The sequence below is a fragment of the Bradyrhizobium australafricanum genome, from assembly GCF_020329495.1.
Classification (GTDB): Bacteria; Pseudomonadota; Alphaproteobacteria; order Rhizobiales; family Xanthobacteraceae; genus Bradyrhizobium; species Bradyrhizobium australafricanum.
Genome location: NZ_JAGKJL010000010.1, coordinates 57,672 through 114,686, shown reverse-complemented (window position 1 = coordinate 114,686; position 57,015 = coordinate 57,672). Strand labels below are relative to the sequence as shown.

The window sequence follows — 57,015 nt, the reverse complement described above, 5'->3', positions numbered from 1 at the left end:
CCTGCAGCAATGATCTTACCGTTCCCTAAAACGGCGATACGGTCGCACGCGGTGTAAAGACTGTCGAGATCGTGGGTTACCATGAAAACGGTCAGCCCCAAAGTGCGCTGCAGGGTGCGCACCAGCTCGTCAAACTCGCCGGCGCCGATCGGATCGAGACCCGAGGTCGGCTCGTCGAGAAACACGAGTTCTGGATCGAGCGCGAGTGCGCGCGCCAGCGCGACGCGCTTGATCATGCCGCCCGACAATTCCGACGGATAGCGATCGGCGACCTCGGGCTTCAGGCCGACCATCACGAGTTTCGCCACCATGATCTCGTCGAGCAGCCGCTGCGAGACGCGCAGGTATTCGCGCGCCGGAAACTGGATGTTCTGGCGCACCGTGAGCGAGGAGAACAGCGCGCCCTGCTGGAACAGGATACCCCAGCGCCGTTCGACGGCGCGGCGCTGCGACGAGCTCGCGGCGTCGAGATCGACGCCGAACACCTCGATGCGGCCGGCGACTTTCGGCACGAGCCCGATGATGGTGCGCGTCAACACCGACTTGCCGGCGCCCGAGGGCCCGACGAAGCCGAGGATCTCGCCGCGCTTGACGTCGAGGTTGAGGCCGTCGAGCACGCGCGTGTTGCCGAATTGAACCGTGATGTCACGGACCCGGATGATGGCGTCGTTGTCCTCTTCCGCCATGATCACATCCCGATCGAGGCGAAGAAGATCGCGAACACGCCGTCCATCACGATCACGAAGAAGATTCCTTTCACCACCGACGCGGTGGTGTGCTGTCCGAGCGACTCCGCCGAACCCTGTACCGCAAGGCCTTCCACGCAGGCGACGATACCGATCACCGCCGCCATGACAGGCGCCTTGACGATGCCGACGATGAAATGGTCGATCGATATGGCATCACGAAGGCGGAGCAGGAAGGCCTCCGGATCGACGCCGCCATAGAGCCAGGCCACCAGGCCGCCGCCATAGAGCGCGGCCATCGCGCCGAGGAAGGCCAGGATCGGCAGCGCCAGCACCAGCGCCAGCATGCGCGGCAGGATGAGGACCTCGATCGGATCGAAGCCCATGGTGCGCAGCGCGTCGATCTCCTCGCGCATCTTCATCGAGCCGAGCTCGGCGGTATAGGCCGAGCCTGAACGGCCCGCGACCATGATCGCGACCAGCAGCACGCCGATCTCGCGCAGCACCAAGACGCCCAGCATGTCGACCACGAAGATGTCGGCGCCGAACCTGCGGAAATGGAAGATGCCCTGCTGCGAGATGATGCAGCCGATCAGGAAGGTGATCAGCACCACGATCGGCACCGCGCGCCAGCACACCTGTTCGAGGTGATGCACGGTCGAGGTCAGGCGGAAGCTGCGCGGATGGATCAGCACCTTGCCGGCGGCCGCCAGCACCGCGCCGAGCATGTCGACGAGGCCGATGATGGTGCTGCCGATCCCGGCCACGGTGCGCCCGATCTGCTCGAGCATGCCTGATATCGACAATGGGTCGCTGACGACCTTGGGCGCGGGGCCGACCCGGCGGACCTCGTCGACCAGGCTGGAATAATTGGCCGAGAGGCCGGCGATCTCGGCTTCCGCGCTGGCGTCGCTGAGGCTGCGGCGCAGCCGCTCGATCAGCCAGGCGCCGAAGGTGTCGAGGCTCGCAACCTGCGACACGTCGATGAAGATGTGCGGGCGGCTGCCGCGCAGCTTCTCGGCGTCGGAGACGATCCGCTCGAGCGCAGGGGCAAAGCGGGCCGTCCAGTTGCCCGCCGCACACAGCGCCAGTCCTTCGCCTTGGGCTATCCGCTCCAGTGTCGGGTCGCCGCTCACCTTTTGCCTACCCCTCAAGCCGGCTGGCCGCCGCAAACGCAGATCTCCGGCGCTGCCGGATCGGCTTGTCGAATCTGCCGCTAACCAGCCATAGTTGGCTGCGCGTCGCAAGCTACGGTTCAGGAAATAGTAGACTTTAAAATGACTTCCACCCCACCCGGAACGATTTCCCTGACCGGTCGGATCGAGCGCTGGCCGATCGCGGGGACCTTCACGATCAGCCGCGGCACCAAGACCGAGGCCGTCGTCGTGGTGGCCGAGGTGAGCCAGGGCGGCCTCACCGGCCGCGGCGAATGCGTACCCTACCCGCGCTATGGCGAAACGCCCGAGGCGACACTGCAGGCGATCCAGGCCCTACAGGCGCCACTCGCCAATGGCATAGACCGGATCGCCTTGCAGGCCGGGATGGCTGCCGGCGCCGCCCGCAATGCGCTGGATTGCGCGCTGGCGGATCTTGAGGCCAAACGCGCCGGCAGGCGGATCTGGAACCTGCTCGGCCGGCCCGCGCCGGAACCGCGCACCACCGCCTATACGATCTCGCTCGGGACATCCGAGGCGATGGCGGAGGCCACCGCGAAGGCCGCGCATCGTCAGTTGCTCAAGATCAAGCTCGGCGGCGAAGGCGACGGCGCGCGGATCGCCGCCGTGCGCAAGGCGGCGCCTCGATCCGAGCTGATCGTCGATGCCAATGAAGCATGGACCGAGGACAACCTTGCCGCCAATCTCGCGGCCTGCGCCGATGCCGGCGTCACCCTGATCGAGCAGCCGCTGCCGGCCGGCAAGGACGCGGCGCTGGCGCGGATCAGGCGCCCGGTTGCGGTCTGCGCCGACGAGAGCGTGCACGACCGCGCCTCTCTTGCCGGCCTGCGCGGCCGCTATGACGCCGTCAACATCAAGCTCGACAAGACCGGCGGCCTGACCGAAGCGCTGGCGATGGCGGACGCCGCCCGCGCGCTCGGCTTCGAGATCATGATCGGCTGCATGGTCGCGACCTCGCTCGCGATGGCGCCGGCGATGCTGATCGCGCAAGCCGCGCGCTTCGTCGATCTCGACGGTCCGCTGCTGCTGGCGAAGGACCGCGACCACGGCCTGCGCTACGAGGGCAGCCTGGTCTATCCGCCCGACGCCGCGCTCTGGGGCTAATCGGTGAGACGCTTGCGCGCCAGCCACATCACGAGCCCGCCTGTGGCCGCCATTGCGGCCATCATGTCGTAGACGCCGAGCCCGAAGCGCGCATAGACCATACCGCTGACGATCGCCGTGGTGCTCGCGACAATGCCGCCGCAGGCGGTGAGATAGCCTTGCGCGCGCGCCATCACGTGAACCGGCACGTGATGCACCATCAGGCCCATGATGCCGACCTGGGTCAGGCCGAAGCTCAGTCCATGTCCGAGCTGCACAACTGCAAGCACCGCAAGCGGCGGATCCTGCGCGGTGATCGCCCAGCGCGCCGCGGCACTGGACGCCGCGATCATCACCAGCACAGCCGACGGCAGCGTGAAGCGCGGCGAGGCCGCAAACAGTACGATCTCGGCGATCACGCCGAGCACCCAGAGACAAGCGATCGTCAGGCCGCTGAAGCCGGCCTGCTGCCAGGCAATCGATGCGAAGATGTAATAGGCGCCGTGGCTGCCCTGGATCAGCGCCGAGGATACGATGATGGCGAGGAAGGTGGGATTGCGCAGCAGTTTTGGCGCGCCGGCCGCAGGTGTGGCGGCTGCCGCTGGGCGGCCCAGCGGCCGCAGCGTCAGCCCGACCAGCGCGCCGAGCACCGTCACGGCCGTGATGATCCAGATCAGGTCGACCTCCGCGACATAGCGGAGCAGGAAGCCGCTCAGCAGCGCGCAGACCGCGAAGGCGGCCGAGCCCCAGAGCCGCAGCGGTCCGTAGCTGAGGCCGAATTGCCTGACGCCGCGCAGCGCATAGGCGTCGGTGAGCGGCACCATCGGAGTCCAGACGCAGCAGGTCAGCGCATAGATCGCCAGCAGCACGAACGGCTGGTGCTGGGTACCGATCACGGCAAAGCCAAACGCCGTCGCGAATCCGGTGGCGATGATCGCCCCGCGCAGCATCTGACGCCGCTCCGCCGCCGCGGTGACCAGCGGCAGCACGGTGAAGCGCGTCACCGGCGGCACCGCGGTGATGATGCCGATCCAGGTGGCGTCGATGCCGACCGCCTTCAGCCACACCGTGAAAAACGGCAGATGAACCCCGGTCATGCCGAACAGCGTGGCATAGAATGCCGCCAGGCTGCGCGCGAATCGCCGCGATGCAATCCTTGCTGCAATGGGGATTTGTGATTCGGAAGACATCAATTCAATTGCGATTCGCGCGATATCGTGGTGATCGTTAGCGTAACGCGCAGTGATTTGCGCGGAGAGATTGTGATGGCCGAAGAAGCATTCGCCCTGTCGCCGATATCCGCCCGCGCGGCCCTGCCGAGCGAGGAGGACTATGCCGCGATCAGCGCGGCCTTCATGGAGACCTCGCGGGGCCGCTGGTTCCTCGGCGAATACGCCAAGCGCAACCGCAATGCCGATACCCGCATGGTGCTCGATGCCGTGGCGCGGATCGAGGAAAGCCTCAGCGCACAGCGACAAGCCGCCGCGGCGGCGATCAGGGACGAGCAACTGGCGCAGGCGCTGGCCGCCCTGCGCGGCGCGATCGAGGCCGCCCAGGCCTCCGCCATCGCCGCGCTCAACGGCATCAGCTTCGAGCAAAGCCTCGCACCGGTGCGCAAGGGCGTGCGGGTGATCAGGGAGATCTCCTGGCGGCTGCGCGAGATCGGCAATGACGGCCGGATCTGCGACATCATCGATTCGCAGGTCAGCGCGATCGAGGCCGGCGCCGCCGAGGTCTCGATGAACGACGCCAAGGCTGTACTGGATGCCGCCTTCGCGGCGCTGGCGCGCCGGCTCAGCGAGTTCGATCCGGACAAGGCGGCGACGCCTGCGGCCGAGCCTGACGTGGCCGAGGCGCCGGTTGCGGAGCCGCCGGCAGCGGCCCCCACGCCGCCACCGGTGGCCGAGAGTGCCGCTCCCGATATGGCCGCTACGCGGCCAGCGCCGCCTCGGGAGGCCGCTGCGGCGCCGATCGTCGAAGCCGCGATTCCCGCCGCCGTGCCCGGCACTGAGGCCGCTACGGCCGTGATGCCGCAGCCGAGCGAAGCCTGGATCAAAGCTGAAGCCGCGCTGGCCGAAGCCGAAGCCGCGGAACTCGCCCGCGTCACCAACGAAGCGACGGCCGACGCCCATGACGAGGCGGTGCTCGACCTGATCGCGATGGAGATGGGTGCGCCCGATCCGATCAACGAGGAGGCTATCGCCGAGGAAATGCGTGCCGCCGAGGAGATGCGCGTCGCCGAAGCGATGGACGTCGCTGAGGCGATGGCGGCCGAGCCAGAAATGGTTGCGCCGGCCATTCAGCCCGAGCCTGCACCGGCGCCGAAGGTCGAGGTCAGGGCAGAAGTCAAGATCGAGCCGCCGCCGGTGGCTGTGGCGCCGATTGCCGAAACTCTGGTGATGCCGCCGCCTCTCCGGCCCGCCGTTGAGCCTGTCCCTGCTCCCGCAGCAGAGATCTCACTCGGTTCGACCATCATCGCCAGCGGCCTGCTGAAAAGGCCGACTGTTGCGGCCAACGACCCGCTCGCGCCAATCCGTCGCATGAGCCAGGCCGAGAAGATGGCGTTCTTCTCGTAACCTCGACTGTTCATATCCTGTCATTGCCGGGCTTGACCCGCGCACGACGACTGGCGCGAAGCATTCATGTCCCATGGACCGCACGCGCAACATGAGCCAGCTCATGTACCGCGGCAGCATCTGTGCCTAACCCGGTGTCAGGCAACCAGTTTCGCGAACAGGTCGGCGTCGACATTGCCGCCCGACAGCACGATCACGACGTTCTTGCCCTTGGCATCGATCCGCCCGGCAAGCAGCGCCGCGAGTCCGACCGCGCCGCCGGGCTCGACCACGAGCTTGAGCTCGCGATAGGCAAAGGCGACGGCGGCGCCGACCTCGTCGTCGGAGGCGCTGACGCCATTCGCGAGCAGCTTGCTGTTGATGGCGAAGGTCAGCTCGCCCGGCATCATCGCCATCAGCGCATCGCAGATGGTGCGCGGCGCAACCGCATGCGCCTCGCGATGGCCGACCTTGAGCGAAAGGGCATGATCGTCGTAGCCCGCGGGCTCGGCGACGATCACCTGGGCCTGCGGATATTTCGCCTTCACCGCGGTCGCAACGCCCGCGATCAATCCGCCACCCGAAGCCGGCGCGACCACGATGTCGGGCGTCAGTCCGAGCGCAGCCATGTCCTCGGCGATCTCGCGGCCGGCGGTGCCCTGGCCCGCGATCACGAAGGGATCGTCGTAGGGACGCACCAAGGTCGCGCCGCGCTTGCCGGCAATGCCGTTGGCGATCGCCTCGCGGTCGTCGCGATCACGGTCGTAGAGCACGACTTCGGCGCCATAGGATTTGGTGCGCTCGCGCTTGGTGATCGGCGAGTCCGCAGGCATCACGATGGTCGCCTGCATGTTGAGGATCTTGGCCGCCGCGGCGACGCCCTGGGCGTGGTTGCCCGAGGAGAACGCGACGACGCCGCCGCTCCGCTTGTCCTGCGGGATCGAGGCGAGCTTGTTGAAAGCGCCGCGAAACTTGAACGAGCCGGTCCGCTGCAGCATTTCGGGCTTGAGGAAGACCTGGCTGCCGACGCGTTCGTTGAGAACGGGGAAGGTCAGGAGCGGCGTGCGCACCGCGAACGGCGCGACCACCCTCGCGGCGGCATCGATGTCCGCGGCAGCGACGGGTGGATTGAGAACGGTGTCCGTCATTCGCGATTTGTATCGCGGCGCCGGGCTGGCGGGCAAGACGCTTTAGCGTGACCTGACTAGCGTGAGATCGGCTGGGTCGCCGGCAGAGCCACAAAATGGTGCTCTTCGGCACCGAATTCGAGCGCCTCGCCCTCGCCGTCCGGCGGCGCGGGGCGGACGTTCATGCAGCGATCGATGAACACCCGGGCCGACGCCTGCCAGGTGTGGAGCGCGGCGAAATCGACGCAGGCCTGCCGCGGGATGCTGAGCGCCTCCAGGCAGGCATGGCGCAAATCCTCGTCGAGCACGCCGACCGGCGCTGCGCCGATCACGTCGCGGGGACCGGTGACCGGAAAAGCGGCAACCGGCAGGCCGCTCGCCAACGCTTCAAGCAGCACCAGACCAAACGTATCGGTACGGCTCGGGAAAACGAACACATCGGCCGCGGCGTAGATCTCAGCCAATTCTTCCCCATGACGGGCGCCGAGGAACACAGCGTCTGGATATTTCCGCTCCAGCGCCGCCCGCGCCGGGCCGTCGCCGACCACGACCTTGGTTCCCGGCAGATCGAGATCGAGGAAGGCCTCGAGATTCTTCTCCACCGCCACCCGGCCGACGCTGAGATAGACCGGCTGCGGCAGGCAGAGATCGACGTCGCGCGGATGGAACAGCGCAGTATCGACGCCGCGCGACCACAGCACCACGTTGCGGAAGCCGCGCTGACGCAACTCGGCTGCCAGCGCCGGGGTCGCCGCCATCACCGCCCGGCTCGGCCGGTGGAACCAGCGCAGCGCCCGCCACACCCAGGCTTCCGGGACAGGCGTCCGCGCCGAGACGTATTCGGGGAAGCGGGTATGGAAGCTCGTCGTGAACGGCAGGCCGCGCTTGCGGCAATAGCGGCGCACCGCAAGCCCGATCGGGCCCTCGGTCGCGATATGGATGCTGTCGGGCCTCGCCGCCTCGATCAGACTTGCGACCTTGGCCCGGTAGGGCAGCGCCAGCCGGAGATCGCGATAGCTCGGCATCGCGAAGGTGCGGAACTCGTCCGGCGTCAGGAAGCTCACCTCGACGCCGAGCGATTTCGCCGCCTGTGCCATCATGGTCAGCGTGCGGACAACCCCGTTGACCTGGGGATGCCACGCATCGGTCGCGACCAGGATATGCGTCATGCAGCGCGTGCCGTCACTCGCGGAACCGGCGCGATCCGGCGCACCGGGTCGGTCCAGGTGATGATCTCGAAATGGCCGTCCTCATGCTCGGCGAGCGCGGTGCAGCTCTCCACCCAGTCGCCGCAATTCATGTAGCGGATGCCGTGCTCGTCATGAATCGTCGCGTAGTGGATGTGGCCGCAGATCACGCCGTCGCAGCCGTGGCGCCGCGCCTCGCCGGCAAGCGTCGCCTCGAACGCGCCAATATAGTTCACCGCCTTCTTGACCTTCAGCTTGGCCCATTGCGACAGCGACCAGTACGGCACGCCGAACATCTTGCGGAAGAAGTTGACGAAGCGATTCATCTGGATCGCGAAGTCGTAGGCCTTGTCGCCGAGATGGGCGAGCCAGCGCGCGTTCTGCACCACGAGATCGAAAATGTCGCCGTGGATCACGAGGTAGCGCTTGCCGTCGGCGCCGGTGTGAACGGTGTTCTCCACCACGTCGATGCCGCCGAAATGCGTGCCGTAATATTTGCGCAGGAACTCGTCGTGGTTGCCCGGGACGTAGATCACCTTGGCGCCCTTGCGCGCCTTGCGCAGCATCTTCTGCACGAAATCGTTATGGGTCTGCGGCCAGTACCAGTTCGACTTCAGCGCCCAGCCGTCGACGATATCACCAACGAGGTAGATCGTGTCAGCGTCGTGAGCGCGGAGGAAGTCCAGCAGGCGGTCGGCTTGCGAACCGCGGGCTCCGAGATGGACATCGGAGATAAACAAAGTGCGAAAGTGCCGCTCGGGACTTTCTTCACTCAAGGAGTCACTTCCCATGCCTGTGCACCTAACAGATTCCTGTGACAAGGCGATGACGATCCCCGCGACCCAAGGCCCCACAAACAGTTAACGAGAATCAGCAGCACGCCCCTGCCCTGCGGATAACAGCAGCGTGCGACAATCTGGCGACATCGGCGGTCGCGGCTGTGTGGAAGAGGCGTTGTGTTGCCTGCACAGCGCGATGGAACAACGAAGCGATCGAATGCGTAGCCCGGATGGAGCGAAGCGCAATCCGGGGCTCTGCATCCGCGGATGAACTGGTCCCGGATTTCGCTGCGCTCCATCCGGGCTACAAGAGCGTCAGTAATATCCGTGGAAGTGATGCACCGGCCCATGGCCGTGGCCGACGGCGAAGCGATCGGCTTCGGCGATTGCTTCGGTGATCCAGGCCTTGGCGTTGCGCACGGAGGTCTCCATGCTCTCGCCCTTCGCGAGCCCTGCTGCGATTGCCGAGGACAGCGAGCAGCCGGTGCCATGCGTATTGGCGGTCGCAATCCGCGGCGCAGCCAGCGCGATGCTGTGCTCGGCGTCGATCAGATAGTCGATGCTCTCGGCGCCGTGGCCGTGGCCGCCCTTGACCAGCACCGCGCGACATCCCATCGCCAGCAATCGCCTGCCTTGTCGCTCGACGTCGGCCTCGCTTGAGGCAACCGGCTCGTTCAAGAGCGCCGCCACTTCCGGCAGGTTCGGCGTGATCAGCGAGGCCAGCGGAAACAGCAGGACCTTCAGCGCATCGACCGCCTCGGCGGCAAGCAGCCGATCACCGGAGGTTGCGACCATCACCGGATCGAGCACGACATGGCGCGGCGCCCAGCGCCTCAGCCCATCGGCGATCGCAGCGATCGTGTCGGCCTGCGCCACCATGCCGATCTTGACCGCGCCGACCTCGAGGTCGGAGAACACTGCATCGATCTGGGCGGTGACGAATGACGCGGGCACCGGATAGATGCCGCTGACCCCCATGGTGTTCTGCGCGGTCAGCGCCGTGATCGCGGAGGCGCCATAGACCCCGAGCGCGGCAAAGCTCTTGAGGTCGGCCTGGATGCCCGCCCCGCCCGAGGAGTCCGAGCCGGCAATGGTGAGCGCGACCGGCGTCATCTTGCAGCACCGGCGGTTGATACGAATGAGACCATCACGAACGAGACCATGGCCTGTCCTAGCCCGGCCGCCGATCGGCAGCAAGTTCGCCTGACTTTACCGCAAGTTGACCTCGCCTTGACCCCTTGCCTCGCCCCCTTGCCTTGGCCGCCCGTTTTGGGCCTATAGTCGCGGAAATCCCCGGAGACGACTTTGATGGTTCCTTTCTTCGTCCAGATCAAATGCAAGCTCGGCCAGTCCTACACCGTCGCCAACGCACTGGCGGAGGCCGAGATTGCGTCCGAGATCTATTCCACCGCGGGCAACTACGACCTCCTGGTCAAGTTCTACGTCGACCACGACACCGACATCGGCCATTTCATCAACGAGAAGGTTCAGGTGATCCCGGGCATCCAGGACACCCTCACGATCATCACCTTCAAGGCGTTCGGCGCGAAGTAGGACGCGCCCGCGAGAGCATGATGAGATTAGGTCGAGCTTGAACGGCGTCGAAAGTTCACCTCTCCCTTGGGAGAGGTGAACCGAAACCGCGGCGAGCCGATTCAACCAAACCCATCCCGCTTTACGATTCCTTCTCCTTCTTGACCGGCTTCGGCGGTCCCTCGACCGGCGGCAGCGACTTGATGTACTCGGCGATCGCGTCGCGGTCGGACGACGACAGTTGCGAGGTGTTGCGGATCACGCGCACCATCGACCCACCGGCGCTATCGCCGTCCGGCATCTGGCCGCTCTCGAGAAAATAGGCGATATCCTTCACACTCCAGTCCGAGATCCCCCTCGGCGTGATGTTGGGCACCCAGCCTTCGCCCTCCGGATTCGGACCACCGGCGAAGCGCTGCGCGGTGACGATGCCGCCGAGGACGTTGCGCGGGCTGTGGCACTCGGCGCAATGGCCGAAGCTGTTGACGAGATAGGCGCCGCGGTACCAATGCGCCGAGCGGCTTGCATCCGCGATGAACGGCTTGCCGTTCATGAACAGGAATTTCCAGACCCCGACGTTGCGCCTGATGTTGAACGGAAACGGCAAATCGTGGTCGCGCACCTTGCCGGCGACCGGCGGCAAGGTCTTCAGATAGGCGAACAGGTCGCGCACATCGCTGACCTTGGCGTGCTGATAGGACGGGTACGGAAACGCCGGGAAATAGTGCGCGCCCGATGGCGAAGTGCCCTTCATGACTGCGGTGACGAAATCGGCCTCGCTCCAGCGGCCGATGCCGTCGTTCGGGTCGGGCGAGATGTTCGGCGCATAGAAGGTACCGAACGGCGAGGTGATCGCGAGCCCGCCGCCGAGCCTCGTGCGGTCGTCCTGCTTCGGCACGGCATGGCAGGAGGAACATCCCCCGGCATTGAACGTTGTGAGGCCGTTGGCCAGGTCAGGCTGATAGGCAGGCAGCGCGTCGGCGGCAACGGTCGCGGGGATCGTCAGCCACCAGAACACGCCAAAGCCGATTACGCCGGCCAGAATCGCCAGGAGGAAAATTCGTCGCAGCATTCACCGATCCGTCATTGGTCGCGTCAGTTCATGGACCAGTATGATGGCAACCAGTCGGACAAGCTCGCATCAAATTTGCCGCACCCACGATCATTTGGGGAATAAATCCGAAAAGCTGCTGTTTGAAGATTGCAACCATCCTGTGCCGTCAAAGGGGAGAGAACCATGTCGAACAAGACCTTGCTTGCCACGCTGACGCTCGGCGCCGCCATCGCCTTCGCCGGTCCGGCCTTTGCCGAGAAGTTCACGGCGAAGCTGGATAGCAAGAGCGAAGTGCCGCCGAATACCAGCACCGCCACCGGCACCGCCGACATCGACTACGATGCCGCCAGCAAGAAGCTGAGCTGGAAGCTGACCTATTCCGGCCTCTCGGGTCCGGCCACTGCCGCGCATTTCCACGGCCCCGCCGAGGCCGGCAAGAATTCCGGTGTCGCAGTCGCGATTCCGAACGCGACGTCGAGCCCGGTCGAAGGCAGCGCCACGCTGACCGACGCGCAGGCCGCCGATCTGCTCGCCGGCAAGTACTATGTCAACGTTCACACTGCGGCCAATCCGGGCGGCGAGATCCGCGGCCAGGTGACCAAATAACAAGTGACGAAGTAATCGTTCGCGACGCAACGCCAACAAGAAACGGCCGACACAAAAAAGGGCGGACGCCCTAAAGCGTCCGCCCTTTTCGTTGATGGAATGGCGATCAGCCCTTCTTGACGCGATAGGTCTCGTGGCAGCCGCCGCACTGCTTGCCGATCACGCCCAGCTCGGCCTTCAGCGTATCGACGTCCTTGATCTTGCCCTTGGCATCGGTGACGACCTTCGCGAAGCTCGCGGACTGCTGCGCGAAGCCCGCCTTGTCTTCCCAGATTTTCGGCGAAGGGGCGTAATCGCCTTCCAGCTTGACGCCTTTCATGCTCTCGGGGAACAGCGTCGGAAGCTGCTTGGCGGTATCCTCGAACTGGGCCAGCGCAGCATTGACGGTCGCCTGGTCGTAGGGCTTTTCGCCCTTGATGATCGCCGACAGCGCACCCGCATTCTTGCCATTGTCCTTCATCATGGCCTGGGTCTTCTTGACTTGATCCTGCTGTGCAACGACTGCACCGGCACCGAACGCCAGCACCGCAGCAACGACGACAATCCGCTTCATCGGCAAAACCCCTCAATTCCGCTCTGTCCCGGTCCGCGGGTCTGCGGCCGGCCTGGTTTGCAAAACACCGCAGGCGGAATCTTCATTCCGCCTGCGACAATTTATCAGAGATTATGGCGGCGCTGCGCCTCGCGGATCGCGATCCAGACCCGTTCCGGCGTGGCGGGCATGTCGATGTGGTCGATCTTGTACTCGCGATGCAGCCCCTCGACGATCGCGTTGACGACCGCCGGGCACGAGCCGATCGCGCCGGCCTCGCCCGCGCCCTTCACGCCCATTGGGTTGGTCGTGCAGGGCACGTTATGGGTCTCGAACACGAAGGACGGCCCGTCGGAGGCGCGCGGCAGCGCATAGTCCATGAACGTGCCGGTGACGAGCTGACCATCGGTCGGGCTGTACACCGCCTGCTCCATCAGCGCCTGCCCGATGCCCTGCATCGCGCCGCCGTGAACCTGGCCCGCCAGCATCAGCGGATTGAGCGTGACGCCGAAATCGTCGACGATGACGTAGCTGATGATCTTAATGATGCCGGTTGAGGGATCGATCTCGACCTCGGCGAGATGGGTGCCGTTCGGATAGGTGCCGTCGGCGCTGGCGAAGGTCGCGCTGGCGTTCATCTTCGACGTATCGCCGCCCGGACGTTTGGCGAGATCGGCAAAGCTGATCGAGCGGTCGGTGCCGGCGATGCGGATGCGGCCGTCGGCGAATTCGAGGTCGCCGGCGCCGGCCTCCAGCGCCTGCGCCGCGAGCTCCTTCAGCTTGTTGCCGAGATCATGCGTCGCCCGCTGCACGCTCACGCCGCCGGACGGGATCGATGCCGAGCCGCCGGTGCCGAGGCCGGTCGCGATCTTGTCGGTATCGCCCTGCAGCACATGGACGCGCTCGGGCGGCACGCCGAACTGCTCGGCGACGATCTGCGCATAGGCGGTCTGGTGGCCCTGCCCGCTCGACTGCGTGCCGATCAGGACCGAGATATCGCCATTGGGATCGAGCGCCACATTGGCGGTCTCCTCGCCCATCGTGCCACAGACCTCGACATAGCTCGCCATGCCGATGCCCCGCACCAGGCCCTCTTTCCTGGCGGCCTTGGCGCGCTTCGGAAACTCCTTCCAGTTGGCAATCTCCATCGCACGCTTCATATGCGCGACGAAGTCGCCGGAGTCGTAGACCTTGCCGGTCGCGGTCGTGTAGGGCAGCGACTTCGGCGGAATGAAATTCTTGCGCCTGATGGCGTCCGGCGTCATGCCGAGTTTGCGCGCGGCGGCATCGACGAGGCGCTCGATGACATAGGCGGCCTCCGGGCGGCCGGCGCCACGATAGGCATCGACCGGCACCGTGTTGGTGAACACGGTGCGGACCCGGCAGTGGAAGGCCTGGATGTCATAGAGGCCCGGCAGCATGCCGGCGCCGCCATGCGGGATGTAGGGCGCGAAGGTCGAGAGATAGGCGCCCATGTCGCCCATCAGGTCGACATCCATGCCGAGGAATTTGCCGTCCTCGGCGAGCGCCATCTTCGCGGTGGTGAGGTTGTCGCGGCCCTGCGCGTCGCCCATGAAATGGTCGGAGCGCTCGGCCGTCCATTTGATGCTCTTCTTGAGCTTGCGCGCGGCGACCGAGATCAGCGCATATTCGCGATAGGGAAACAGCTTGGTGCCGAAGCCGCCGCCGACATCCGGGCAGATCACCCGCATGTTCTCCTTCGGCATCTTCAGGATCATGTCGCAGAGGATCTCGCGCAGGCGATGGCTGCCCTGGCTGCCGATCGTCAGCGTCAGATGATCCTTCTTGGCGTCGTATTCCGCGACCGCAGCGCGCGTCTCCATGAAATTGGTGATGACGCGCGGATTGACGATGGTGATCTCGGCCACCGCATGCGCCTTGGCGAACGCGTCCTCGGCGGCCTTCTTGTCGCCGATCGAGACATCGAACAGCACATTGCCGGGCTTGTCCGGCCAGACCTGCGGCGCGTCCTTCTTCACCGCATTGACGAGGCCGACCGCCGCCGGCAGCGGCGTCCATTTGACGTCGATCGCCTCGATCGCGTCACGGGCATGATCGACGGTGTCGGCGACCACGAAGGCCACCGCGTCGCCGACATGGCGCACCTCGTCCTTGGCGAGGATCGGATAAGGCGGCGCGGTGAACGGATCGGTTTCCAGATTGAACAGGCACGGCAGGCCGCCGAGCTCGGCGACGTCGGCGGCGGTCAGGATCAGCGCCACGCCGGGCATGCCGCGGGCCTTGCCGGCGTCGATCGTGTAGGTCGCGTGCGCATGCGGCGAGCGCAGCATCAGCGCGTGCAATGCGGGAGACGGTGCAACGTCGTCGGTGTAGCGGCCCTTGCCGCGAATCAGAGCGTCGTCCTCCTTGCGCCGCACACTTTGTCCGACGCCGAATTTGATGGGAGCTGCCATCGTCTCTCCAATTGCCTTGGTGTGTTTTGCGCATATTGGCGTGGTTGTCGCCGAAGCGCAAACCGCTTTCCGCCGCGCGCGGCGCTATCACACAGCGGCCTCCTATGCATTTGATTTGACAGGTAAAACTATACGCGGCGGAGCGCGAACAGCCAGCCGCGGCCGAACAGCATGAGGATCAGGAGGGCGTAGACGAAGACGCCGACCGCAATCAGCAGCAGCAGGATCAGTTCGTCGCGAAAGATCTGCATCGGCGCGAACCACACATAAGCGAAATGCGAGGTCAGCCACAGTGCGACCGCGAGCAGCACGCCGCACAGCGCGAAGGTGCCGAACGAGCGGATCAGCGCGCGATCGAGCGCGAGGTAGCCGCGGCGCACGGCAAACATCAGCACCAGCAGCAGATTGACCCAGGCCCCGACCGCGGTCGCGAGCGCGAGGCCGACCTGCGCCAGCGTGCCGACCAGCGCGATCTTCAGCGCGACGTTGACCGCGACCCCGGTCAGCGCCGCTTTCACCGGGGTTGCGGTGTCCTTGCGAGCGTAGAAGGTCGCGACCGCGCTGCGGATCATCACGAAGGGAATGAGCCCCACCGCATAGGCCGCGAGCGTGGCCCCGGCGCTTGCCGCATCGGCCTTGGAGAACGCCCCGCGGGCGAACATCGCGCGCATGATCGGATCGGCGACCGTCAGGAACGCCGCCACGAACGGCACCGAGAACAGCAGCGTGAAATCGAAGGCGCGGCGCTGCGCGGCCATCGCGCCGGCGTGATCGTCGGCGCTCAGGCGCCGCGACATCTCCGGCAGCAGCACGGTGCCGATCGCGATCCCGATCACGCCGATCGGCAATTGATTGAGGCGGTCGGCATAATACAGCGCCGACAGCGCGCCGGCGGGCAGGAAGGTCGCGATGATGGTGTCGGCGAACAGCGCCACCTGGGTGCCCATCGAGCCCAGCGTCGCCGGTCCCAGCGCGCGGAAGAAGCCGCGGACGTCCTCGTCGAGCCTCAAGGGCGCGAACCGCGGCAGGCCGCCATGGCGCGCGAGGTCGCCGGCGAGCAGGAAGAATTGCAGGAAGCCCGAGATCAGGACGCCCCAGGCCGCGGCGTGGCCCGCGCTCGGGAAGAACGCCGCGAGCGCCAGCGTCATCATCATGGCGAGGTTGAGGAAGATCGGCGCCGCGGCGGCGCTGGCGAAGCGATGCATCACGTTGAGCATGCCGCCATAAAGCGTCACCAGCGTGATCATCAGCAGATAGGGAAACGTGATCCGCGTCAGCTCGATCGCGAGCTTGCGCTGCGCCGCGTCCTCGGTGAAGCCCGGCGCGAGGATGCTCATCGCCTGCGGCATGAACGCCATCGCCACCGCCAGCAGGATCACCTGCGAGGCGAACAGCAGCGTGAAGATGCGGTCGGCGAACAGCCGTGCCGACGCTTCGCCCTTCTCGCCATGGACATGGGCATAGGCCGGTACGAAGGCGGCGTTGAAGGCGCCTTCGGCGAAGATCGCGCGGAAATGGTTGGGCAGCCGCAGCGCCACGAAGAAGGCGTCGGCAACCGGCCCGGCACCGAGGATCGCCGCGAGCATGATGTCGCGCGCGAACCCGGTGACCCGCGATAGCAGGGTATAGCCGCCGACGGTGAAGATGCGTCCAAGCATGCGCTGCTTCTAGCGCATGATTGCGGTCTGAAAAAGTTTCCTATCAGGCTGAAAGCGCGCTGCGCACAGCCGCGATGACGCGGTCCTGGGCCGCCTCGTCGAGATAGGCGTGCATCGGCAGGCTGATGACGTCGTCGGAGAGGCTTTCGCTGATCGCTAGGCCGCCGTCGGCGACCGGGAAATCACGGTAAGCGGTCTGCTGGTGCATCGACTTCGTGTAGTAGATCGCCGTCGGAATGCCTTGGGTCTTCAGCGTCGAGGCAAAGGCATCGCGGTCGGCCCCTTTCGGCAGGCGGATTGTGTATTGCGCCCACACCGAGGTGCAACCTGGCGCAAGGCGAGGCACGGTCACGATATTGCCGAGTCCGCGCGCGTAGCGCTCCGCCACTTGGTTGCGTGCCACGATCTCGTCGTCAAAAATCTTCAGCTTCTCGAGCAGGATCGCGGCCTGCATGGTATCGAGCCGCCCGGTGAGGCCGAGGCGGACATTGTCATATTTGTCCGAGCCTTGCCCGTGCACACGGATGCTGCGTAGCGCGTTCGCAAGTTCGTCGTCATTGGTAAAGATCGCGCCGCCATCGCCGAAACAGCCGAGCGGCTTTGCCGGGAAGAAACTGGTCGCGGTCGCAAGCCCGAAGGTGCCGAGCTTGCGGCCCTTGTAACTCGCGCCAAAGCCCTGGGCGGCGTCGTCGAGCACGAACAGGCCTTCGGCTTCGGCAACCGCAGCCACCGCGTCATGATCGGCGCTCTGGCCGAACAAATCCACTGGAATGACACCAACCGGCTTTAGGCCACGCGACATCGCGGTGGCGACCCCGCGCTTGAGCGAATTGATATCGATATTGAATGTCGTCTCGTCCACATCGACGAAGAGGGGTGTCGCGCCGGTGAGCGCTACCGCTTCGCCGGTCGCGCAGAACGTGAAAGACGGGCACAGCACGGCGTCACCCGGCCCGACATTCTTCGCCATCAGGACCATCAAGAGCGCGTCAGTGCCGCTGGAACAGCTCACCACATGCTTTGCGCCGCTATAGTCCGCCAGCGCCTTCTCCAGCGCGGTCACTTCCGGGCCATTGACGAATTGGCAATGGTTGAGCACGCGGGCGACTGCATCATCGACCGATTTGCCGAGCCGCTGGCGCTGCGCGGCAATGTCTATGAAGGGAACAGGCTCTGGACGCATGTGTTGGTTCATGAAGCTTTCGCGCGTGTTTTCAAGTTGCAATTAGCTGGCGATGCGGCGCGGCCCCTTGCGCATCGTCGAGGCGGCGGGCCGCGCGGGCGATTCCAGGCAGCGGATCGCGATCTCGAGGCTCGCCACGCCCTCGTCGCCGGACACCGCCGGCAGCTTGTCGCCGCGTACGGCATCGAGGAAGGCGATCAGTTCGGCGCGCAGCGGCTCGTCATGCCCGACCGGCAGGTGACGCATCGAATAGCTGCCGTCCGGCTTGAAGCCGAAACATTCGGTGACCTGACGCGTGAGCAGATCGCCCATCACATACTTGCCGCGGGTTGCGACCGTCACGTTGCGCGCCTTGAACGGCGTCAGCCAGTTGGTGTTGATGTGGGCGAGCACGCCGGAAGCGGTACGGAACTGCAGCAGCGCGATGTCCTCGCGCTCGGCGACGGCGCTCGAGAGCTGCGGCTGCACCTCGACGATGTCGGACTCGGTGAACCAGCGGATCAGGTCGATGTCGTGCACGGCAAGATCGATCACAACGCCGACATTGGACATTCGCGGCGGGAACGGGCCGACCCGGGTGATGCCGATCGATAGGATGTCCTCGCCCGAGATCGCCTTCTTGATCGCGGCGACCGCCGGATTGAAACGCTCGACATGGCCGACCATCAGAGTGACGCCGGCCCGCTCGGCGGCCGCAACGATCTCGCGGCCCTCTTCGACCGTGGACGCGACCGGCTTCTCGACCAGGATGTGAATGTTGCGCGCGATGCAGGCGAGCGCGATCTCGTGATGCAGATGGGTGGGAGCTGCGATCGTCACCGCATCGATGCCCTCGGCGAACAGCTGATCGAGGCTTTCGAAGGCGCGGCAGCCGACCAGGTCGATGGCGCGGGTGCGATGTTCCGGCAGCGGATCGACGATGCCGATCAACAGCACCCCGGGCAGTCCGGCCAGCACGCGGGCATGGTTGCTGCCCATCACGCCGGCGCCGATCACGCCGACGCGCAATGCGCGGCCAATATCGGCCTTCGCGCCGGCTGCGGACACTTTTGCATTCATATCGTAGACCCCAAGTAACGTTCTGGCGGTTGTCCCGGCTTCTCAGGGAGCCATCCCGGCTCCGAGGGAATCAGCACCAAGGCCCCTCTGCCCGATCCGCGCCTTTGGCGCAAATCACGACCCGCTTCGTTGGCAGCCGCTATAGCACGGCGTCACAAATGTGGCGAATGCCAACGGCGAAATCCGGACACGTTTTGATTCAAAGAGTTACATCGCCCGCGACTCGATCTTGAGCGCGGGGCCCGTTCGCCTCAGGTGCGCCGATAGTCATCCTCGATGCGGATGATGTCGTCCTCGCCGAGATAGCTGCCGGTCTGCACCTCGATCAGCTCGAGCTGGATCTTGCCCGGGTTCTCCAGCCGGTGCACCGCGCCGATCGGGATGTAGATCGATTCGTTCTCGTGCACCGTCTTGATCAGCTCGTTGACGGTGACCTGCGCGGTGCCGCGCACCACGATCCAGTGCTCGGAGCGGTGATGGTGCTTCTGCAGGGACAGCCGTCCGCCCGGCTTGACGACGATACGCTTGACCTGGTGGCGATCGCCATTGTCGACCGACTGATAGGAGCCCCAGGGGCGATGCACCTTGATGTGATTCTCGGTCACCTCCGGCGCCGCCACTTTCAATTTCGCGACCAGCCGCTTCAGCCCGTTGGCGTCCTTTTGGCGTGACACCAGCACGGCGTCCTGGGTCGCGACCACGACGAGATCGTCGACGCCTTCGAGCGCAACCAGCGCCCGGTCGGTCGAGACGTTACAATTGCGGGAGTCCTCGAACACCGCAGTGCCGCGCGCAGCGTTGCCGAGGCTGTCCTTGTCCGACAGCTCCCAGACTTGGCGCCACGAGCCGATGTCGGACCAGCCGCACGCCACCGGCACCACCGCGGCACGCGATGTCTTCTCCATGACCGCGTAATCGATCGAGATCGCCTTTGCCGCGCCGAAGGCCTGCGCATCGAGCTTGACGAAGCCGAGATCGCGCGCCGCCGACGCAACCGACTGCTCCACCGAGGCCACGCTGTCCGCATCGACATTGCGGTACTCGTCGAGCAGCACGCCGGCGCGGAACATGAAGTTGCCGCTGTTCCAGAGATAACCCGCATCGATATAGCCCGCCGCCGTCGCGGCATCCGGCTTCTCGACGAATTTCGCCACCGCGCGCACCTCGCCGGCGACCACCTCACCCGGGTTGATGTAGCCGTATTCGGTGGCCGGCCGCTCCGGCTTGACGCCGAACGTCACGATGCGGCCGGCGTCCGCAGCCACCAACCCGCCGCGGCACGCGGCGACGAAGGCCGCGGTGTCCCGCACAAGATGGTCGGCGGCCAGCGCCAGCACGATCGCTTCGCTGTCGCGGCTCTGCGCGAACGCCGCACCGGCCGCAATCGCCGGCCCCGAGTCGCGGCGCATCGGCTCCAGCAGCACGTCGGCCTCGCGGCCGATCTCGGCCAGCTGCTCCAGCACCATGAAGCGATAGGCCTCGTTGGTGATCACGATCGGACGCTCGAACAGGCCGGCGTCGGAGACTCGCAGCAGCGTCTCCTGGAAGGTCGAGCGGACCCCGAACAGCGACAGGAACTGTTTCGGATGCACCTCGCGTGACGCCGGCCACAATCGCGTGCCTGCGCCGCCGCACATGATCAGGGGAATAATTCGTCGATCCATCGATGCCTCAAATCCTGTCGTGCAAGTCCTGTCGTATCCGCCTGCGGACGACACACCAAATCGGCCCGGGCCGTCGCGGCCGGCGGCCCTGTCGCCTCGGAAGCACTATCCAAGCAGTAGCACGCGCCCCCCGCGCGTCTGGTCGGATTTTACCGGTAACGTAAACCCCCGGTGAGTGGCCGGCCGTCCCCCGTTCCGGCCTCTTTAGCCACCCCTTCGCGCCTGCCGCAATAGGGACCAGTACGGGTATTGCCAGATCGGCGCGGAAACCATACCAAGGCGGCGAATTTGGGCGCGCGAAAGCGTTTTGCGCTGTTTTTGACACATTCTGAAACCTGGCAGCCGAACGGAAATGCGCCGAATCCTGCTTTCGACCGTCAAGATCCTGATCTCGGCAGCGCTGCTCTATTTCTCGCTGCGCAAGGTCAATCTGTACGACCTTGCCTCCCGTATCCAGGTCGAGAGCCTGGGCTGGCTCGGCCTCGCGATCGCGGTCACGTTCCTGCAGATCTTCCTCGGGGTGTTGCGCTGGCGGGAGATCAGCGTGGAGTGCGGAGCCCCGCTGGAGACAGGCCAGGCCATGCGCTTCAACGTGATCGGCACCTTCTTCAACCAGACACTGCCGTCCTCGATCGGCGGCGACGCGGTCCGGCTTTGGCTCGTCGCGCGCGCCGGTGCGGGCTGGCGCGCAGCCACCTATTCGATTTTCGTCGACCGCGCGATCGGGCTGATCGCCCTCGCCGTCGTCATCGCCGCCACCCTGCCCTGGAGCTATCGGCTGATTTCTGATTCCCACGGCTGGATGGCGTTGCTGCTTCTCGACCTCGCCGCACTCGCGGCCGGATTTGGCTTCCTGCTGATCGGCGTGTTGCCTTGGGTCTGGCTGAAGCAATGGTGGGCGACGCATCACATCCACGCCTGCGCGGTCATCGCGAACCGGGTATTGTTCAGCCGCAAGCGCGGATTGAGGGTCGCAATTCTCTCGATCGCCATTCACGTGGTGACCGTCGTGATCGCCTGGTGCGTGGTGAAATCGATCACCGCGCCCGTCACCTTCGGCCAGATATTCCAATTGTTGCCGCCGGTGATGCTGATCACGATGATGCCGATCTCGATCGCGGGCTGGGGCGTACGCGAGGCCACGATGGCGCTGGCCTTCGGCTACGCCGGATTGATCGCCAATGAAGGCGTCAACATCTCGCTGTTATTCGGCGCGGTATCGTTTGTGGTTGGCGTGTTTGGCGGCCTGGTCTGGATCCTGAGCCCGGAAAAGGCCGCCAAGGGCACAGAACCGATCGAAGTCCCGGGATCGCAATCGCGAGTCCCGGGATCGCAATAGCCGGACCAGAATGAGCGCTTTCGAAATCCTCCTGTCATTGATCGCGGCGGTTCTGGCTGCGTCGATCTCGGCTGTCCTGATCCAGGCGACGCGGCCGCTGCTGCTGCGTGTGGCGCTGGCGAAGCCGAATGCGCGCTCGTCGCACCGTATTCCAACGCCGCAGGGTGCCGGCATCGCGGTCACGGCGGCGACGCTGCTGGCGGGCGGAATCGTCATCGTCCTGGCCGGATCGCAGAACCTGACTATTCCCTTCATCGTGTTCGCGGCCTGCCTGTTCATCGCGGTGGTGGGTTTTGCCGACGACATCCGCTCGCTGCCCGTCGTCCCGCGGCTGCTGCTGCAGGCCGCCGCCGTTGCGGCCGTGGTGTTTTCCGCGCCTGATGGTCTCAGGCTGGTTCCGGCCGGCCCGGTCTGGCTCGAACGCGGCCTGCTGCTGATCGCCGGCCTCTGGTTCGTGAACCTCGTCAACTTCATGGACGGGCTCGACCTGATGACCGCGGCCGAGGCCGTGCCGATCACCGTGGCGATCGCCCTGCTCGGCAGCTTCGGCTATCTCCCCGCAGCTCCCGCGCTGGTCGCGGCAGCGCTGTGCGGCGCGCTGCTCGGCTTCGCGCCGTTCAACCGACCGGTCGCAAGGATATTCCTCGGCGATGTCGGCAGCCTGCCGATCGGCCTGCTGCTCGGCTGGTGCCTGCTCGAGCTCGCCCTGCACCGGCAGTTCGCCGCCGCGCTGCTGCTGCCGCTGTATTATTTGACGGATGCGACAGTCACGCTATTTCGCCGCATGGCGCGGCGCGAGCCGTTCTGGGCCGCGCATCGCTCGCACTTCTACCAGCGCGCGACCGACAATAGATTCACGGTGTGGCGCGTCGTCGGCGAGGTGTTTGCGCTGAACGCGGTGCTGGCGCTGCTCGCATTCACCTCGGTCGCCCTCAATTCGCTCACTGCGGACATCGCGCTGCTGCTGGCCGGCGCGCTCGCCGTCGCCTGGCAGCTGCGGCGGTTCTCCCGACCGCTCTGATCGCCTCAGCTGTCCATTTGACGCAGCGCGCGCCGCAGCCCCTCGTCGAGGCTGATCGGCTGCTGCCATCCGGTGCCCGCGATCTTGGAAAGATCAAGCTCGAGCGAGGCGAACAGGCTGTCATAGGCTTCCTTGCGGCCGCTGATCCCGAGCGCCATCTTCAACAGCAGCGGCGGCAGCCAGAACAGACGCGGCGAGGTGTCCGCCGCCCGGGCCAGACGCTCGACGAATTCCCGCGTCGAGACTTGCTCGCGGTCAGCCACCAGGAACACGTCGAAATCATCTCCCGGGTGCGACAACCGGTGCAAGATGAACGACGCGAGGTTTTCCGCCGACACGAACGCGCGGCGATTCTTCACATAAGCGAGCGGTAGCGGCAAGCCATTGAGCACCGCGCGCTTGAGCAGGGCGAAATTTCCCTTCGCACCGGCCCCGTAGATTAGCGGCGGCCTGATGACGGTCACCCTCATGCCGCTGCCCGGCACAATTTCCTTCAAGCCGACCTCGGCGGCCGCCTTCGAGTTTCCGTAGAGGCCGCGCGGCGTCAGGACATCGTCCTCGCGAAACGGAGGACGCCCGTAATTGCTGCGCCCATGCACCAGGATCGTGCTGACGAAAATGAAATCGCGAATGCCCGCAGCGGCCGCGGACCGCGCCAAATGCAGCGTGCCCTCGATATTGACGTTGCGATAGAGCTCGATCGCGCGTTCGTCGGACTGCTGATGAACGCGGGCCGCAAGATGCACAACCGCCTCCACCCCGTCGAGCGCGGCGCGCCAATCGGTGGCGGGACTGAGCGAGCCGATCATCACGTCGTTTGCATCGCGCGGTGGAGTTCGCACCGCGCGTCGCACCACCCAGCCGCTGCGCGCCAGCGCGGGCACCACATGGCGGCCGACAAAGCCGCTGGCGCCCGTGACCAGAACCGTCCGGTGACCATTATTCATACCGTCCGCTCCACATCGCGATTGGATAGCAGCTCCCGGACCAGCGCAGCGTAGCTCGCGAGCGCCCGCTCGGGACTGAAGTTCCGCGCGGTCGCGACGGCGCGCTCGGCCATCGCGGCGTCCTGCGATCGCGACGCCTGGCGGATGGCTTCGGCGAGTTGATCGGGCCTTCCCGGCGTGACGACCCAACCGAGCCGGTTTTCGCTGACGGTGAGCGCAGCCTCGGCCTCGGGCTCGGAGACGAGAATGACGGGCCGGCCGGCAGCGAGCAGATTGTAGAACCGGCTCGGCACCGACACGCCGGCGACGTCCTTGCGATAGGGAATGAGCCAGACGTCTGCGCTGGAGAGCAGCGCATCCAGCTCGCTGTCCGCGACGCGGTCGACCAGCGTGACGTTGGCAAGCCGCGCGGTGGCCCGCAGCTCCTTGAGCCGCGCGAAGCCGATGCCCCATCCCGAGAGCAGAAAATGGATCTCGCCTTCGTCACGCAACAGCCGCGCGGCCTCGAACACGATGTCCGGATCGTGGGTGAAGCCGAGATTGCCGGACAGCCCGACGACGAAGCGCGCGGCGATGGCCTTGCGAAACGGATTTTCGGGGCTCACGGGACGGTCGCCGGGCGCGAGCGTGGCCCAGTTCGGGATGAACCTGATCTTGTCCTGTGTCATTCCGCCATAGCGCAGCAGCAGCTTCTCGGCGTCGCGGCCGATCACGATGACAGCGTTCAGGGTGCGGAACATCAGCGCGTTGATCGCGCGCATCGCCCGCGCGACCAGCGAGGACGGCCGCAGCAGCCCGGCCATCACGAGCACATCGGGAAACAGGTCGTGCAGGATCAGTGCCGACTTCGCCCCCTTCAACCTTGCCGCGGCGGCAACCGCATAAGGCAGCGCGAAGGGAGCGGTCACCGTCAGCGCCACGTCGCCCCGCTTCAGCCGCGACAACAGCGCAAAAAAGATCCGGCCGGTGAACAGCGCCTCAGCCAGCGCGCGCTTGATCAGCGCCGCCTTTCCCGGCAGCCAGTTCCTGATCTCGACGACGGCGGGACGCCCGGGCGCCGGCGCCCGCGCCGAGCCCGGCATCCCGGAGACCACCATCACCTCCGACTCCTGCGCGATCCGTTCGGCGATCGCAGACATGATCGCGGCGGTCGTGCTGTGGTCCGGCGGATAGTGCTGGCTGACGACCACGACTTTTCGAGAACTACGCATCAATGGCTTTCGAAACGGTCCTGTCTCGGCGTCCGCAGAACGGCCCGGTCAGGCGGCATTCGATCCGAACTCGGGCACGGCGTCCTGAAGGACGGCGCGGATGGTCACACGGTCATCTCTCTCGATCGCATCCTCCAGCGCCGCGAGCCACTTGCGCAGCGTCGACATCGGAGGCTGGTTCGGCTTGGCGGCCATGACGCCGGCGACGCCGATTTCGAGCGTCGGCTCCTGGCTCGCGAACAGGATCTCGTTCAGCCGCTCGCCGGGGCGGATGCCGCTAAATACGATCTCGACGTCGACGCCGGGTTGCAGGCCCGACAGACGGATCATCCGCTCGGCGAGATCGACGATCTTCACCGGTTGCCCCATGTTCAGCACATAGACCGAGACGTCAGGCCGCGCCGGCGTCACGGCGTGCGTCGCTGCAGTGATCACGAGATCGCAGGCTTCGCGGATCGTCATGAAGTAACGAACCATGTCCGGATGGGTCACCGTGATCGGTCCGCCGGCCTCGATCTGCGCCTTGAATTTCGGCACCACCGATCCGTTGGACGCAAGCACATTGCCGAACCGCACCGAGATCAGCCGCATGTGCGGCCTGCCCTTTGCCTCGGTCATCAAGTCATGGTCCAGCGCCTGGCAATACATCTCGGCGAACCGCTTGGTCAGGCCCAGCATCGACACCGGCTCGATCGCCTTGTCGGTCGAGATCATCACCATCGCGCTCGCGCCCGCGGCGTGCGCGGCGTCGGCCACGTTCACCGACCCGAAGATGTTGGTCTTGACCCCTTCGCTCCAGTCGCGCTCCAGGATCGGCACATGCTTGAGCGCCGCGGCATGGAACACGATGTCGGGCTTGAACTCGCTCATCAGCCGCGTGATGCGCTCGCGATCCCGGATATCGGCGATCCGGCCCTCGATCTCGAGGCCGGAGTCGCGCGCGGACAGCGCCTCGGTGACCGCATAGAGCGCCGGCTCGGAATTCTCCACGACCAGGAGGCGCGCGGCGCCGAAGGTCGCGACCCGTTCGCAGATTTCGGCGCCGATCGAGCCGCCGCCGCCGGTTACGATGACGGACTTGCCCCTCACCAGCGTCTCGAGCCGCGCGTAGTCGATCTTCTGGCTTGGGCGCAGCAGCAGGTCCTCGACGGCGACATTGGTCAGTCGCGGCGCGTCGCCGCCCTCCAGCGACGGCAGGCGACTGACCATCACGCCGAGCCGCCGGGCGCGCATCAGCACGCTTTCCGGATGCGCTTCGGGTTCGAAGGCCGACGGTGTCATGACCACGCGCTTGATCGGCCGCTGGCGGGTCTCGAAATCCCGAATCACGGCCTCGATGTCGTCGACGCCGCCGACCACGGGAATGTTGCGGATCATCTGGCCGCGGTCCGCGTCCGACGGCGAGAGCACGCCGACCGGCCAGAGCCGCTTGATGGCGCCATTCTCGATGCCGCGCAGCACGACTTCGGCATCGGCCGTACGTCCGACCAGCAGCGCCGACGCGGCATTGTCGGATCGAGCATGCAGCCGCGTGCGCGAATAGCGGAAATAGCGGTAGCCGAGGCGCAACGCGCTCAGCGCGAACACCTCGAGGAAGAAGAACAGGATGATCGTGACCCGGCCGAGGAACACCGGGCTTTGCGAATTCGTTCCGGTGAAGAAGTAGACGTAGTCCAGCACGACCAGTGCCAGCGTCAGCACGGCTGCGACCCGCAGGATATTCACCGCGTCCGGCAGCGAGGTGAAGCGCCATTTCGCCGTGGTCAGATTGGAGAAATAGCTGACGAAAATGCTGAACAGCACGAACCAGGGCAGAATCAGCAGCAGATGCGGCAGTCGATCGGTAAGGAGGCTGCCCTCAAAACGCAGATAGAAGCTCGCCAGCAACGCAAACGTCGTCGCGAGCGCGTCATGCAGCAAAATCAGGAAGTTGCGCAGGGTAAATTGTGAAAGACGCGTCATCTAACGGACGGGTTGCCGGCAACTGGGAGTTTGCGGTGAGACATTTGGCAGGCTGATAGCGTATCTGCAGCGCCCTTGCCAGCGATCATGGATGAGCAGGAGGTTCGGGTTCCATATCGGCCCGCAATTGCCCCTTCAACGCCATGCCGCCCGCGACCCCGACGCCCAGTACATACATCCAGCCTTCGTGAAAGTCGAAGATGTGTGAATTAAACAACGAACTCGTAATATTCTGTACCACGACGAGAAGCCCGATCCAGTTGACGAGGCCGTCGCCGCGGAACAGCAAGAGGTGCAGCAGCCACATCGCATACAGGATCGCCACACCCACAATGCCCCACTGCACGGCGACGTTCAACGTTTGATTGTGAGGGTTGCCGATCACCTCGCCGGAGGCCTGGGTCACACCACCCGTTGCCACGCGCTCGAATAGGCCCCGGGTCGCTCCGGTGCCATGGCCGATGACCGGGGCCTCGGCGAAGAAGCCGAGCGACTTTCGCCAGAATTCGAGCCGCAGACCGACCGAGGTCGGCTCGTTGCGCTGCATGTAGAGCTTGTAGTCGCGCTCGAACGACTCGGCCGTCGAGCGCAATTGCGGCGAGCCATACCACGCCACCACGGCTAACGCAGCGGCCGCGCAAAGGATCAGGACGATGCTGCGCCAGCGCAGATGGAGCAGCGCAAACACCGCGAACATAATCGGAACCGTCACCAATGCAGTCCGCGATACCACCACCATCGCCATGTTGGCGAACAGGCTGAGCGCAATCGCAATCAGCAACATGGCCGGCAGGATGCGTTTGGCCCGCAGCAGCATCACGACCGGATAGGCCAGCGCGACCGCGCACAAGGTGAATTCCTGGCTCTGGTCGATGTAGTTCTTGACGAAAACTCCCTGCTCACCCGGCGCAGGCGCCCTCAGCGCGAGGTGCGGATAGGCAAGCACCAGCCAGGACATCAGCATCAACAGCGTGCAGGAGACCAGGAAAGCGACGAACACCCAGGTCCCGCGGGCCGAGCGCTGAAAATGATAGAGCAGGACCGGCAGCACGAGGAGCTTTGCGGTCGGCCCGACCGCGTAGAATCGCGCGCCCCAGGCCGCGTCCGACCAGAGCGTGCCGACAAGCGCGAGGCAAAACAACGCGACTGGCGCCAGGCAGATCGGCCGCTTCAGCAGCGCCCAGAACGCCTTCAGATCGACCGTCGGCGCAATCGCGATCAGCAGCACCACGCCGAAGATGCCGACCAGCGAGGTCGACCACGGCAGCGACAGCGCGATCAGGACCGCGACCACATCGGTCGCGGTCTGCCAGCGCGCCGGATCGCGCCAGGCCGGACACGCCGCGGCGCCTGCCGGGGATGCCATGCTTGCGCTCACGCCTTGCCCTCACGGGCCCGCGCAACCAGCGACGTCGTGCTGTGGCCGGGCAGGATCTCGACCAGCACCACCTCGCCGCCGGCGGCTTCGACGATCTCGTGGCCGACCACCTGCTCGCGGGTATAGTCGCCGCCCTTGACCAGCACGCTCGGCCGCACCTGCGTGATCAGATTGATCGGCGTGTCCTCCTCGAAGATCGCGACGAGGTCGACGGCTTCCAGCGCCGCCAGCACCTCGGCGCGGGCGCGCTCGTCCTGCACCGGACGCCCCTCGCCCTTCAGCCGCTTCACCGAGGCGTCGCTGTTCAGCCCGACGACGAGGCGATCACAGGCGCCGCGCGCGGCGGTCAGCACCTTGACGTGGCCGGGGTGCAGGATGTCGAAGCAGCCATTGGTGAAGCCGATGCGCAGATCCTGCCTGCGCCACTCCTCGAGGCATGCATCGATGTCGCCGCCGGCCGGGACGATCTTCTCCTCGGCCGCCAGCGAAGCGTGCGGCAGGATCCTTCGGCGCAATTCGGCGGACTTGACGATCGCGGTACCGGTCTTGCCGACCGCAACCGCCGCCGCTGCGCTCGCGATCCGCAGCGCGCCCTCCCAGTCGGCGCCGCCAGCCAGCGCCAACGCCAGCGCCGCGGCAACGGTATCGCCGGCGCCGGAGACGTCGCGCACCTTGACCGGCAGCGCCGGCACATGGATCGAACCGCCGCCCCGCGTCACCAGCGTCATGCCGCGCTCGCCCTGCGTCACCAGCATCGCCTCGCAATCCGCGAGATACATCGCATCGGGCGCGGCCTGCGCGATGCTGTCCTGACTGTCGGCGCGGCTGCGGGTCGCCTCGGCGAATTCCTTGCGGTTCGGCGTCAGCACGGTCGCGCCGCGATAGATCGCGAGATTGGCGCTCTTGGGGTCGACGATGACGCGCTTTTGCGCCTGGCGCGCCGCGTCGATCACATTGCGGATCACCCGCGCGGTGAGCACGCCCTTGGCGTAATCCGACAGCAGCACGATGTCGGCTTGCGTAAGCCGCGGCAGGATCGCGTCGATCAGCTGCTGCTCGATGGCCGGCGCGGCCGGCGCGGCGAACTCCCAGTCGGAGCGCAGCATGTGGGTCGAGAATTGCTCGGAGACGAAGCGCACCTTGCGCGTGGTCGGACGGGCGGCGTCGCGCACCAGCACGGTCTCGATAGCTGGCTCCTTCGCCAGCGCCTCGGCCAGCACCGCGCCGGCGGCGTCCTCGCCGATCAGGCCGACGAAGATGCAGCGCCCGCCAAGCGCGGCGATGTTGCGCGCGACGTTGCCGGCGCCGCCGATATTGGTCTCGCTGCGCCTGACCGCGATCACCGGCGCCGGCGCCTCCGGCGAGATTCGCGACACCTCGCCGTAGACGAACTCGTCGAGCATGAGGTCGCCGACGCACAGCACGGTCTGGCCGGACATCGCACGCGAGATCGCTTCAAAATCGAACATCAGTCACCGTCATCCGCTCTAGCGATAGCGATCCGCGCGGTCGAGAAAGCCCTTCACATAGGCCCCGACTGCGTCTTCCAGGCGGGTGAAACCGCCATTGTATCCGGCGCGCCCGAGACGATCGACTACGCTCTGGGTGAAGTACTGGTAGCTGCCGCGAATCTGCTCGGGCATGTCGACATACTGGATGTTCGGCTCCAGCCCGAGCGCGCCATAGGCCGAGACGATCAGGTCCTTGAAGCTGCGCGCCCTGCCGGTACCGACATTGAACAGCCCGGAGACCCGCGGCGTCGCGATCAGCCACATCATCACCCGCACGACATCGTCGACATAGATGAAGTCGCGGCGCTGATCCCCGTCGGCGATGCCCTCGCGATGAGACTTGAACAGCTGCACGACGCGGCCCGCCTTGATGTCGTCGAAGCGGCGCGCCAGCACGCTCATCATCGGGCCCTTGTGATATTCATTGGGGCCGAACACGTTGAAGAATTTCAGCCCGGCCCATTGCGGCGGCAGAGGCGCGCCCTTCGCCGCGCGCTCGGCGACCGCAAGGTCGAACAGGTTCTTGCTCCAGCCGTACAGGTTCATCGGCCGCAACCGCTTCAGCGCCTCGACCGACGCGTCGTCGTCAAACCCCTGTTCGCCGTCGCCATAGGTCGCGGCCGAGGAGGCATAGATGAACGGCGTGGCATTCGCCGTGCACCAGTCGAGCAGCCGCATCGAGAGACGGAAATTGGTCTCGATCACCAGGTCGCCGTCGATTGCCGTAGTCTCGGAAATGGCGCCGAGATGGATCACGGCGGTGAGCCGCCGCCCTTTCAGCCAGTCGCCGAGCTCGGCCGGCGGAACGACATCGGCAAGCTGGCGCTTGGCCAGGTTCCGCCACTTGCCGTCCTGCCCAAGCAGATCGCAGACCGCGACGTCGCTGCGCCCGGCGTCGTTCAACGCGGCCACGACGTTCGATCCGATAAAACCGGCGCCCCCGGTTACCAGAAACATGATGAAATCCCGCCAGATTCCTTTGCGGCCGTCAGCTTTGCCCCACTCCCGCGTCGCAGGCAACGACGGCTTTACCTCTCATCGCGAACCGGTTACCGACTTGGCCGCGCCCGATCGGCCTTGGCCTATTTAGAAATGAATATTGATTCAATATCTGATATCGAAACACAGGATACCGGGGATACCAGACCTATCCTCGTCGTGCCCTATGTTTGGATCGGCGATTTCGTGCGCGGCCACACCGTGGTCAGGGTGCTCCGCAAGCGTTGGCCGAACCGGCCGATCGACCTTCTGACGTCCAGGCTTTGCGCCCCTTTGGTCGATTATATGCCCGATGTTCGCGCCGGGATCGTGTCCGACCTGCCGCGCAGCCGGCTGGCGCTGGCCCAGCAGCAGGCCCTCGCGGCCGAGCTTCGCCGACGGAACTACGCCACCGCGCTGGTGCTGCCGCGAACCTGGAAGGCCGCTCTCGCGCCGGCGCTGGCGGGCATCCCGGAACGGGTCGGCTTCTTTGGCGAGGTGCGATTCGGCCTGATCAACGCGATGCGATGGGGTGAAAAGCAGCAGCCGCGCTTCATCGACAAGAACGCGATCCTGGCGCTGCCCGACGGCGCCGCCCGCCCGCCGGAATGGCCCGTGCCACAGCTTCGGGTTCCCGCGGACGAAATCGAACGCTGGCGGCAGGCCAACGGCCTCGGCCGCGGTCCCGCCATCGCGCTCGGCCCCGGCTCGGTCGGCGCCTCGAAACGCTGGACCTATTATCCGGAGGCCGCGCGGCTGTTCGCCGAACATGGCTTCGACGTCTGGGTGGTCGGCGGCCCCGGCGAGAAGGCGCTGGCGCAGGAGATCGCGGCCGTCGGCGGCGCGCGGGTCCGCGACCTCACCGGCAGCGATCTGCGCAACGGCATCGTTGCGATGGCCGCGGCCAGCGTCGCTGTGACCAACGACTCCGGCCTGATGCACATCGCCGCCGCAATCGGCACGCCGACCATGGGCATCTTCGGCCCGACCGATCCTTATCTCTGGGCGCCCCTCAACGGCCTCGCCGCGACGGTGCTACAGACCAGGAGCAAGCTGTCGTGCCAGCCCTGCCAGCGCACGGTCTGCACCATGAACGATCATCGCTGCATGCGCGACATCGCCCCCGAAGAGGTCGTGGAGATTGCGCAGCGCGTGCTGGCTCAGGTCAGCGCGCGGTAGACCTTGGCGATCGCGTTCGCCTCGGCATCGAGGCTGAACTTATCCACAACTCGTTGCCGCGCCCGCGCCCCCATCGCCGCGGCCGTAGCCGGATCGCGCATCAAGGGCTCCAGCGCGGCCACCAGCGCATCGGCGTCGCCAGGCGGCGTCAGCACGCCGGTGACGCCGTCCTCGACGACGAACTCGGCGGCGCCCGCGCGCGCTGCCACCAGCGCCGCGCCCGCAGACATCGCCTCGATCAGGGTCAGGCCGAAACCTTCATTGCGCGAGGTGAAGGCGTAGATCGTCAGCCGCTGATACCAGCGCATGACGTCCTCGATGGGCAGTTCGCCCGTGATGATGATGCGCGATTGCAGGCCGGCGGCCTCGATCTTCCGCTTCAGCTCGTTGGCAAAGGCGAGTTGCTCCGGCACCACGGCGCCGACAATGACGGCGGTGAAATCGGGATAGCGCGGCAGCAGCCTGCACATCGCCTCGACGAAGACGTCGCTGCCCTTCTGCGCGCGCACCCGCCCGAAACAGCCGATCGCATAGCGTCCCGGCAATCCGCTCTCGGCGAAGGCGCTCGCGCGATCGGCCGGCGGCGCATAGCGGTCGGTGTCGACGCCGTGCATCACCACTGTCGCGTCGCGCTTCAGATAGGAGGCCGACAGCGGACTGGTGGCGATGATCGCATCCATGTTGCGAATCAGCCAGCGCGTCAGCCAAGTGTGATGGCGCTGCGCGGCCGAGGTGAAGATCAGTTTCAGCGGCCAGCCGAGCGCGCGCAGCGCGAGCCCGACGATCATCTCGTCGTTGCGCCGCGCATGCCAGATCAGCGGCGATGCGCGCCGCCACAGGTGCAGGAGATCGGCGAATCCGATCGCGTCGATGCCGTCGGGCCGATGCGGGCCGAGCCAGGCTGCGCGAAGCATTTTGGCGAGCTTCGGCGCGACCATGCGGTTGGTCGCGGTGACACCCGAATAGCGTCGGTGCAGATTGGGCACGATGAGCTCGAGCTCGCCGGCAGGTGTGTTCTCGATCGGCACTCAAGTCTCCGTTTCGTGCCAGTTCCTATACGCAACATTAAGCATAGTGGCCAGTTCGGCCGCGGCGAAACCCCCTCTTCACCGCACTCCCGCTAGCATCACCGGTTAAAGAACATCGGGAGAGCTCTATCCATGACCGTGCTCGTGACCGGCGGCGCCGGCTATATCGGAAGTCACATGGTTCATGCGCTGGTCGATGCCGGCGAGAGCGTCGTCGTGGTCGACAACCTTTCCACCGGCTTCTCCGCGTTCCTGCCCGAAGGCGTGCCGCTGTTCATCGGCGATGCCGGCGACGAAAATCTCGTCGAGGGCGTGATCGCCCAGCACGGCATCGACAGCATCATCCATTTCGCGGGCTCCGTCGTGGTGCCGGACTCGATGCGCGATCCGCTCGGCTACTACCGCAACAACACCATGACGACCCGCAGCCTGCTCAACGCGGCGGTGAAGGGCGGCGTCGGCCGCTTCATCTTCTCCTCGACCGCGGCCGTCTACGGCAATCCGGACCAGGTGCCGGTGCCGGAGATCGCACCGACCCGTCCGCTGTCGCCCTACGGCTCGTCGAAGCTGATGACCGAGATCATGCTGCACGACGTCGCGTCCGCTCACGGCATGAGCTACGTCGTGCTGCGCTACTTCAACGTCGCCGGCGCCGACCCGAAGGGCCGCGCCGGCCTTGCCACCATCGGCGCCACCCATCTGCTCAAGATCGCGGTCGAGGCCGCGACCGGCCAGCGCGCCAAGATCGACGTGTTCGGCACCGACTATCCGACCCAGGACGGCAGCTGCATCAGGGATTTCATCCATGTCAGCGACCTCGTCGAGGCGCATCGCTCGGCGCTGTCCTATCTGCGCGCCGGCGGGCAATCGGTGACGATGAATTGCGGTTATGGCCGCGGCTATTCCGTGCTCGAGACGATCGAGGCGGTGCGCCGGGTCTCGATGCGCAATTTCGCGGTCGCCCACGCCGCGCGCCGGCCTGGCGACATCATGACCATGGTGGCCGACACGACAAGGATTTGCTCGCTGCTCGACTGGACGCCGCGCTACGATGATCTCGAGACCATCGCGAGCCACGCACTGGCCTGGGAGGAGAAGCTGTTCCGGGAGCGCGCCGGCTCCGCGCGACACGCGGAATCGGCCTAAAAAACAAACCGTTATCAAGTAGTTATTGTACTTGAAAAAGCCCCGCCAAGCGGGCAAGGAGGTCCCGCAACCCTGACGGCCGGCGCTGCCCGCCGTCAATGGAACGCGGATGGCCCAGTTTCCAAAGAAAATTACCGACGATCCCTATGGCGCGGCGATCCTGATTCGCCGCCTGGTCATGGAACAAGGGATTACCTATTGGCGGCGCTATCTGACAGCGTTCGCCCTGATGGCCATTGCGGCCGGCTCGACGGCCGGCGCCACCTACGTGCTCGGCCAGGTGATCAACCAGGCCTATGTCGACAAGAACATCCCCGGCATCGCCATGTTCGCCGGGATCACGGTGGTGCTGCTGTTCATCAAGGGCGTGGCGACCTACGGCCACATGGTGATCCTGAACAAGATCTCCAACGCCATCCTCGCCAGCAACCAGCGGCAACTATTCGCCAAGCTGATGAGCGAGAGCATCGGCTTCTTCTCGCAGCGGCACTCGTCGGAATTCCTGGCGCGGCTGACCGCCGGCGCCAAGTCGATCACCGACGTACTCAACATGCTGGTCAACGCGATCGGCCGCGACTTCCTGATGCTGATCAGCATGGTCGCCGTCATGGTCTGGCAGGACCCGCTGATGTCGTTCATCGGGCTCGTGGCGGTGCCGCCGGCGATGCTGATGCTGCGCAGGCTGGTGAAGCGGATCAAGGGGCTCGCCTACAACCAGTTCACCGGCACCGCCGACATCATGGAGACGATGCAGGAATCGCTGCAGGGCATCCGCACCGTGAAAGCGTTCACGCTGGAAGGCACCATGCAGCAGCGGATCGACGAGCACATCGCAACCGTCGAGAGCAATGCCAACAAGATGGCGCGCGTCGCCAACCGTTCCAATCCGCTGATGGAGATGCTCGGCGGCTTCGCGGTTGCCGGCTGCCTGATGTATGGCGGCTACAGCGTGGTGGCGCTCGGTTCCACGCCGGGCCAGTTCTTCACGTTCCTGACCGCCTTCCTGATGGCGACCGAGCCGGCCAAGCGGCTGGCGCGGCTCAACATCGACCTCAACAGCCAGCTGGTCGGCGCGCGGATGCTGCTCGAGGTGGTCGATAGCCCGGCGAGCGAACAGACCGACGACGACAAGCCTGCGCTGAAACTCTCCGACGCGCGGATCGAGCTGCGCGATGTCAGCTTCGCCTATCGGCCGAGCGAGCCGGTGCTGAACCGCATGAGCTTCGTCGCCGAGCCCGGCAAGGTAACCGCGCTGGTCGGCCCCTCCGGCGGCGGCAAATCAACCGTGCTGGCCTTGCTGCTTCGTTTCTACGAGACGCGCGAGGGCGACATCCTGATCGACGGACAGCCGATCTCGTCAGTGTCGCGCAAGTCGCTGCGGCAGCAGACCGCCTATGTCGGACAGGACGTCTATCTGTTCCGCGATACCATCCGTGCCAACATCGCCTTCGGCAAGCAGGGCGCCACCGAGCAAGAGATCGTCGACGCCGCCAAGGCCGCCTGCGCGCACGACTTCATCATGAGCTTCCCGCTCGGCTACGACACGCCGGTCGGCGAACACGGCACCCAGCTGTCCGGTGGTCAGCGCCAGCGCATCGCGGTCGCCCGCGCGCTGATCAAGAACGCGCCGATCATCCTTCTCGACGAGGCCACCGCCGCGCTCGACTCCGAGTCCGAGAAGCAGGTGCAGGAAGCGATCGAGCATCTCTGCCAGGGCCGCACCACGATCGTGATCGCGCACCGCCTGCACACCATCATGCATGCCGATGCGATCCTGGTGGTCGAGGGCGGCGAGATCGTCGAGCGCGGACGTCACGAGGAGCTGCTGCGCCGCGGCGGCCGCTACGCCTCGTTCTTCCGCCTGCAGCACCACCACGACCCGTCGCCGCTGGCGCTGGCGCCGATCAGCGCCACCGGCTAGGGCGTCTCACCCCTTCGGGGCAATGCCTGCGCGCAGCACGCGCAGGACATTGCCGCCCATGACCTTGCGGATGTCGTCCTCCGAGAACCCGCGCGACATCAGCGCCTGGGTCACGGCGACGATCTCGCTGGCATCGAAGCCCGTGGTGGTCGAGCCGTCGAAATCCGAGCCGAGGCCGACATGGTCGATCCCGACCAGGTCGCGGACATGGGCGATCGCCCGCGCGACATTGTTCGGATCGAGCGAGCAGACCGCGCCTTGCCAGAAACCGATGCCGACCACGCCGCCGGTCCGCGCGACACCCCGGACTTCGTCGTCGGTGAAGTTGCGGTTGACCTTGCAGGTCGCCTGAACGCCGCCATGGCTCGAGACCACCGGGCGCGTCGCCATCGCCAGCACCTCGGCGACCGCCGCGTGGCTCGCATGCGCGAGGTCGACGATCATGCCCATCGCCTCCATCCGCTGCACCGCCTGCCGGCCGAGCGGCGTCAGGCCGCCCTTTGCGACGCCGTGCATCGAGCCTGCGACATCATTGTCGAAGAAATGCGCGAGACCGGCCATTCTGAATCCGGCGCCGTAGAGCACGTCGAGATTGGCGATATTGCCCTCGATGTTCTGCAGGCCCTCGACCGACAGCATGCCGCCAACCACCGTCGCGCCGCTCTTGCGGTCGGCGAGCAGGCGGTCGAGGTCGGCCGGCGTTGCGATCAGGCGCAGCCGCCCGGCGGACTGTTCGGCGGAGCTCCGCAATTTCTCGGCATGCCACAGCGAGCGCTGCAGCAACGAGAGCCACGTCCGTGGCGGCTGCAGATCGATGATGGCGAGGTTGGTGATAGTGTCGGTATCGGCGCCGTTGGCATCATAGTTCTGACCCTTGGGCGACTTCGTGACGGACGAGAACACCTGCAGCGCGTAGTGCCCCTCGATCAGGCGCGGCAGATCGATATGGCCGCGATCGGATCGCGCGATCAGGTCGCGCTTCCGCAGCAGGCTGTCCGCATGCATGTCCGCCACGTCGAGCGTCGCCTGCAAGTCTTTTGCGGCGGGCGTGATATCCAGCGCCACGCGTTGGACCCTGTTCTGCGCCCGGTCGAGACGCTCCGGGACGACGGTGAAAAACCGAACGGCGGCGACGATCAGGGCCACGACGATGAGCACCAGGCCGATCGAAAGCCATTTCCTCATGGGCCGCACCGCCATTGTCGACCAAAGGTGGCCGCGCTCGGCGGAAAGCTGGCCTCACCTCTGCGCCGGATGCAGCCGCGGCCACTAGCCCTGAGCGGCGTAAGCGCGTAAATACCGCCCGCGCTCCCTCCTTCAACCCTCCGGGACCCGTTCATGAACGCCGCATCCACCGTCATTCCGCTTCCCCCGCAGCCCTCGCTTCCCGTCGTCGGTGAATCCGGCACCTATCCGGTCCGCCGCATCTGGTGCGTTGGCCGCAACTATCTCGAGCATATCAGGGAGATGGGCAATGACGAGCGCGCGCCGCCGTTCTTCTTCGGCAAGCATGCCGACATGCTGGTGCCCGACGGCGCGACCATCCCCTATCCGCCGCTGACCAAGGACCTGCATCACGAGGTCGAGCTGGTGGTGGCGATGAAGAGTGGCGGGCTGAACATTCCCGCCGACAAGGCGCTCGAGCATGTCTACGGCTATGCCGTCGGCATCGACCTGACCCGCCGCGACCTGCAGATCGCCTCGCGCAAGAAGGAGCGGCCCTGGGAGATCGGCAAGTCGTTCGACTATTCCGCGCCCTGCTCGGCGATCCAGCCGGCCGCGAAGATCGGCCACCCGACCTCTGGCAAGATCTGGCTCACCGTCAACGGCAAGGAAGCCCAGAAGGGCGACCTCACCGAGCTGATCTGGAACGTGCCTGAAATCATCTGGCAGCTCTCGCAGCAGGTGAAGCTCGCCGCCGGCGACATCATCATGACCGGTACGCCCGCGGGCGTCTCGCAGCTGCAGGTGGGCGACAAGCTCGAATGCGGTGTCGACGGCGTCGGCAAGCTCGCGGTGACGATCGGCAAGCCGGAATAACCGCCTCGGGAACGAGGCAAGGCCCAAAGCCCCGGACCTCAGGTCCGGGGCTTTTTGCTGTGCGCGGTCAGCGCATCGTGCCGGGCATGCAGGGCGGCTCGGTGAAGGGAGCGGTCGCGAACGATCCAACCTTCGGCGCGCGCACGCAATCGGTGGTCTTGCTGCTGACCGTCGTTGTCGTCATCGAAGCATTGGCGCGCCGCACCGCAGCGTTGTTGCCGGCGGCCGACGCCTGCGCCGAACAGGCGGCTGCCGCAACCAGCGCAAGCGCCGCGAGGGTCACTTTGGTCATGGGATTTCTCCGTACGGTGGATGAAGCCGACCTAGCTCGGCTCCTGTGTTCAGGACCGCGCGCGCCCGGAAATTATTTCATCACGCGCGATCACCGCGTCGCGAGCGCCCGATCACATCGGATGGAGCGGGGAATACCGGAGCGACCGGGGCACTCCATGTCATCAAGGCCGCGCGCAAAACGCGGCGACGACGGTATGGAGGTTTTCATGATCGATCTTCAACGACCCGGCGTACGACTTGGCTTGGCTGCGATTATGTCCGCGGCAATGGCGACCGCTTGCTTCGCACAGGCGGCGGTCCAGCAGCCCCGCGCCTACGCGTCAAACGAAACCGCGAGCAGGCCGTGGTCGGCGCCGGTCGGCCATCGCCAGCCGCGCGCCGCCGATATTCCGGCGACGACATCGACATCGCAGCAGGTCATCGATCAGGAGGACGCGATCGTCGACCGCAAGATCAAGGGCATTTGCCGCGGCTGCTAGAGCATGATCCGGAAAAGTGCGAAGCGGTTTTCCGAGCAGGTCATGCTTAAAGACAAGGAGCCACACCTCGGTCTCGCCAGCGGCGGATCCTACTGCCTTTCGGCGGCCTGCGGCGCCGCCGGGCCGAGATGCGTCTTCTCGTACTCGAGCCACAGTTCGAGCAGCGCCATGAATGCCACCACCGCGCCGGCGGCGATGGCAAAATGCATCGCGCGGGTATGCGTGAAGCCGAGCGGCCAGGGCGAGACGATCAGCCAGCAGCCGACGGCCAGGTTGATCCATTCTTCCCAGATCGAGAACGCAACGATCGCCGCCAGCGACATGATCGCGATCGCCGCGCCGCTGATCCTGAGATCGATCGCCGCGGTCGGATTGGCCTGCACGAACAGCCACGGCGCAGCGAGCAGGAAGATCGCTGCGACAAGGTTATAGAGATCGAGCGCCGATTCTTTTCGCCATTTCGTCATCGATTGCTCCCTTGCTACTCAAATCCGCTGCTGATGCGCCTCGGGCGCATTGATGTCCCTGCCCGTGTAGTCGGTCATCATCGCGGTCGCGACCAGCGTGATGATTGCGCAAGCCGCGATATAGGCCGCGATCGCGGTCGCCGAATGGAACGTGCCGAACAGCCAGGTCGCGATCAGCGGTGCCGGACCGCCGGCGATCACGGAAGCAAGCTGATAGCCGAGCGAGGCGCCGCTGTAGCGCAGGCGACCAGTAAAGCTCTCTGCGATCAGGGCCGCCTGCGGGCCGTACTGCATGTCGTGCGGAATCAGCGACAGGAAGATCGCAAGGAAGATGATCGTTTCCGATCCGGTGTTAAGCATCGCGAAATAGATGAAGCCGAACACGCCGGTCACGGCAGCGCCGATCATGTACATGTTCTTGCGGCCGATCTGATCGGAGATGTGCCCGCACAGCGGGATCGAGACGAACGACAGCACCGAGGCCGCGAGCACCGCGGTCAGCAGGAAGTCACGCGACACATGCAGCGTTCCGACGCCGTAGGAGAACACGAAGGCGGTGAAGATGTAGAACGGCGCCTGCTCGGACATCCGCGCGAAGGCGGACAGCAGGATCTCCTTCGGATGATCGCGGATCACCGTCAGCATCGGCGTGCGGTCGAGCTGACGCTCGGCCAGCAGCTTGCTGAACACAGGCGTTTCCAGAATGCCGAGCCGGATGTAGAGGCCGACACCGACCAGGACGATGCTGAGCGCGAACGGAATGCGCCAGCCCCACGCCAGGAACTGGTCGCCCGACATCTGGCTGAAAGCCAGCACGGCGAGATTGGCGAGGAACAGTCCGCAGGGCACGCCGAATTGCGGCCATGACGCGATCAGGCCGCGGGAGCGATCGTTGCGCGCCCATTCCATCGACATCAGCACCGAGCCGCCCCATTCGCCGCCGACGCCGACGCCCTGGATGAAGCGCAACACGGTCAGGATCACCGCACCCCAGATGCCGATGCTGGAATAGGTCGGCACCAATGCGACCGCCGCGGTCGCCAGTCCCATCAACAGCAGCGTCGCGATCAGCGTCGACTTGCGGCCGATGCGGTCACCATAGTGCCCGAAGATCGCAGCCCCGATCGGCCGCGCGACGAAGCCGACCGCATAGATGGCGAAGGCCTCGAGCGTGCCGACCCAGGGATCGGAATGCGGAAAGAACAGTTTTGCGAAAACCAGGCCGGTGACGGTGCTGTAGAGAAAGAAGTCATACCACTCGATCGCGGTCCCGACGGTGGAGGCGATCACCGCACGGCGCATCTGCAGCTGATGCTCGGATGGTGTGAGCCGGTTGGCGTCGAGGCCGGGGGTCAGACCAAGCGTTGGGCCAAATCTTGCCATGGGGGTGTCTCCCTCGCACAGGCCCCCCGACGGATATTGACTGTGGTTTGTTTGAGTACGAACGATAACGCGCGCCGGAAAGTTCCACCGGGATGGACCGTCGAGGCTTGAACTTTAGTCGGCCTTCAGTCGGCCACGGCGAGCGACGGATCGCAACGCGTCGAGGGCGTCGTCCGCCACCGCTCCCCCACCGGGGGACCATGCTTCGCAGATGGCTGCCGGATGCGCCCGGCAGCCGCCGGGCGGCTCCGTCAATCTGACGCGCTCCGTCTCATGACAGCCCGAGGGCCCGCCCGTCGCTGCGCGGATCGTGCGCCCCGGTGATGCTTCCGTCGGCGTCGATCCGGATCGCACCCGGATGTCCTGCGAGCGGGCTCTGGGCCGGTATCGGACTGATTTCGTGGCCTCGCCCGGCGAGCGCCTTGAAGACCGCTTCACCGGCATCCTTCTCCAGCTTCAGGCTGTCGCGCGCATCGGAGAACGTCTTGCCGAGCAGGAAACGCGGTCGCGACAGCGCGGTGAGCGGATCCATGTTGTAGTCGATCAGCCTGGTCAGCACCGCCGCGAGCGTCTGCGGCTGGCCGTCGGCTCCCTGCGTGCCGTACAGCAGATGCGGCCGTCCGCCCTTGAGATAGATTCCCGGATTGAGCGTGTGGAACGGCCGCTTGCCTGGCTTGAGGCAGTTGGGGCTGGCCGGGTCGAGGTTGAACGACGCACCGCGGTTGTGCCAGATGATGCCGGTGTCGCCGGCCACCATGCCGCTTCCCCAATCGTAGTAGACGGTTTGCAGCATGCTGACGCAATTGCCGTCCCGGTCGGTCGCGGCGAGATAAACCGTGTCGCCCTTCTGGAACACGTGCGGCCATGGCATCGCCTTCGCCACGTTAATCGCCTTTGCGCGCGCGTCGAGGTAGCTCGCCGAGAGCAGCTGATTGACCGGAACGTCGACGAATTCCGGATCGCCGATGTAGCGGCCGCGGTCGATGAAGGCCTGCTTCACCGCTTCGACCAGCAGGTGATAGTAGTCCGCGCTCCCTTCCGGATATTTCGCAAGCTCGAAGCGGTCGAGGATGCCCATGATCTCGAGCGTCGTGAGACCCTGCGTCGGCGGGCGCAGCCCGAGCAGCTCGCCGCCGCGATAACCGACGCGCAACGGCGTCTCGTCGCGAGCGCGGCAGCGCGCCAGATCGTCGGCGGTCAGCGGCGAGCCGATCTGCTTCAGTCCGGCCGCAATGCGCGTGGCGAGCTTTCCTTCGTAGAAATCACGCCCGCCATTTGCCGCCAGCATCTCCAGCGATTTCGCGAGTTCAGCCTGGACCAGCGGCTCGCCGATTTCAGGCATCCGGCCGGCGGGCATGAAGATGCGCTGGATGTCGGGCCAGTCCTTCAGGTTCTTCGCTTCCATGTCCTGCCAGAAGCGCTGCGACGGCGTGACCGGGAAGCCCTTGCTGGCGTATTCGATCGGGCGCGCGAACAGCGACGCCCAGCTTTGCTTTCCGGCCCAGGACTTGCGGCTGAAATCGAACGCCTGGTCCCAGACGTCAACGGTCGTGGCCACGGTCAGCGCCGACCCCGGCCCCCGGATCGGGACCGAGCCGCTGTAGTTCGGCAGGTTGAGCGCAGCCTGACCTGCGCCGGACAGCGTCCGGACATTTCCCTTGCGGTCACTGATCACCATGAAGCTGTCGCCGCCGAGGCCGCTGAAATGCGGATAGGTCACGCATAGCGTGGCACCGATGGCGATGACCGCCTCGATCGCATTGCCGCCCTTGCGCAGCACCTCGAGCCCCGCCTGCGTGGCGAGCTCGTGCGGGCTCGTCACCATGCCGGTCTTCGATCGCGCCAGCGCACCGGTATTCTCGAGGGCCCAGAGCGGTCGCGGCGCCGCCGCGGCGACCGCCGTGAGCATGGACCCGACCAGCAACTCCCTGCGCGACATGCCAAGATTGGCCATTCGACTTCCCTCCCCGTTTCCTCGTTGTGTCGATGTTGTGCGATCGCGGGCTGCGGACACCGCGACGTCCAAATCCCCGAAGGACCGCCACTGGCATTTGGCATACCAAGATTGAAGAAAATTCTTACTTCGGTCAAGCCCGTTGAGAAGGCGCGAGCGAGGTCGAGCCCACCCTGACCCGATCATGATGGTCATAAAATCGATGCGGGGCCGCGCGCGGCCCGGAGGATCGCGCCGCGCCGACGCGCCGAGCTCTAAGCCCGATCGCTGCGGCGGTACGGCACGTAGCGCGCCGTCCAGACCTTGGCGTGAATCCGCGCCTCGACCTGGTCGATCGGAACGTCCCTCGCCAATCCCTCCTTGTGCGCCTGCAGCGCGACCGCAAGCGCCACGGTCTGCGAGACGTCGCGCAACGCGCTGACCGGCGGCAGCAGATTGTGCTTCGGGTTGTCGCGCGCCGGCGAGACGCTGGCCAGCGCCTTGGCGGCGGCCATGAACATGCCGTCGCTGACCCGGCTGGCATCGACCGCGAGCGCGCCGACGCCGACACCCGGGAAGATGTAGGAGTTGTTGGTTTGGTCGACCTTGAAGCGCGCGCCGTCGCGCATGATCGGCGGGAACGGGCTGCCGACGCCGATCAGCGCCCGCCCCTCGGTCCACGCCTCGATATCGACCGGCGTCGCCTCCTCGCGCGAGGTCGGATTGGACAGCGGGAAGATCGCCGGTCGCTTGTTGCATTCGGCCATCGCGCGGACGATCGGTTCGGAGAATGCGCCGGCCTGGCCGGAAACGCCGATCAGCACGGTCGGCCTGGCATTGCGCACGACGTCGAGCAGCGCGATCTTGTCGGGATGGCTGAGCTGCCAGCCCGCGATCGCCTGCCTGTCCTGCACGAACGGAAGCTGGAACGGGGCGAGCCCGCTCATACCCTCGAGCAGCAGCCCGTCGCGGTCGACCATGAAGAAGCGCTTCGCCGCCTCGCTCTCCGACAGGCCGGCATCGACCATCGCGGCGCGGATCAGGCTGGCGATGCCGCAGCCGGCCGAGCCTGCGCCCAGCACGGCGACGCGCTGCTCGGTGAGCGGCACGCCGGTGACGTTGATCGCGGAGAGCAAGGTGCCGGTCGCCACCGCCGCGGTGCCCTGAATGTCGTCGTTGAAGGTCAGGAGCCGGTCGCGATAGCGCTCGAGCATGCGCGTCGCGTTGTTCTTGGCGAAATCCTCCCACTGCAGCAGGACGCGCGGCCAGCGCTTCACCACCGCCGCGACGAACGCCTCGATGAAGTCGTCATAGGCCTGGCCGCGGACGCGCTCGTTGCGCCAGCCGACATAGAGCGGATCGGCGAGGCAATCGGGATTGTCGGTGCCGACGTCGAGCATGATCGGCAGCGTCGTCGCCGGATGCAGGCCGCCGCAGCCGGTATAGAGCGCGAGCTTGCCGATCGGGATGCCCATGCCGCCGGCGCCCTGGTCGCCGAGGCCGAGGATGCGCTCGCCGTCGGTCACCACGATCGCCTCGACGTGATCGAAGCGCGGATGGGCGAAAATGCGATCGATCCGGTGCTGATGTGGGATGCTGAGGAACAGCCCGCGCGGCTTGCGGAACAGCCGACTGAATTTTTGGCAGCCCTCGCCGACGGTCGGCGTGTAGACGATCGGCAACAGCTCTTCCAGGTTGCCGACCAGGAGCGCGTAGAACAGCGTCTCGTTGGTGTCCTGCAGCTCGCGCAGAAAGGCATAGCGCTCGATGTCGGTCTCAAAGCCGCGCAGCGCCTCGAGGCGGCGCGAGACCTGCTCGTCCAGCGTCAGGATATTGGGCGGCAACAGGCCATGCAGGTCGAACGCCTCGCGCTCAGCCTCGGAGAACGCCGTGCCCTTGTTCAGCTGCGGATCGGCCAGCAGCTCGTAGCCGCTCAGCGCAGTGGTCGCAAAAGCTCCTGATGACTCCGACATGGCAAGGTCCCCTCAATGCGAAACGCCAGATGGGACGTTATCACGCCCATGTAACGGATCGGAGCGCGAAGGCGCGCCGCCGCGCAAAGTTGAACGGCCCCGACGCTGCGGCTGCACCTCCTGACCGACACCAACATACCTTGGTATAGCCCGCCTGATTCCTTGTGATGGCCCGTGCTTACGCCCGTACAGTTGAGCGATGGCGAGAGATTTTTACACTCGCGGCTACTCCAACGTGATCAGGATCACTGCTCCGAGCCGTCAATCGCAAGACTGTCACGCGTGGCAGGTGTCGACTGGAACGCGGGTTTCGAGGACCATTCAGATGATCGTCAACATTCAGAAGCTGAACGGCCTGTGGCACCTGATCGTCGGGTCGTGCAAGATCCGAACTCCGTTCCTGGAGACCCAGGACAGGGAGTGGGTCGTCGCCTATGCCAGGCGAATCTACCCTGGTGCCAAGGTTTTCGAGCGCGACTGACGCTGTTGCGCCTCACAGCTCTCGTCCCAGACAAACAGCCCCGGAGCATGCTTCGGGGCTTTTGCTTCCAACGCGGCAACGCCGCCGCGGTCAGTGCAGCGCCGACATCATGATCAGGCCGAGGATCAGCGCGGTCGCGGAATATTTGAGCGTGTAGTACACGTTCCGATTCCACTCCTTCACCTTGCGGCTGGCGAGATGGATCTCGTAGAGCTTGCCGAACACCTTGTTCAGCGCGCCGACGTGCTCGCCGTCAACGTTCTGGGTCGCCGACGCCTTGACGATGTTGTGGCTGACCCAGCGGTTCATCGCCGTCATGAAGCCGAACTTCATCGGGCGCTCGACGTCGCAGAACAGGATGATGCGGTTGACGTCGGTCTTGTTCTCGGCACTGTGGATGAAGGTTTCGTCGAACATGAAGGCCTCGCCGTCGCGCCAGACGCATTCGACGCCGTCGACGAGGATGCGGCACTGGTTCGAGTTCGGCGTCACGAGGCCGAGGTGATAGCGCAGCGAGCCGGCGAAGGGATCGCGGTGCGCCCCGAGCTTACCGCCCGGCGGCAGCATCGCGAACATCGCGCCATGCACGTTCGGAATCGAGTTGAGCAGCTCCACCGTCTTCGGGCACAGCGTCCGCGCCGACGGCAGGAAGTCGTCGTACCATTTCAGATAGAAGCGCTTCCAGCCGCTCTTGAAGAAGGAGTAGAAGCCCCAGTCGTTGTTCTTGGCCGCGGCACGGATGAAGCCTTCGTCGAACAGGCGCGTGGCCTCGTCGCGGATCGTCTCCCAATTGTCGGAGAGCTTCTTGAGCTCGGGAAACTGCTCGACCGGAATCACCGGCGTGTTGGGCACGGCGGAGCCGGCATACATCAGCACATTGTAGGGCGCGAGGTAGGTCGAGTGATCGCCGAGCTGGCGAGCGAAGCGCAATCGATGCTTGCCGCGGAAGTGGACGTAGAGCGTAGAGGCCACCAGCACGTAAAGAATGACGAGCTGCGGCGCGAAGAGCTGTCTCAACATGATCCGTCTATGATCGCTGCCCGCCGACGCTCTTCGTGCCCCGCCCCGCAGGAGCCTTGCCCTTCACGGGTGGCCCAGTCCGGGCGGCGAAACGCGTCGCCATCCGCGAAAATTCCCCTGTTTCATAGTGACTTGGCACTGCGGCGCGGTCTGGCAAATGAGCCGGACTCGTTGCCGCGGTGCCGTCCCGGACGAGCCATGTAAGCGTTCGCTCACCAAATGTGAAGCGTCGCGCCGCACGGGTGCCAACTTTGTGACACTATTCACACACCTAATTCGCCATTGACAAATTGATTAGACAATTCCTAATCCTGAGTGACCCGCCGAAGAGCGCGGACATCCAAAGGGAGGAATGATGAGACAGTTTCTGGCGGCAGCCCTTGTCGCGGCGATGACCACGGCCGCTCACGCCCAGGTTTCCGATGACGTCGTGCGCATCGGCGTGCTGACCGACCTGTCGAGCTGGGGACGCGACAATTCGGGCCCGGGCTCGGTCGAGGCGGCCAGGATGGCGGTCGAGGAATTCGGCCCCACCGTGCTCGGCAAGCCGATCGAGATCATCTCCGCCGACCACCAGATGAAGACCGATGTCGGCGTGCAGGTCGTGCGCGGCTGGTTCGACAACGGCAAGGTCGACGCGGTCGTCGACATCCCGAATTCCGGCATCGCGATCGCCGTGCACAACATGGTGCGCGAGCGCAACAAGATCGCGCTCTTGTCCGGACCCGGCGCGAGCTCGCTGACCGACGAACTGTGCAGCTCCAACACGGTGCATTTCGCCTACGACACCTACGCGCTCTCCAAGGTGACGGCCTCGGCCGTGATCAAGGAAGGCGGCAAGTCCTGGTTCTTCGTCACCGCGGATTACGCCTTCGGCCAGCAGCTCGAGAAGGACGCGACGCGCTTCATCAACGAGATGGGCGGCAAGGTGCTCGGCAGCGTCAAGCATCCGACCAACACCGCCGACTTCTCCTCCTTTGCGCTGCAGGCGCAGAGCTCGAAGGCCGACGTGGTGGCGTTCGCCAATGCCGGCCAGGACACCGACAATTCGATCAAGCAGTCCGGCGAGTTCGGCCTCGTGCAGGGCGGCCAGAAGCTGGTCGGCCTCTTGATGTTCGATACCGACGTGCATGCGATCGGCCTCAACGCCGCGCAGGGCACCTACATGACGACGGCGTCATACTGGAACATGGACGAGAAGACGCGCGCCTGGTCGAAGAAGTTCTACGCCCGCGCCAATGTGATGCCGACCATGATCCAGACCGGCGTCTACGGCTCGGTGCTGCATTATCTCAAGGCGATCCAGGCCGCCGGCACCGACGATCCGAAGGCGGCGATGGCCAAGATGCGCGAGCTGCCGATCGAGGACACCTTCGTGCATGGCGGCAAGCTGCGCGAGGACGGCCGCGTGATCCGCGACATGTATCTGGCGAAGGTGAAGAAGCCTTCGGAGTCCAAGGAGCCGTGGGATTATCTCGACATCGTCAAGACGGTGAAGGGCGACGATGCCTATCGTCCGATCTCCGAGTCGAAGTGCCCGCTGCTCAAGAAATAGGATCGATCGCGTGGCCAACGAACAAACCCAGGAAACGTATCATTGCGACGCGCTGGTCGTCGGCTCCGGCTGCGCCGGGCTGTCGGCGGCGGTCACCGCCGGCCATCACGGCCTCAAGGTCCTGGTGGTCGAAAAGGAGCCGCGGTTCGGCGGCACCACCGCGCGCTCCGGCGGCTGGCTGTGGATCCCCGGCACCTCGCTGGCCAAGGCCTGGGGCATCGAGGAGAGCCCCGATCAGGCCAAAACCTATCTGCGCCACGAGGCCGGCAACAGCTTTGATGCCGCGCGCGTCGATGCGTTCCTGACCGAAGGGCCGAAGGCGGTCGAATTCTTCACCACCAGCACCGCGGTGCGCTTCGACATGCCGCTGACCTTCCCGGACTATCATGCGGAAGCGCCGGGCGGCGCGCAGGGCGGCCGCTCGATGGTGACGCGGCCGTTCGACGCCCACGAGCTCGGCGACGCCCTTAAGAATCTCGGCAGCCCCCTGCCCGAGCTCACCGTGTTCGGCATGATGCTCGGCTCCGGCAAGGAGATTGTGCATTTCATGCGCGCGACGAGATCGCTGACCTCGGCGGCCTATGTCGCCAAACGGCTGTCGAAGCACGCCATCGACGTGATGCGCAACGGCCGCGGCATGACGCTGACCAACGGCAACGCGCTCGCCGGACGGCTGGCGAAATCCGCCTTCGACCTCAAGATCCCGCTTTGGCTCAACTCGCCGGTGCGCGAATTGATCGTCGAGAACGGCGCGGTGCGCGGCGCGGTCGTCGTGCGTGAAGGGCGCACGATCCGCGTCAACGCCAAGCGTGGCGTGGTGCTCGCCTGCGGCGGCTTCCCGCATGACGTCGCGCGACGGCAGAAGATGTTTCCGCACGCCCCCACTGGAAAAGAGCATTATTCGCCGGGCCCGACCGGCAACACCGGCGACGGCTTGCGCCTTGCGGAATCCGCCGGCGGCCGCGTCGACGACTCGCTGCCGAACGCCGCGGCCTGGGTGCCGGTCTCGGTCACGACGCGCAAGGACGGCTCGAAGGGCGTGATGCCGCATTTCATCGATCGCGCCAAGCCGGGCGTGATCGCGGTGATGGCCGATGGCAGGCGCTTTGCCAATGAAGGCAATTCCTACCACGACTTCGTGCAGGCGATGATCAAGGCGGCGAAGCCCGGCGAGGAGATCGCGGCGCATCTCATCTGCGATCACGAGACGCTGCGCAAATACGGCCTCGGCTGCGTGCCGCCGCGCCCGATGCCGCTCGGCCATCATCTGAAGACCGGCTATCTCAAGCGCGGCGCGACGCTGGCGGAGCTCGCCGCGCAGGCCGGCATCGACGCCAAGGCGCTCGAGGCGACCGTCGCGGAGTTCAACACCACCGCGGCGGAGGGACGCGATCCCGCCTTCGGCAAGGGCTCGCGCGCCTATAACCGCTACCAGGGCGATGCGCTGCACGGGCCCAATCCCTGCATCGCGCCGATCCAGCACGGGCCGTTCTACGCCATCAAGATGGTGATCGGCGATCTCGGCACCTATGCCGGCATAAGGACCGATGCCAATGCCCGCGCGCTCGACGCCGACGGCCGGCCGATCGCCGGCCTCTATGCCGCCGGCAACGACATGGCGAGCATCATGGGCGGCAACTATCCCGGCGCCGGCATCACACTCGGGCCTGCGCTGACCTTCGGCTACATCGCGGGCAGGCACATCGCCGGCGTGGCGGCGGAAGGAAGCGCGCCATGAGCGCAATGGCGACTCTGCTCGCAGGCAAGCGCGCGCTGGTGACGGGCGCTGCGCACGGCAACGGTCGCGCCATCGCGCTTGGCCTCGCGGCGCATGGCGCGGACGTTGTAGTGACCGACATCGATCGCGCCGGCGCCGAGCAAACCGCGGCCGACATTCGCCAGCACGGCCGCGCGGCATGGCCGTTCGAGCTCGATGTCACCGATGCGGAGGCGTGCTCCGCGCTGGCGCAGCGTGCGGCGCGCGAGGTCGGGCCGATCGCGATCCTGGTCAACAATGCCGGCATCATCATCCGTGAGGGCATCGGCTCGCCCCGTGCACGCGAGAATTGGCGGCGGGTGCTCGACGTCAACCTGACCGGCACATTCAACGTCACCCACGCCTTCCTGTCGGCATTGCGCGAGACGCGCGGCACGATCATCAATCTCGGCTCGATCGCGTCCTTCCTCGGCGTTGCCGATACGCTGGGCTATGCGCCGTCCAAGGGGGGCGTCAAGCTCCTCACCCAGGCGCTCGCCCGCGAGCTTGCCGCCGACGGCATTCGTGTCAATGCGATCGCGCCCGGCGTGATCGAAACGGCGATGACCGAAGCGACCCGCAACGACCCGGGCCGGCTCGCCGGATTTCTGGGCCGCACACCGCTCGGCCGCGTCGGGCAGCCGGAGGAGCTGGTCGGCCCGGTGGTGTTCCTCGCATCGGAGCTGGCATCTTATGTGAACGGCGTGACCATGCCGGTCGACGGAGGGTTTCTCGCCGTATAAGCACATTGTCGGAGCTGGCAGGGCCACATGACGAGAGAGAGCCGCGGCATACAGTCGATCGAGGTCGGCGGAGAATTGCTCCGCGCGCTGGCCCGCAGCGGCGAACCGATGATGCTGCGCGATCTCGCCCGCGAAGCCGGCATGCCGCCGGCCAAGGCGCATCCCTATCTCGTCAGCTTTTCCCGCATCGGCCTGATCGAGCAGGACGAGACCACTGGCCGTTACGAGATCGGGGCGCTGGCGCTCGAGCTCGGCCTGATCAGCCTGCGCCGGCAGTCGGCGGTACGGATCGCAACGCCGCGGATCGCAGCGCTCGCCGACAGCATCAATCACGCGGTGTCGCTGTCGGTCTGGGGCACCCACGGTGCGACCGTGGTGCGGCTCGAGGAGCCGAGCCATCCGGTGCATATCGCGATGCGCGTCGGATCGGTGGTGGCGCTGCTCGAGACCGCGACCGGCCGCGCCTTCGCCGCCTTCATGCCGCCGAACGCGATCAGGACTGCGCTCGACAGTGGCCTCGATCGCCTCGGCGTCGGCTACAATCCGAAGCGTCCGCCGGCGGACGCGAAGACGGCCGATATCCTCGCCGAGGTCCGCAGCCGCGGGCTGGCGCGGGCGATCGGCGATCCCTTGCCCGGCGTCAACGCCTTCGCCGCGCCGGTGTTCGATCACGCCCGCCACGTCGCGCTGGTCATCACAGCGATGGGCCCGGAGGGCACCTTCGACGCCAGCTGGGACAGCGCAATTGCAACTGCGCTGCGCGATTGTGCGGGCGAGATCTCACGGCAACTGGGGCACGGCACAGCGCCGGCGACCGAAAGACCGTGACCTAAACACGCTCGTCCGGCTCCCTCCTCGCGCGCAAGTGACCACTGAGTTGCCCTACATGGCAAGTCCTCCGGTGCTTATCCGGAGCACAACTCAGTGTATGATGTGTCCGTCTCACCCGATCGAGGGGGGCTGCACATCGTCACGGATGTTACGGTGAGATGCGGTTGACGCCCGAGCGCGCGTAGTGGCTAGTGTCTTCAAAGCGCGCAGCGCCTTTGCGAAAGAAAGTACGTCCGATCGGCGCATCAAGCTAACATCGAACCAGATTTAAGACTTGCGGCAACACTCTCCGAATCGGCGCGCGGCACTCCAGCCTCCACGACCTCCCGGGATACTGCGCGGCTGCATCCAACAGCGAAACACGACACCGACCGGTGACGAAATGACACGATTGATGAAATCAGCGACCATCACCAGGTTCATGAGCGAGCTGTGCTGCCGTTCACTCATGCTCTGTTCAAGCTATTTAGATTAGGACTGCGAACGGATCGGGAAGCAATATCGATACGTCCGCAGCCAGCTCGAGACGGTGCTTCATCAGGTTCTTCCAGTAAACTCGTCCGCGTGACCAATATATAGCCGACTCGCTCACAGCTTGCAGAGGTATTGACGTCCATTCGTATTTGGATCGGATCCGTCGCTAGACGACAAGAAGAGCGCTCCACCCCAATGCGAATATGCGCCTCGCCCAATTTTCTGGATCGTGTCATGAGCTGAGTGGGGTGGTCCAAGGAGCTTACCATCCTCGAACAATGCGAGGCTAGAACTTATGGGGCTCGTACTGTCGTCACCCCGCGGAAGATAATCCGGCAGTGTCGCACCCCACATTAAGCCGCCGTTGCTCGCAAACGACTCGATACGAAACTCGGTCGGTTTACCGGACTCGATCCGGCGACCGTTCTCAATCTCGAAGGGACTGAACCACTCGATCGCGTCGGATAGATGGCGTTGACCTGTAAATTTCCGGCCGTACAGGCTTTGGATTGGGATTGCCCAATCGAGGGAATCGGGACGCTTGCGGGCGACGAGCATGTGGAAGGCGATTCTTTGGTCGAAGGTGCCGATAAGGCCTTCGCCGTACGAGCCGAGCAGGGCTGGTTTAACGAGCCAGCGCGGCGACTGCGGAGAGAAGTGAAGCGAAATCGAGTTGAGCAGGTCGAATTTCGCCGCCGCATAATAGTCAAGCATGAGCGTAGGGCTGAATTGATAGAAGCCATGATCAACGCAATTGCTCATCGGCAAGATATGGACGGCAAGGCCGCCGGGACGCAGCATGCGCGAGATGTTGGTGAGCGCGTTCGGAACGTGAAAGACGTGCTCCAGCGTCCCGCCGTTAAGCACCACGCCGAAGCGGCCGATCAATTCAGGTGGAAGACTTTCATTGTTTAGATCAAACTCGAAATCGGCGCCCTCGTATTTGCTGATGTCGATGCTTGACAGATCATTTAGCCCTCCGCACATTTGAAAATAACGAGCCGCGCTCATAGGGCGATCGGCGGATGCCCATAGCGAAACCTTCTCTATGGCTTTAGTAAAGGCCTTCTCTGAGAAGCCGCAGTCCATCACACCAAGCGTTGCGACCGGCCCGTTGGCATGGTGTGCCAAAAGCCACCCGCGCAATAGGACTGCAACGTTGAGCGCCAAACCCATGATGATGCCTCACTTTGGAGGGGCAGCGCATTTGCCTCCCCTACTGACTAGCCGATTGCGGGGCAAGAGCCGCAGGGCAAGTAGCTCTGTAACCCGAGAGAGCCGACCCTAGCAACCCGAGCCTTGGCAGGCCATCTCTGATTTCCCGAATCCGAAAAGGACCTTATTGCACGGCCCATTTTGGTATGACCGGTCCTCGACCGGTGCACGGGGGCGACCAGTCAAATTGCGTGCGGCATCCCAGCTTGATGCACGAGCCTGCCTAGCAAAAAGCCCCGGGCGAGGCCGGGGCTCTTCACGTGATCGATTGCTGCGGGCGCGGATCAGTAGCGGTAGTGATCCGATTTGTACGGACCTTCCTGCTTCACGCCGATATAGTCGGCCTGATCCTTGCGCAGCTCGGTCAGCTTGACGCCGATCTTGGCGAGGTGCAAGCGGGCGACCTTCTCGTCGAGCGTCTTCGGCAGCACGTAGACCTTCTTGGCGTACTTGCCGTCCTTGTTGTTGGCGAACAGCTCGATCTGCGCCAGCGTCTGGTTGGTGAAGGACGCCGACATCACGAAGGACGGATGGCCCATCGCATTGCCGAGGTTCACGAGGCGGCCTTCCGACAGCATGATGATGCGGTGCTTGTCGGGGAATTCGATCTCGTCGACCTGCGGCTTGATGTTGGTCCACTTCAGATTGCGAAGGCTCGCGATCTGAATCTCGTTGTCGAAGTGACCGATGTTGCAGACGATGGCGCGATCCTTCATCGCGCGCATGTGCTCGATGGTGATGATGTCCTTGTTGCCGGTGGCGGTGACGAAGATGTCGGCGCGCGGCGCCGCGTCTTCCATGGTCACGACCTCATAGCCTTCCATCGCCGCCTGCAGCGCGCAGATCGGATCGACCTCGGAGACCATGACGCGGCAGCCGGCCTGGCGCAGCGAGGCGGCCGAGCCCTTGCCGACGTCGCCGAAGCCGGCAACCATCGCGACCTTGCCCGACAGCATCACGTCGGTGCCGCGGCGGATGCCGTCGACCAGCGACTCGCGGCAGCCATAGAGGTTGTCGAACTTCGATTTGGTGACGCTGTCGTTGACGTTGATCGCCGGGAACAGGAGCGTGCCCTTGTTCGCCATCTCGTAGAGGCGATGCACGCCCGTGGTGGTCTCCTCCGAGACGCCCTTGATGTTCTTGGCGATCTCGGCGAACCAGCCCTTCGGCTTCTCCTTCAAGAGGCGCTTGACCAGCGCGTAGAAGATTTCCTCTTCCTCGGAGCCCGGCTTGTCGAGGAAGGCGGTGTCGCCCTGCTCGGCGCGGTAGCCGGCATGCACCAGCATGGTGGCGTCGCCGCCATCATCGAGGATCATGTTGGGCGTGCCGCCGCCGTGCCAGTCGAACAGCTTGGCTGTGTAGTCCCAGTACTCGGTCAGCGTCTCGCCCTTGACTGCGAACACCGGAATGCCGGCCGCGGCGATCGCGGCGGCGGCGTGATCCTGGGTCGAATAGATGTTGCAGGAGACCCAGCGGATGTCGGCGCCGAGCGCAGCGAGCGTTTCGATCAGCACTGCGGTCTGGATCGTCATGTGCAGCGAGCCTGCGATGCGCGCGCCCTTCAGCGGTTGCTTGGGGCCGAACTCCTCGCGGGTGGCCATCAGGCCGGGCATCTCGGTCTCGGCCAGCGAGATCTCCTTGCGGCCGAAATCGGCGAGCGCAATGTCCTTGACGATGTAGTCGGTGAAGCCGGGCTTCGTGGGGGCGTTCATTTGAGCGTCCTGTTGTTGAACTGGTCGTTCCGGGGCGCCTCGAAGAGGCGAACCCGGAATCTCGAGGTGATGATTAGGGATTCCGGGTTCGCTCGCTCCCGCGGGCGCCCCGGAATGACGCAAGTATCAGAGCGCGCGCTTCAGCTGCTCGACGAGATCGGTCTTCTCCCAGGAGAAGCCGCCCTCATTGTCGGGCGTGCGGCCGAAATGGCCGTAGGCCGAGGTGCGCGCGTAGATCGGGCGGTTGAGATCGAGATGGCTGCGGATGCCGCGCGGCGTCAGATCCATCGCCTTGGCCACCGCCTTCTCGAGCTGATCCTCCGACACCTTACCGGTGCCGTGGGTGTCGATGTAGATCGACAGCGGACGCGCCACCCCGATCGCATAGGCAAGTTGCAGCGTGCAGCGGTCGGCGAGACCGGCCGCGACGATGTTCTTGGCGACATAGCGCGCGGCATAGGCGGCCGAGCGGTCGACCTTGGTCGGATCCTTGCCGGAGAACGCGCCGCCGCCATGCGGAGCCGCGCCGCCATAGGTGTCGACGATGATCTTGCGGCCGGTCAGGCCGGAGTCGCCGTCGGGACCGCCGATGAAGAACTTGCCGGTCGGATTGATGTGCCAGATCGTCTTGTCGCTGATCCACTCCTTCGGCAGCGCCTCGCGGACATAGGGCTCGACGATGTCGCGGATCTGCTTGGACGACAGGTCCTCGACCAGATGCTGGTGCGAGACCACGATCTCGCGGACGCCGACCGGCTTGCCGTTCTCGTACTGCACCGTGACCTGGCTCTTGGAGTCCGGACCCAGCACCTTCTCGCGGCCGGAGTGGCGCGCTTCGGAGATCAGCCGCAGGATCTTGTGGGCGTAGAAGATCGGCGCCGGCATCAGGTCCGGCGTCTCGTTGGTGGCGTAACCGAACATGATGCCCTGGTCGCCGGCACCCTCTTCCTTGACCTCGCCCGGCTGCAGCGCGTCGACGCCCTGCGCGATGTCGGCCGACTGCGGATGCAGCAGGATCTCGATGTCGCAGTTCTTCCAGTGGAAGCCGTCCTGCTCGTAACCGATGTCCTTGATTGCAGAGCGAACCACGCTCTCGATGTGGTCGTTGGTGACCGAGCTCGGGCCGCGCGTTTCGCCGGCGATCACCACCTTGTTGGTGGTCGCGAGCGTCTCGCATGCCGCGCGGATCTGCCACGGGTCGATGCCCGCTTTCGGTCCCTCGCGATAGAACAGATCGACGATCTCATCCGAGATACGATCACAGACCTTGTCCGGATGGCCTTCCGAGACCGACTCGCTGGTGAACAGGTAAGACGCGCGCATCAAGCAAACCCCTTGTTAAGTCGAAGTCCGACGTTGGTTGGTGAATATGTCCCCGGCATGTCAGTCTCGTCGCCGCGAGATGACGTAGGATTCGTCGTAGAACCACAGCCCGTTGTGTTTGCGGAGAACTTCGCGCGTGGCCTCGAGAGCTCGCCCGTTTTCGGTCGTTTCGGTCAACCGCTCATCTTCGATCTGCGCGACATACACCGCCGCATTCCACGCAGCAAAGGCCGTCGAGGTTCCGATCGAGCCGGTTACCTCATTGGGCAGCGCTTCCATATCATATCGGAAGATCGAACGGTTATCGGCGTAGGCGTTGAAGTTCAGCTCGCGGCCGGCGGAGCCCAGTTCGTATTTCACCGCGCGCAGTATCTCATGGCGGCTGACGGCGAAAGGATTTTCTCCGGGCCAGACGGCTTGAATCATTTCAAGCCCGGGATCGCCGCCGTGGGAGTGGATTCCTATCAGCCGTCCGCCACCGCGCAGCGCGCGGGCCAGCGGCGCGATGATCCGCTTGGCGCGGAAGTTCACCGAGGATTTGGCACGGTAAGGCTGCGAGGCGATCACAAGATCGAAATTGGCTTCGGTCCGGCCGGCCCGCGGAATGATGGAATCGAGCAGGAACCGGTGATCGTCCCGGTACAGGACCAGCGCCACCGGCCGTTCATAGATCGGCATCGCATTGCCGGGGCTGAGGTTGGCGCGCCAGTTCTGCTCCAGGAACGGACCGAGTTCGGCGATCTGGGCCTCGAACTCACCCGAGGAAGCGCCTCGCAGGGCCACCTCGTGCCAGATCATGCTGGCGGCCGCCGCGGAGTTCTTGGGCGTCAGCCACGGCGCCTCGGCGTAATACATGTTGGTGAACACGAAGACGCTGGCCGGATGCTCGAACAGGCGGTCGGGGACCTTGTCGAGGGTCAGGCGGACGTCCTCCAGGCTCAGTTCCTTGCCGGCGACATAGAACGGCATATGTGGGAAGCGGCCATGCATGGCGCGCAAGACCCGCGCCAGCACCGTGCCGTCGCCCATCCCGGCATCGAACACCCGCAGTGCCGGCGGCCGCGGATGGATGGCTGCCAGCTCCAGCGCAACCCGGTCGGCGATCACCCGCTTCTCACTGCAGGTGTGGACGAACAGCAAATAGCGCTGGCGGTTCTCGAAGAACCGGAAATTGCCCCGCGGATCGCGCTTTTCCGGCGGCACCACGAGGCCGCGCGACGGCGCCACGCCGCCCGGCGTCGAGGTCGCGATGAAGGCGTTGATGCGGTCGAGCGTATCGATCGTGATGCGCTTGCCCTCCCGCAGCCGGTACACCAGCTTGCCGTCATTGACGGCGCGGCGGCCGAACGTCGTCTCCGCCATGTCGGAGCGACGGCAGAAATCCGTGATCTGACTGAGG

At 65.3% G+C, this 57,015-nt stretch carries 48 protein-coding genes (2 of these 48 running past the window's edge); 16 read left to right on the top strand and 32 right to left on the bottom strand.

From position 1 onward, the window contains the following. Together J6525_RS11790 and J6525_RS11785 are read right to left on the bottom strand one after the other, a co-directional pair. Positions 1-686, bottom strand: partial view of an ABC transporter ATP-binding protein gene (locus J6525_RS11790; RefSeq protein WP_225644546.1) — the 5' portion only. 85 nt of this gene lie to the left of the window's left edge; the window shows 686 of its 771 coding nt (coding positions 1-686); its start codon is at positions 684-686; its stop codon lies beyond the left edge, outside the window. Between the two features lie 2 nt (positions 687-688). Beyond that, a complete protein-coding gene (locus tag J6525_RS11785; RefSeq protein WP_225644544.1) occupies positions 689-1,822 on the bottom strand; it encodes an MlaE family ABC transporter permease in 1,134 nt (377 codons plus the stop codon). Between the two features lie 141 nt (positions 1,823-1,963). On the opposite strand from J6525_RS11785, the gene dgcA reads away from it, so the two are divergent. After that, on the top strand, positions 1,964-2,965 hold the full coding sequence (gene dgcA, locus J6525_RS11780) for an N-acetyl-D-Glu racemase DgcA (RefSeq protein WP_225644542.1): 1,002 nt from the start codon (positions 1,964-1,966) through the stop codon (positions 2,963-2,965). Here dgcA and J6525_RS11775 read toward each other — a convergent pair. After that, entirely contained in the window at positions 2,962-4,134 is a 1,173-nt protein-coding gene (locus J6525_RS11775) for an MFS transporter (RefSeq protein ID WP_225644540.1), read from the bottom strand. The two genes, dgcA and J6525_RS11775, sit on opposite strands and share 4 nt — an antisense overlap. A 75-nt stretch (positions 4,135-4,209) precedes the next feature. Here J6525_RS11775 and J6525_RS11770 point away from each other — a divergent pair, with 75 nt between their 5' ends. Next, positions 4,210-5,520: a hypothetical protein gene (locus J6525_RS11770; protein WP_225644538.1), complete on the top strand. Its 1,311-nt coding sequence runs from the start codon at positions 4,210-4,212 to the stop codon at positions 5,518-5,520. Between the two features lie 137 nt (positions 5,521-5,657). Here J6525_RS11770 and J6525_RS11765 read toward each other — a convergent pair whose 3' ends face one another. From J6525_RS11765 to thiD, 4 genes are all read right to left on the bottom strand, one after another. Further along, a complete protein-coding gene (locus tag J6525_RS11765) occupies positions 5,658-6,647 on the bottom strand; it encodes a threonine/serine dehydratase family protein (protein WP_076825738.1) in 990 nt (329 codons plus the stop codon). 56 nt (positions 6,648-6,703) lie between these two features. After that, on the bottom strand, positions 6,704-7,795 hold the full coding sequence (locus J6525_RS11760) for a glycosyltransferase family 4 protein (protein ID WP_225644536.1): 1,092 nt from the start codon (positions 7,793-7,795) through the stop codon (positions 6,704-6,706). Continuing rightward, positions 7,792-8,604, bottom strand: a complete 813-nt coding sequence (locus tag J6525_RS11755) for a UDP-2,3-diacylglucosamine diphosphatase (RefSeq protein WP_141340705.1) — start codon at positions 8,602-8,604, stop codon at positions 7,792-7,794. The genes J6525_RS11760 and J6525_RS11755 overlap by 4 nt, the downstream gene beginning before the upstream one ends. A gap of 303 nt (positions 8,605-8,907) precedes the next feature. Next, a complete protein-coding gene (gene thiD / locus J6525_RS11750) occupies positions 8,908-9,705 on the bottom strand; it encodes a bifunctional hydroxymethylpyrimidine kinase/phosphomethylpyrimidine kinase (protein ID WP_225644534.1) in 798 nt (265 codons plus the stop codon). A gap of 195 nt (positions 9,706-9,900) precedes the next feature. On the opposite strand from thiD, the gene J6525_RS11745 reads away from it, so the two are divergent. Next, positions 9,901-10,146 (top strand): Lrp/AsnC ligand binding domain-containing protein, encoded by a 246-nt coding sequence (locus tag J6525_RS11745; protein ID WP_016845986.1) that lies wholly within the window; start codon positions 9,901-9,903, stop codon positions 10,144-10,146. A gap of 121 nt (positions 10,147-10,267) precedes the next feature. Here J6525_RS11745 and J6525_RS11740 read toward each other — a convergent pair whose 3' ends face one another. Continuing rightward, positions 10,268-11,197 carry a c-type cytochrome gene (locus J6525_RS11740; protein WP_225644532.1) on the bottom strand — a complete coding sequence of 310 codons (930 nt, stop codon included), beginning with the start codon at positions 11,195-11,197 and terminating at the stop codon, positions 10,268-10,270. Between the two features lie 165 nt (positions 11,198-11,362). Here J6525_RS11740 and J6525_RS11735 point away from each other — a divergent pair, with 165 nt between their 5' ends. Further along, positions 11,363-11,785 carry a CHRD domain-containing protein gene (locus J6525_RS11735; RefSeq protein ID WP_057016700.1) on the top strand — a complete coding sequence of 141 codons (423 nt, stop codon included), beginning with the start codon at positions 11,363-11,365 and terminating at the stop codon, positions 11,783-11,785. Between the two features lie 106 nt (positions 11,786-11,891). Here J6525_RS11735 and J6525_RS11730 read toward each other — a convergent pair whose 3' ends face one another. The 6 genes from J6525_RS11730 to J6525_RS11705 all read right to left on the bottom strand — a co-directional run bounded on the left by J6525_RS11730 (position 11,892) and on the right by J6525_RS11705 (position 20,316). Next, on the bottom strand, positions 11,892-12,338 hold the full coding sequence (locus J6525_RS11730; protein ID WP_141340701.1) for a c-type cytochrome: 447 nt from the start codon (positions 12,336-12,338) through the stop codon (positions 11,892-11,894). Between the two features lie 104 nt (positions 12,339-12,442). Continuing rightward, a complete protein-coding gene (locus tag J6525_RS11725; RefSeq protein WP_225644530.1) occupies positions 12,443-14,752 on the bottom strand; it encodes a xanthine dehydrogenase family protein molybdopterin-binding subunit in 2,310 nt (769 codons plus the stop codon). Between the two features lie 128 nt (positions 14,753-14,880). Then, on the bottom strand, positions 14,881-16,410 hold the full coding sequence (murJ, locus tag J6525_RS11720) for a murein biosynthesis integral membrane protein MurJ (RefSeq protein WP_225644527.1): 1,530 nt from the start codon (positions 16,408-16,410) through the stop codon (positions 14,881-14,883). A 43-nt stretch (positions 16,411-16,453) separates the two neighbouring features. After that, a complete protein-coding gene (locus J6525_RS11715; RefSeq protein ID WP_225644525.1) occupies positions 16,454-17,605 on the bottom strand; it encodes a DegT/DnrJ/EryC1/StrS family aminotransferase in 1,152 nt (383 codons plus the stop codon). Positions 17,606-17,635: 30 nt separating this feature from the next. Continuing rightward, positions 17,636-18,652, bottom strand: a complete 1,017-nt coding sequence (locus J6525_RS11710) for a Gfo/Idh/MocA family protein (protein WP_225644523.1) — start codon at positions 18,650-18,652, stop codon at positions 17,636-17,638. 251 nt (positions 18,653-18,903) lie between these two features. Continuing rightward, positions 18,904-20,316 carry a mannose-1-phosphate guanylyltransferase/mannose-6-phosphate isomerase gene (locus tag J6525_RS11705; protein WP_225644521.1) on the bottom strand — a complete coding sequence of 471 codons (1,413 nt, stop codon included), beginning with the start codon at positions 20,314-20,316 and terminating at the stop codon, positions 18,904-18,906. A 352-nt stretch (positions 20,317-20,668) separates the two neighbouring features. On the opposite strand from J6525_RS11705, the gene J6525_RS11700 reads away from it, so the two are divergent. Together J6525_RS11700 and J6525_RS11695 are read left to right on the top strand one after the other, a co-directional pair. After that, positions 20,669-21,655, top strand: coding sequence for a lysylphosphatidylglycerol synthase transmembrane domain-containing protein (locus J6525_RS11700; protein ID WP_028338292.1), 987 nt, complete (start codon positions 20,669-20,671; stop codon positions 21,653-21,655). A 10-nt stretch (positions 21,656-21,665) separates the two neighbouring features. Continuing rightward, entirely contained in the window at positions 21,666-22,676 is a 1,011-nt protein-coding gene (locus J6525_RS11695; protein ID WP_225644519.1) for an MraY family glycosyltransferase, read from the top strand. A gap of 5 nt (positions 22,677-22,681) precedes the next feature. Here the strand turns inward: J6525_RS11695 and J6525_RS11690 are convergent, their stop codons facing one another. The 6 genes from J6525_RS11690 to rfaD all read right to left on the bottom strand — a co-directional run bounded on the left by J6525_RS11690 (position 22,682) and on the right by rfaD (position 30,642). Then, positions 22,682-23,623 (bottom strand): NAD-dependent epimerase/dehydratase family protein, encoded by a 942-nt coding sequence (locus J6525_RS11690; protein WP_225644518.1) that lies wholly within the window; start codon positions 23,621-23,623, stop codon positions 22,682-22,684. Then, a complete protein-coding gene (locus J6525_RS11685) occupies positions 23,620-24,834 on the bottom strand; it encodes a glycosyltransferase family 4 protein (RefSeq protein WP_225644516.1) in 1,215 nt (404 codons plus the stop codon). Before J6525_RS11685 ends, J6525_RS11690 begins: the two co-directional genes overlap by 4 nt. 48 nt (positions 24,835-24,882) lie before the next feature. Continuing rightward, complete coding sequence (locus J6525_RS11680) at positions 24,883-26,796, bottom strand: nucleoside-diphosphate sugar epimerase/dehydratase (RefSeq protein WP_225644513.1); 1,914 nt, start codon at positions 26,794-26,796, stop codon at positions 24,883-24,885. Between the two features lie 85 nt (positions 26,797-26,881). Then, positions 26,882-28,162 carry an O-antigen ligase family protein gene (locus J6525_RS11675; RefSeq protein ID WP_225644511.1) on the bottom strand — a complete coding sequence of 427 codons (1,281 nt, stop codon included), beginning with the start codon at positions 28,160-28,162 and terminating at the stop codon, positions 26,882-26,884. Positions 28,163-28,170: 8 nt separating this feature from the next. Next, a complete protein-coding gene (gene rfaE1 / locus J6525_RS11670) occupies positions 28,171-29,643 on the bottom strand; it encodes a D-glycero-beta-D-manno-heptose-7-phosphate kinase (RefSeq protein WP_225644509.1) in 1,473 nt (490 codons plus the stop codon). An 18-nt stretch (positions 29,644-29,661) separates the two neighbouring features. Then, entirely contained in the window at positions 29,662-30,642 is a 981-nt protein-coding gene (gene rfaD, locus J6525_RS11665; protein WP_225644507.1) for an ADP-glyceromanno-heptose 6-epimerase, read from the bottom strand. Positions 30,643-30,777: 135 nt separating this feature from the next. Between rfaD and waaF the strand changes: the two genes are divergently transcribed. Then, a complete protein-coding gene (waaF, locus tag J6525_RS11660; RefSeq protein ID WP_225644505.1) occupies positions 30,778-31,842 on the top strand; it encodes a lipopolysaccharide heptosyltransferase II in 1,065 nt (354 codons plus the stop codon). Here waaF and J6525_RS11655 read toward each other — a convergent pair. Beyond that, positions 31,824-32,864 carry a glycosyltransferase family 4 protein gene (locus tag J6525_RS11655; protein WP_225644607.1) on the bottom strand — a complete coding sequence of 347 codons (1,041 nt, stop codon included), beginning with the start codon at positions 32,862-32,864 and terminating at the stop codon, positions 31,824-31,826. The genes waaF and J6525_RS11655 overlap by 19 nt on opposite strands. A 138-nt stretch (positions 32,865-33,002) precedes the next feature. On the opposite strand from J6525_RS11655, the gene galE reads away from it, so the two are divergent. Next, complete coding sequence (galE, locus tag J6525_RS11650) at positions 33,003-34,016, top strand: UDP-glucose 4-epimerase GalE (protein ID WP_225644503.1); 1,014 nt, start codon at positions 33,003-33,005, stop codon at positions 34,014-34,016. A gap of 109 nt (positions 34,017-34,125) precedes the next feature. Beyond that, positions 34,126-35,937 (top strand): ABC transporter ATP-binding protein, encoded by a 1,812-nt coding sequence (locus J6525_RS11645; protein ID WP_225644501.1) that lies wholly within the window; start codon positions 34,126-34,128, stop codon positions 35,935-35,937. Positions 35,938-35,943: 6 nt separating this feature from the next. Here the strand turns inward: J6525_RS11645 and J6525_RS11640 are convergent, their stop codons facing one another. After that, positions 35,944-37,122 (bottom strand): dipeptidase, encoded by a 1,179-nt coding sequence (locus tag J6525_RS11640; protein ID WP_225644499.1) that lies wholly within the window; start codon positions 37,120-37,122, stop codon positions 35,944-35,946. A gap of 153 nt (positions 37,123-37,275) precedes the next feature. On the opposite strand from J6525_RS11640, the gene J6525_RS11635 reads away from it, so the two are divergent. Beyond that, positions 37,276-37,977, top strand: a complete 702-nt coding sequence (locus tag J6525_RS11635; RefSeq protein WP_225644497.1) for a fumarylacetoacetate hydrolase family protein — start codon at positions 37,276-37,278, stop codon at positions 37,975-37,977. 67 nt (positions 37,978-38,044) lie between these two features. Here J6525_RS11635 and J6525_RS11630 read toward each other — a convergent pair whose 3' ends face one another. Continuing rightward, entirely contained in the window at positions 38,045-38,269 is a 225-nt protein-coding gene (locus J6525_RS11630; RefSeq protein WP_141342916.1) for a hypothetical protein, read from the bottom strand. A 208-nt stretch (positions 38,270-38,477) separates the two neighbouring features. Between J6525_RS11630 and J6525_RS11625 the strand changes: the two genes are divergently transcribed. Then, positions 38,478-38,750 (top strand): hypothetical protein, encoded by a 273-nt coding sequence (locus J6525_RS11625; protein ID WP_225644495.1) that lies wholly within the window; start codon positions 38,478-38,480, stop codon positions 38,748-38,750. A gap of 89 nt (positions 38,751-38,839) precedes the next feature. Here J6525_RS11625 and J6525_RS11620 read toward each other — a convergent pair whose 3' ends face one another. The 4 genes from J6525_RS11620 to J6525_RS11605 form a co-directional block, all read right to left on the bottom strand. Beyond that, the gene (locus J6525_RS11620) at positions 38,840-39,217 is read right to left on the bottom strand and encodes an SPW repeat protein (RefSeq protein ID WP_225644493.1); all 378 of its coding nucleotides are present in this window, start codon (positions 39,215-39,217) and stop codon (positions 38,840-38,842) included. Positions 39,218-39,235: 18 nt separating this feature from the next. Then, positions 39,236-40,600 carry an MFS transporter gene (locus tag J6525_RS11615; RefSeq protein WP_225644491.1) on the bottom strand — a complete coding sequence of 455 codons (1,365 nt, stop codon included), beginning with the start codon at positions 40,598-40,600 and terminating at the stop codon, positions 39,236-39,238. A gap of 271 nt (positions 40,601-40,871) precedes the next feature. Continuing rightward, complete coding sequence (ggt, locus tag J6525_RS11610) at positions 40,872-42,554, bottom strand: gamma-glutamyltransferase (protein WP_376708478.1); 1,683 nt, start codon at positions 42,552-42,554, stop codon at positions 40,872-40,874. Between the two features lie 254 nt (positions 42,555-42,808). Further along, positions 42,809-44,506, bottom strand: a complete 1,698-nt coding sequence (locus J6525_RS11605) for an NAD-dependent malic enzyme (protein WP_225644489.1) — start codon at positions 44,504-44,506, stop codon at positions 42,809-42,811. A gap of 325 nt (positions 44,507-44,831) precedes the next feature. On the opposite strand from J6525_RS11605, the gene J6525_RS11600 reads away from it, so the two are divergent. After that, complete coding sequence (locus J6525_RS11600) at positions 44,832-44,987, top strand: hypothetical protein (protein ID WP_016843659.1); 156 nt, start codon at positions 44,832-44,834, stop codon at positions 44,985-44,987. Between the two features lie 90 nt (positions 44,988-45,077). Here J6525_RS11600 and J6525_RS11595 read toward each other — a convergent pair whose 3' ends face one another. Next, entirely contained in the window at positions 45,078-46,007 is a 930-nt protein-coding gene (locus tag J6525_RS11595; RefSeq protein WP_225644488.1) for an aspartyl/asparaginyl beta-hydroxylase domain-containing protein, read from the bottom strand. A gap of 352 nt (positions 46,008-46,359) precedes the next feature. On the opposite strand from J6525_RS11595, the gene J6525_RS11590 reads away from it, so the two are divergent. The 4 genes from J6525_RS11590 to J6525_RS11575 are packed head-to-tail and all read left to right on the top strand — an operon-like array spanning position 46,360 to position 50,889. Further along, on the top strand, positions 46,360-47,562 hold the full coding sequence (locus J6525_RS11590; RefSeq protein ID WP_375162602.1) for an ABC transporter substrate-binding protein: 1,203 nt from the start codon (positions 46,360-46,362) through the stop codon (positions 47,560-47,562). A 10-nt stretch (positions 47,563-47,572) separates the two neighbouring features. Next, positions 47,573-49,300, top strand: coding sequence for an FAD-dependent oxidoreductase (locus J6525_RS11585; RefSeq protein WP_225644484.1), 1,728 nt, complete (start codon positions 47,573-47,575; stop codon positions 49,298-49,300). Further along, on the top strand, positions 49,297-50,061 hold the full coding sequence (locus J6525_RS11580; protein ID WP_225644482.1) for an SDR family NAD(P)-dependent oxidoreductase: 765 nt from the start codon (positions 49,297-49,299) through the stop codon (positions 50,059-50,061). Before J6525_RS11585 ends, J6525_RS11580 begins: the two co-directional genes overlap by 4 nt. Before the next feature lie 27 nt (positions 50,062-50,088). Then, positions 50,089-50,889 (top strand): IclR family transcriptional regulator, encoded by an 801-nt coding sequence (locus J6525_RS11575; RefSeq protein ID WP_225644480.1) that lies wholly within the window; start codon positions 50,089-50,091, stop codon positions 50,887-50,889. A gap of 591 nt (positions 50,890-51,480) precedes the next feature. Here the strand turns inward: J6525_RS11575 and J6525_RS11570 are convergent. The 4 genes from J6525_RS11570 to J6525_RS11555 form a co-directional block, all read right to left on the bottom strand. Further along, a complete protein-coding gene (locus J6525_RS11570; protein WP_051376449.1) occupies positions 51,481-52,542 on the bottom strand; it encodes a class I SAM-dependent methyltransferase in 1,062 nt (353 codons plus the stop codon). A 323-nt stretch (positions 52,543-52,865) separates the two neighbouring features. Next, a complete protein-coding gene (ahcY, locus tag J6525_RS11565; RefSeq protein ID WP_172647648.1) occupies positions 52,866-54,293 on the bottom strand; it encodes an adenosylhomocysteinase in 1,428 nt (475 codons plus the stop codon). Positions 54,294-54,419: 126 nt separating this feature from the next. Further along, the gene (gene metK, locus J6525_RS11560; protein ID WP_225644478.1) at positions 54,420-55,616 is read right to left on the bottom strand and encodes a methionine adenosyltransferase; all 1,197 of its coding nucleotides are present in this window, start codon (positions 55,614-55,616) and stop codon (positions 54,420-54,422) included. Positions 55,617-55,676: 60 nt separating this feature from the next. Further along, a protein-coding gene (locus tag J6525_RS11555) for a hypothetical protein (RefSeq protein ID WP_225644476.1) crosses the window boundary here: on the bottom strand, positions 55,677-57,015 show its 3' portion. It continues 17 nt past the right edge of the window; 1,339 of the gene's 1,356 nt are visible here — the last part of the coding sequence; its start codon lies off the right edge, out of view; its stop codon occupies positions 55,677-55,679.

Excerpts from the sequence above, each read along its gene's own strand:
- J6525_RS11605 (WP_225644489.1), bottom strand. The coding sequence starts at position 44,506 with ATGTCGGAGTCATCAGGAGCTTTTGCGACCACTGCGCTGAGCGGCTAC.
- J6525_RS11775 (WP_225644540.1), bottom strand. The coding sequence starts at position 4,134 with ATGTCTTCCGAATCACAAATCCCCATTGCAGCAAGGATTGCATCGCGG.
- J6525_RS11725 (WP_225644530.1), bottom strand. The coding sequence starts at position 14,752 with ATGGCAGCTCCCATCAAATTCGGCGTCGGACAAAGTGTGCGGCGCAAG.
- J6525_RS11705 (WP_225644521.1), bottom strand. The coding sequence starts at position 20,316 with ATGGATCGACGAATTATTCCCCTGATCATGTGCGGCGGCGCAGGCACG.
- J6525_RS11730 (WP_141340701.1), bottom strand. The coding sequence starts at position 12,338 with ATGAAGCGGATTGTCGTCGTTGCTGCGGTGCTGGCGTTCGGTGCCGGT.
- J6525_RS11745 (WP_016845986.1), top strand. The coding sequence starts at position 9,901 with ATGGTTCCTTTCTTCGTCCAGATCAAATGCAAGCTCGGCCAGTCCTAC.
- J6525_RS11695 (WP_225644519.1), top strand. The coding sequence starts at position 21,666 with ATGAGCGCTTTCGAAATCCTCCTGTCATTGATCGCGGCGGTTCTGGCT.
- J6525_RS11735 (WP_057016700.1), top strand. The coding sequence starts at position 11,363 with ATGTCGAACAAGACCTTGCTTGCCACGCTGACGCTCGGCGCCGCCATC.
- J6525_RS11680 (WP_225644513.1), bottom strand. The coding sequence starts at position 26,796 with ATGACGCGTCTTTCACAATTTACCCTGCGCAACTTCCTGATTTTGCTG.
- J6525_RS11615 (WP_225644491.1), bottom strand. The coding sequence starts at position 40,600 with ATGGCAAGATTTGGCCCAACGCTTGGTCTGACCCCCGGCCTCGACGCC.
- thiD (WP_225644534.1), bottom strand. The coding sequence starts at position 9,705 with ATGACGCCGGTCGCGCTCACCATTGCCGGCTCGGACTCCTCGGGCGGG.
- ggt (WP_376708478.1), bottom strand. The coding sequence starts at position 42,554 with ATGGCCAATCTTGGCATGTCGCGCAGGGAGTTGCTGGTCGGGTCCATG.
- dgcA (WP_225644542.1), top strand. The coding sequence starts at position 1,964 with ATGACTTCCACCCCACCCGGAACGATTTCCCTGACCGGTCGGATCGAG.
- rfaE1 (WP_225644509.1), bottom strand. The coding sequence starts at position 29,643 with ATGTTCGATTTTGAAGCGATCTCGCGTGCGATGTCCGGCCAGACCGTG.
- waaF (WP_225644505.1), top strand. The coding sequence starts at position 30,778 with ATGAATATTGATTCAATATCTGATATCGAAACACAGGATACCGGGGAT.
- J6525_RS11580 (WP_225644482.1), top strand. The coding sequence starts at position 49,297 with ATGAGCGCAATGGCGACTCTGCTCGCAGGCAAGCGCGCGCTGGTGACG.
- J6525_RS11630 (WP_141342916.1), bottom strand. The coding sequence starts at position 38,269 with ATGACCAAAGTGACCCTCGCGGCGCTTGCGCTGGTTGCGGCAGCCGCC.
- J6525_RS11710 (WP_225644523.1), bottom strand. The coding sequence starts at position 18,652 with ATGAATGCAAAAGTGTCCGCAGCCGGCGCGAAGGCCGATATTGGCCGC.
- J6525_RS11715 (WP_225644525.1), bottom strand. The coding sequence starts at position 17,605 with ATGAACCAACACATGCGTCCAGAGCCTGTTCCCTTCATAGACATTGCC.
- J6525_RS11590 (WP_375162602.1), top strand. The coding sequence starts at position 46,360 with ATGATGAGACAGTTTCTGGCGGCAGCCCTTGTCGCGGCGATGACCACG.
- J6525_RS11700 (WP_028338292.1), top strand. The coding sequence starts at position 20,669 with ATGCGCCGAATCCTGCTTTCGACCGTCAAGATCCTGATCTCGGCAGCG.
- J6525_RS11685 (WP_225644516.1), bottom strand. The coding sequence starts at position 24,834 with ATGCGTAGTTCTCGAAAAGTCGTGGTCGTCAGCCAGCACTATCCGCCG.
- murJ (WP_225644527.1), bottom strand. The coding sequence starts at position 16,410 with ATGCTTGGACGCATCTTCACCGTCGGCGGCTATACCCTGCTATCGCGG.
- J6525_RS11770 (WP_225644538.1), top strand. The coding sequence starts at position 4,210 with ATGGCCGAAGAAGCATTCGCCCTGTCGCCGATATCCGCCCGCGCGGCC.
- J6525_RS11625 (WP_225644495.1), top strand. The coding sequence starts at position 38,478 with ATGATCGATCTTCAACGACCCGGCGTACGACTTGGCTTGGCTGCGATT.
- J6525_RS11600 (WP_016843659.1), top strand. The coding sequence starts at position 44,832 with ATGATCGTCAACATTCAGAAGCTGAACGGCCTGTGGCACCTGATCGTC.
- rfaD (WP_225644507.1), bottom strand. The coding sequence starts at position 30,642 with ATGTTTCTGGTAACCGGGGGCGCCGGTTTTATCGGATCGAACGTCGTG.
- J6525_RS11675 (WP_225644511.1), bottom strand. The coding sequence starts at position 28,162 with ATGGCATCCCCGGCAGGCGCCGCGGCGTGTCCGGCCTGGCGCGATCCG.
- galE (WP_225644503.1), top strand. The coding sequence starts at position 33,003 with ATGACCGTGCTCGTGACCGGCGGCGCCGGCTATATCGGAAGTCACATG.
- J6525_RS11640 (WP_225644499.1), bottom strand. The coding sequence starts at position 37,122 with ATGAGGAAATGGCTTTCGATCGGCCTGGTGCTCATCGTCGTGGCCCTG.
- J6525_RS11740 (WP_225644532.1), bottom strand. The coding sequence starts at position 11,197 with ATGCTGCGACGAATTTTCCTCCTGGCGATTCTGGCCGGCGTAATCGGC.
- J6525_RS11765 (WP_076825738.1), bottom strand. The coding sequence starts at position 6,647 with ATGACGGACACCGTTCTCAATCCACCCGTCGCTGCCGCGGACATCGAT.
- J6525_RS11595 (WP_225644488.1), bottom strand. The coding sequence starts at position 46,007 with ATGTTGAGACAGCTCTTCGCGCCGCAGCTCGTCATTCTTTACGTGCTG.
- J6525_RS11570 (WP_051376449.1), bottom strand. The coding sequence starts at position 52,542 with ATGGGTTTGGCGCTCAACGTTGCAGTCCTATTGCGCGGGTGGCTTTTG.
- J6525_RS11760 (WP_225644536.1), bottom strand. The coding sequence starts at position 7,795 with ATGACGCATATCCTGGTCGCGACCGATGCGTGGCATCCCCAGGTCAAC.
- J6525_RS11645 (WP_225644501.1), top strand. The coding sequence starts at position 34,126 with ATGGCCCAGTTTCCAAAGAAAATTACCGACGATCCCTATGGCGCGGCG.
- J6525_RS11575 (WP_225644480.1), top strand. The coding sequence starts at position 50,089 with ATGACGAGAGAGAGCCGCGGCATACAGTCGATCGAGGTCGGCGGAGAA.
- J6525_RS11620 (WP_225644493.1), bottom strand. The coding sequence starts at position 39,217 with ATGACGAAATGGCGAAAAGAATCGGCGCTCGATCTCTATAACCTTGTC.
- J6525_RS11690 (WP_225644518.1), bottom strand. The coding sequence starts at position 23,623 with ATGAATAATGGTCACCGGACGGTTCTGGTCACGGGCGCCAGCGGCTTT.
- J6525_RS11755 (WP_141340705.1), bottom strand. The coding sequence starts at position 8,604 with ATGGGAAGTGACTCCTTGAGTGAAGAAAGTCCCGAGCGGCACTTTCGC.
- ahcY (WP_172647648.1), bottom strand. The coding sequence starts at position 54,293 with ATGAACGCCCCCACGAAGCCCGGCTTCACCGACTACATCGTCAAGGAC.
- J6525_RS11635 (WP_225644497.1), top strand. The coding sequence starts at position 37,276 with ATGAACGCCGCATCCACCGTCATTCCGCTTCCCCCGCAGCCCTCGCTT.
- metK (WP_225644478.1), bottom strand. The coding sequence starts at position 55,616 with ATGCGCGCGTCTTACCTGTTCACCAGCGAGTCGGTCTCGGAAGGCCAT.